Origin of the sequence: Fundidesulfovibrio soli (genome assembly GCF_022808695.1) — a bacterium.
Taxonomy (GTDB): Bacteria; Desulfobacterota; Desulfovibrionia; order Desulfovibrionales; family Desulfovibrionaceae; genus Fundidesulfovibrio; species Fundidesulfovibrio soli.
On record NZ_JAKZKW010000013.1, the window covers coordinates 1 to 57,409 of the forward strand.

Annotated in this window: 50 protein-coding genes and 1 tRNA gene (1 of these 51 cut by a window edge); 25 read left to right on the top strand and 26 right to left on the bottom strand. The window is 67.2% G+C overall.

What is annotated here, in order from left to right:
- Positions 1-206, top strand: a 206-nt coding sequence (locus MLE18_RS11745) for a hypothetical protein (protein ID WP_243438991.1), incomplete at its 5' end; no start/stop codon positions are given.
- A 207-nt stretch (positions 207-413) separates the two neighbouring features.
- On the opposite strand, the gene MLE18_RS11750 is transcribed toward MLE18_RS11745, so the two are convergent.
- From MLE18_RS11750 to MLE18_RS11805, 12 genes are all read right to left on the bottom strand, one after another.
- Positions 414-1,529, bottom strand: a complete 1,116-nt coding sequence (locus MLE18_RS11750; protein ID WP_243438992.1) for a DegT/DnrJ/EryC1/StrS family aminotransferase — start codon at positions 1,527-1,529, stop codon at positions 414-416.
- A gap of 30 nt (positions 1,530-1,559) precedes the next feature.
- Positions 1,560-2,696: a dTDP-4-amino-4,6-dideoxygalactose transaminase gene (rffA, locus tag MLE18_RS11755; RefSeq protein WP_243438993.1), complete on the bottom strand. Its 1,137-nt coding sequence runs from the start codon at positions 2,694-2,696 to the stop codon at positions 1,560-1,562.
- Positions 2,696-3,643, bottom strand: a complete 948-nt coding sequence (locus MLE18_RS11760; protein ID WP_243438994.1) for a glycosyltransferase family 2 protein — start codon at positions 3,641-3,643, stop codon at positions 2,696-2,698. The genes rffA and MLE18_RS11760 overlap by 1 nt, the downstream gene beginning before the upstream one ends.
- Positions 3,644-3,651: 8 nt before the next feature.
- Entirely contained in the window at positions 3,652-4,452 is an 801-nt protein-coding gene (locus MLE18_RS11765) for a class I SAM-dependent methyltransferase (protein ID WP_243438995.1), read from the bottom strand.
- Positions 4,453-4,466: 14 nt separating this feature from the next.
- Complete coding sequence (locus tag MLE18_RS11770) at positions 4,467-5,279, bottom strand: methyltransferase domain-containing protein (protein ID WP_243438996.1); 813 nt, start codon at positions 5,277-5,279, stop codon at positions 4,467-4,469.
- A gap of 110 nt (positions 5,280-5,389) precedes the next feature.
- Positions 5,390-8,011: a hypothetical protein gene (locus tag MLE18_RS11775; protein WP_243438997.1), complete on the bottom strand. Its 2,622-nt coding sequence runs from the start codon at positions 8,009-8,011 to the stop codon at positions 5,390-5,392.
- Positions 8,012-8,142: 131 nt separating this feature from the next.
- Positions 8,143-8,838 (bottom strand): amino acid ABC transporter permease, encoded by a 696-nt coding sequence (locus tag MLE18_RS11780; protein WP_243438998.1) that lies wholly within the window; start codon positions 8,836-8,838, stop codon positions 8,143-8,145.
- Positions 8,839-8,841: 3 nt separating this feature from the next.
- Positions 8,842-9,540, bottom strand: coding sequence for an amino acid ABC transporter permease (locus MLE18_RS11785; RefSeq protein ID WP_243438999.1), 699 nt, complete (start codon positions 9,538-9,540; stop codon positions 8,842-8,844).
- Between the two features lie 104 nt (positions 9,541-9,644).
- Positions 9,645-10,460 carry an ABC transporter substrate-binding protein gene (locus MLE18_RS11790; protein WP_243439000.1) on the bottom strand — a complete coding sequence of 272 codons (816 nt, stop codon included), beginning with the start codon at positions 10,458-10,460 and terminating at the stop codon, positions 9,645-9,647.
- 30 nt (positions 10,461-10,490) lie between these two features.
- A complete protein-coding gene (locus MLE18_RS11795; RefSeq protein WP_272881631.1) occupies positions 10,491-11,219 on the bottom strand; it encodes an amino acid ABC transporter ATP-binding protein in 729 nt (242 codons plus the stop codon).
- A gap of 97 nt (positions 11,220-11,316) precedes the next feature.
- On the bottom strand, positions 11,317-12,135 hold the full coding sequence (locus MLE18_RS11800; protein WP_243439001.1) for a cyclic di-GMP-binding domain-containing protein, MshE-related: 819 nt from the start codon (positions 12,133-12,135) through the stop codon (positions 11,317-11,319).
- Positions 12,132-12,950 (bottom strand): tetratricopeptide repeat protein, encoded by an 819-nt coding sequence (locus tag MLE18_RS11805; RefSeq protein WP_243439002.1) that lies wholly within the window; start codon positions 12,948-12,950, stop codon positions 12,132-12,134. Before MLE18_RS11805 ends, MLE18_RS11800 begins: the two co-directional genes overlap by 4 nt.
- Positions 12,951-13,054: 104 nt before the next feature.
- Between MLE18_RS11805 and MLE18_RS11810 the strand changes: the two genes are divergently transcribed.
- The 5 genes from MLE18_RS11810 (at position 13,055) to MLE18_RS11830 (ending at position 18,549) form a co-directional block, all read left to right on the top strand.
- A complete protein-coding gene (locus MLE18_RS11810; protein ID WP_243439003.1) occupies positions 13,055-14,269 on the top strand; it encodes an efflux RND transporter periplasmic adaptor subunit in 1,215 nt (404 codons plus the stop codon).
- Positions 14,266-14,967 carry an ABC transporter ATP-binding protein gene (locus MLE18_RS11815; RefSeq protein WP_243439004.1) on the top strand — a complete coding sequence of 234 codons (702 nt, stop codon included), beginning with the start codon at positions 14,266-14,268 and terminating at the stop codon, positions 14,965-14,967. Before MLE18_RS11810 ends, MLE18_RS11815 begins: the two co-directional genes overlap by 4 nt.
- Positions 14,942-16,102 (top strand): ABC transporter permease, encoded by a 1,161-nt coding sequence (locus MLE18_RS11820; RefSeq protein WP_243439005.1) that lies wholly within the window; start codon positions 14,942-14,944, stop codon positions 16,100-16,102. Before MLE18_RS11815 ends, MLE18_RS11820 begins: the two co-directional genes overlap by 26 nt.
- A 1-nt stretch (position 16,103) precedes the next feature.
- Positions 16,104-17,267, top strand: a complete 1,164-nt coding sequence (locus MLE18_RS11825; RefSeq protein WP_243439006.1) for an ABC transporter permease — start codon at positions 16,104-16,106, stop codon at positions 17,265-17,267.
- A gap of 229 nt (positions 17,268-17,496) precedes the next feature.
- Entirely contained in the window at positions 17,497-18,549 is a 1,053-nt protein-coding gene (locus MLE18_RS11830) for a permease (RefSeq protein ID WP_243439007.1), read from the top strand.
- 19 nt (positions 18,550-18,568) lie between these two features.
- On the opposite strand, the gene MLE18_RS11835 is transcribed toward MLE18_RS11830, so the two are convergent.
- The gene (locus tag MLE18_RS11835; RefSeq protein ID WP_243439008.1) at positions 18,569-18,817 is read right to left on the bottom strand and encodes a hypothetical protein; all 249 of its coding nucleotides are present in this window, start codon (positions 18,815-18,817) and stop codon (positions 18,569-18,571) included.
- Between the two features lie 182 nt (positions 18,818-18,999).
- Between MLE18_RS11835 and MLE18_RS11840 the strand changes: the two genes are divergently transcribed.
- The 4 genes from MLE18_RS11840 to purN are packed head-to-tail and all read left to right on the top strand — an operon-like array spanning position 19,000 to position 22,089.
- The gene (locus MLE18_RS11840) at positions 19,000-19,494 is read left to right on the top strand and encodes a peptidylprolyl isomerase (protein WP_272881632.1); all 495 of its coding nucleotides are present in this window, start codon (positions 19,000-19,002) and stop codon (positions 19,492-19,494) included.
- A 6-nt stretch (positions 19,495-19,500) separates the two neighbouring features.
- Positions 19,501-19,875 carry a carboxymuconolactone decarboxylase family protein gene (locus MLE18_RS11845; protein WP_243439010.1) on the top strand — a complete coding sequence of 125 codons (375 nt, stop codon included), beginning with the start codon at positions 19,501-19,503 and terminating at the stop codon, positions 19,873-19,875.
- A gap of 19 nt (positions 19,876-19,894) precedes the next feature.
- Positions 19,895-21,412, top strand: coding sequence for a uroporphyrinogen-III C-methyltransferase (cobA, locus tag MLE18_RS11850; RefSeq protein WP_243439011.1), 1,518 nt, complete (start codon positions 19,895-19,897; stop codon positions 21,410-21,412).
- Between the two features lie 5 nt (positions 21,413-21,417).
- Positions 21,418-22,089 (top strand): phosphoribosylglycinamide formyltransferase, encoded by a 672-nt coding sequence (gene purN / locus MLE18_RS11855; RefSeq protein ID WP_243439012.1) that lies wholly within the window; start codon positions 21,418-21,420, stop codon positions 22,087-22,089.
- A gap of 109 nt (positions 22,090-22,198) precedes the next feature.
- Here the strand turns inward: purN and MLE18_RS11860 are convergent, their stop codons facing one another.
- From MLE18_RS11860 to recA, 5 genes are all read right to left on the bottom strand, one after another.
- Complete coding sequence (locus MLE18_RS11860; protein ID WP_243439013.1) at positions 22,199-22,639, bottom strand: hypothetical protein; 441 nt, start codon at positions 22,637-22,639, stop codon at positions 22,199-22,201.
- A gap of 497 nt (positions 22,640-23,136) precedes the next feature.
- Positions 23,137-23,562, bottom strand: a complete 426-nt coding sequence (locus tag MLE18_RS11865) for a VOC family protein (RefSeq protein ID WP_243439014.1) — start codon at positions 23,560-23,562, stop codon at positions 23,137-23,139.
- Between the two features lie 88 nt (positions 23,563-23,650).
- The gene (alaS, locus tag MLE18_RS11870) at positions 23,651-26,296 is read right to left on the bottom strand and encodes an alanine--tRNA ligase (protein WP_243439015.1); all 2,646 of its coding nucleotides are present in this window, start codon (positions 26,294-26,296) and stop codon (positions 23,651-23,653) included.
- Between the two features lie 57 nt (positions 26,297-26,353).
- The gene (locus tag MLE18_RS11875) at positions 26,354-26,923 is read right to left on the bottom strand and encodes a hypothetical protein (protein WP_243439016.1); all 570 of its coding nucleotides are present in this window, start codon (positions 26,921-26,923) and stop codon (positions 26,354-26,356) included.
- Positions 26,923-27,972 carry a recombinase RecA gene (recA, locus tag MLE18_RS11880; RefSeq protein WP_243439017.1) on the bottom strand — a complete coding sequence of 350 codons (1,050 nt, stop codon included), beginning with the start codon at positions 27,970-27,972 and terminating at the stop codon, positions 26,923-26,925. The genes MLE18_RS11875 and recA overlap by 1 nt, the downstream gene beginning before the upstream one ends.
- A 167-nt stretch (positions 27,973-28,139) precedes the next feature.
- On the opposite strand from recA, the gene mscL reads away from it, so the two are divergent.
- The gene (mscL, locus tag MLE18_RS11885; RefSeq protein WP_243439018.1) at positions 28,140-28,550 is read left to right on the top strand and encodes a large-conductance mechanosensitive channel protein MscL; all 411 of its coding nucleotides are present in this window, start codon (positions 28,140-28,142) and stop codon (positions 28,548-28,550) included.
- A 94-nt stretch (positions 28,551-28,644) separates the two neighbouring features.
- Positions 28,645-29,724, top strand: a complete 1,080-nt coding sequence (locus MLE18_RS11890) for an adenine nucleotide alpha hydrolase family protein (protein WP_243439019.1) — start codon at positions 28,645-28,647, stop codon at positions 29,722-29,724.
- A 79-nt stretch (positions 29,725-29,803) separates the two neighbouring features.
- On the opposite strand, the gene MLE18_RS11895 is transcribed toward MLE18_RS11890, so the two are convergent.
- On the bottom strand, positions 29,804-30,598 hold the full coding sequence (locus tag MLE18_RS11895; RefSeq protein WP_243439020.1) for a YkgJ family cysteine cluster protein: 795 nt from the start codon (positions 30,596-30,598) through the stop codon (positions 29,804-29,806).
- Positions 30,599-30,894: 296 nt separating this feature from the next.
- A complete protein-coding gene (locus MLE18_RS11900) occupies positions 30,895-31,809 on the bottom strand; it encodes an NAD(P)-dependent oxidoreductase (protein WP_243439021.1) in 915 nt (304 codons plus the stop codon).
- Between the two features lie 329 nt (positions 31,810-32,138).
- Between MLE18_RS11900 and MLE18_RS11905 the strand changes: the two genes are divergently transcribed.
- From MLE18_RS11905 to MLE18_RS11920, 4 genes are all read left to right on the top strand, one after another.
- Entirely contained in the window at positions 32,139-33,905 is a 1,767-nt protein-coding gene (locus MLE18_RS11905) for a methyl-accepting chemotaxis protein (RefSeq protein WP_243439022.1), read from the top strand.
- A gap of 492 nt (positions 33,906-34,397) precedes the next feature.
- Positions 34,398-35,699 (top strand): methyl-accepting chemotaxis protein, encoded by a 1,302-nt coding sequence (locus MLE18_RS11910; RefSeq protein WP_243439023.1) that lies wholly within the window; start codon positions 34,398-34,400, stop codon positions 35,697-35,699.
- 192 nt (positions 35,700-35,891) lie between these two features.
- Positions 35,892-37,931 (top strand): CHASE2 domain-containing protein, encoded by a 2,040-nt coding sequence (locus MLE18_RS11915; protein WP_243439024.1) that lies wholly within the window; start codon positions 35,892-35,894, stop codon positions 37,929-37,931.
- A gap of 64 nt (positions 37,932-37,995) precedes the next feature.
- A complete protein-coding gene (locus tag MLE18_RS11920) occupies positions 37,996-41,559 on the top strand; it encodes a FecR domain-containing protein (RefSeq protein ID WP_243439025.1) in 3,564 nt (1,187 codons plus the stop codon).
- Positions 41,560-41,566: 7 nt separating this feature from the next.
- Here MLE18_RS11920 and MLE18_RS11925 read toward each other — a convergent pair whose 3' ends face one another.
- The 6 genes from MLE18_RS11925 to MLE18_RS11950 form a co-directional block, all read right to left on the bottom strand.
- Positions 41,567-42,370: a dienelactone hydrolase family protein gene (locus tag MLE18_RS11925; protein ID WP_243439026.1), complete on the bottom strand. Its 804-nt coding sequence runs from the start codon at positions 42,368-42,370 to the stop codon at positions 41,567-41,569.
- 161 nt (positions 42,371-42,531) lie between these two features.
- Positions 42,532-43,257: a hypothetical protein gene (locus tag MLE18_RS11930; RefSeq protein WP_243439027.1), complete on the bottom strand. Its 726-nt coding sequence runs from the start codon at positions 43,255-43,257 to the stop codon at positions 42,532-42,534.
- 516 nt (positions 43,258-43,773) lie between these two features.
- A tRNA-Phe gene (locus MLE18_RS11935) sits at positions 43,774-43,849 on the bottom strand.
- Between the two features lie 29 nt (positions 43,850-43,878).
- Entirely contained in the window at positions 43,879-45,348 is a 1,470-nt protein-coding gene (hflX, locus tag MLE18_RS11940) for a GTPase HflX (RefSeq protein ID WP_272881633.1), read from the bottom strand.
- Positions 45,349-45,768: 420 nt separating this feature from the next.
- On the bottom strand, positions 45,769-46,362 hold the full coding sequence (locus MLE18_RS11945) for an IMP cyclohydrolase (protein WP_243439028.1): 594 nt from the start codon (positions 46,360-46,362) through the stop codon (positions 45,769-45,771).
- Positions 46,363-46,521: 159 nt separating this feature from the next.
- Positions 46,522-47,091 (bottom strand): tetratricopeptide repeat protein, encoded by a 570-nt coding sequence (locus tag MLE18_RS11950; protein ID WP_243439029.1) that lies wholly within the window; start codon positions 47,089-47,091, stop codon positions 46,522-46,524.
- A gap of 391 nt (positions 47,092-47,482) precedes the next feature.
- Between MLE18_RS11950 and flgB the strand changes: the two genes are divergently transcribed.
- The 9 genes from flgB to MLE18_RS11995 all read left to right on the top strand — a co-directional run.
- Positions 47,483-47,896: a flagellar basal body rod protein FlgB gene (gene flgB, locus MLE18_RS11955; RefSeq protein WP_243439030.1), complete on the top strand. Its 414-nt coding sequence runs from the start codon at positions 47,483-47,485 to the stop codon at positions 47,894-47,896.
- 2 nt (positions 47,897-47,898) lie between these two features.
- Positions 47,899-48,336, top strand: a complete 438-nt coding sequence (gene flgC, locus MLE18_RS11960; protein WP_243439031.1) for a flagellar basal body rod protein FlgC — start codon at positions 47,899-47,901, stop codon at positions 48,334-48,336.
- A gap of 10 nt (positions 48,337-48,346) precedes the next feature.
- On the top strand, positions 48,347-48,688 hold the full coding sequence (gene fliE, locus MLE18_RS11965; RefSeq protein WP_243439032.1) for a flagellar hook-basal body complex protein FliE: 342 nt from the start codon (positions 48,347-48,349) through the stop codon (positions 48,686-48,688).
- 26 nt (positions 48,689-48,714) lie between these two features.
- Complete coding sequence (fliF, locus tag MLE18_RS11970) at positions 48,715-50,313, top strand: flagellar basal-body MS-ring/collar protein FliF (protein ID WP_243439033.1); 1,599 nt, start codon at positions 48,715-48,717, stop codon at positions 50,311-50,313.
- A 3-nt stretch (positions 50,314-50,316) separates the two neighbouring features.
- Positions 50,317-51,312, top strand: coding sequence for a flagellar motor switch protein FliG (gene fliG / locus MLE18_RS11975; protein WP_243439034.1), 996 nt, complete (start codon positions 50,317-50,319; stop codon positions 51,310-51,312).
- On the top strand, positions 51,299-52,039 hold the full coding sequence (locus tag MLE18_RS11980) for a FliH/SctL family protein (protein ID WP_243439035.1): 741 nt from the start codon (positions 51,299-51,301) through the stop codon (positions 52,037-52,039). The genes fliG and MLE18_RS11980 overlap by 14 nt, the downstream gene beginning before the upstream one ends.
- 4 nt (positions 52,040-52,043) lie before the next feature.
- Positions 52,044-53,369, top strand: a complete 1,326-nt coding sequence (locus MLE18_RS11985) for a FliI/YscN family ATPase (protein ID WP_243439036.1) — start codon at positions 52,044-52,046, stop codon at positions 53,367-53,369.
- 140 nt (positions 53,370-53,509) lie between these two features.
- Complete coding sequence (locus MLE18_RS11990; RefSeq protein ID WP_243439037.1) at positions 53,510-57,235, top strand: response regulator; 3,726 nt, start codon at positions 53,510-53,512, stop codon at positions 57,233-57,235.
- A 24-nt stretch (positions 57,236-57,259) separates the two neighbouring features.
- Positions 57,260-57,409 carry the start of a CheR family methyltransferase gene (locus MLE18_RS11995; RefSeq protein ID WP_243439038.1) on the top strand. It continues 711 nt past the right edge of the window, so only the first 150 of its 861 coding nucleotides appear in the window; its start codon is at positions 57,260-57,262; its stop codon lies beyond the right edge, outside the window.

A 57,409-nucleotide genomic window follows, 5' to 3' on the forward strand; every position in this document is an offset into this window, starting at 1 on the left:
GTGCGGGGGCGGCTGATGTATTTGAAGAACTTCCGCCGCCCCCGCACCGGCCCGACCCCGAGACGCTTCGGTTCATGGCGGATGCATTTGAACGCTTCAGGAATCCGCCAACGCGCAAACCGCCGCGCCAGTGGTCCTTCGCGGGAGCATGGCGGAATCCCTGGTTTACCGGTGAGTATTGGCCGTTTCCTGCGGCCTCTGAATAAAACCCTGTCCTTCCATCACGGCACGTCGAAAACAGTCCGCCATGATTCGTGTTGCCGCTCCCGACGCGAAGCTGGAAGGGATTCCAAAGGGAGGAACTCCCTTTGGCCGCCGGAGGCCCCTCCCCCTCCCCACTTTCTCTACCCCAACAAAAACGGGACGGCCCATCAGGCCCGCCCCGTCATCGTTCACAGCGTTTCGTCAGTCCGCTATCCCGCGAACTCCGCGAGAACGCTCTCGATCACGTACTCCACCTCGGCGTCCGACATCTTCGGGTAGAACGGGATGGAGATGGTCCTGTCGCCGATGGCTTCGGCGTTGGGGAAGTCTCCGCGCTTGAAGCCGAAGGTCTCCTTGAACCAGGTCAGGTTGTGGATGGCCCGGAAGTTCACGGCCACGCCCACGCCGCGCTGCTGCAGCCCGTGGAGGATCTGGTCGCGCCGCTCCGGCTCCGCCCAGACGGTGTAGAGGTGGTGCCCGCTCTTGCCGACCACTTTGGGGCGGTGCACCTTGCCCTCGAAGGCGGCCTCGTAGCGCTTGAAAATCTCGTTCCGCCTGGCCCAGAGTCCGTCGAGGCGGTCCAGCTGGTTGACCAGCAGGGCGGAGTGGATGTCGTCCAGGTTGCACTTCCAGCCCAGGCGCAGCATGTCCCAGTGCTGGTAGGCCCCGTGATAGCGCCCGGCGGCGTTCTTGCTCATGCCGTGCAGTGTGAGCAGCTTGACGTCGCGGGCCAGCTCCTCGTGGCGGGTGATGACCGCGCCGCCCTCGCCGCAGGCCAGGTTCTTGGTGGCGTAGAAGCTGTAGCAGGCCGCGTCGGAGAGGTGCCCAGGGCGCACGCCGTCGCGCTCGCCCTCCACGCAGTGGGCGCAGTCCTCGATGATGCGCAGGTTGTGCCGGTCGGCGATGGCGCGCAGGGCGGGCATGTCGCACATGACGCCGTAGAGGTGCACCGGGATGATGGCCTTGGTGCGCGGGGTGATGGCGGCCTCCACGGCGGCGGGGTCGATGCAGCCGGTGGCGGCGTCCACGTCCACGAGCACGGGCTTGGCCCGGGCGTGCTCAACGCAGGTGGCCGAGGCGATGAAGGTCAGGGGGGTGGTGATGACCTCGTCCCCGGGGCCGATGCCCAGGGCCTCCAGGGCCAGGTGCATGGCCGCCGTGCAGGAGTTCACGCAGACCACGTGGGGCACGCCGGTGTAGGCGGCGAACTTGCGCTCGAACTCGGCGGTGACCGGGCCTGTGGTCAGGAACACGGAGCCGAGCACGGAGACGACCTTGTCGATATCCGCCTGGTCCAGGGCGTGGCGGTAGAATTCAACCTTCATGGCTGTCCTCGCGGGTGGGGGGTGGCGGGCTCAGGGTCTGAAAGAGGCCACGGCCTCGATGACCTCGTCCTGGCTTGCCTCGTCCAGGTCGTTGTAGAAGGGCAGGCGCAGCAGGCGGTCCGAGAGGTCCTCGGCCACGGGGCACTGCCCGGGGCGGCCGCCGAAGCTGCGACCCATGGGGGAAAGGTGCAGGGGCACGTAGTGGAATACGGCCAGGATGGACTTGGCCTTCAGCTCCCCGATGAGGCGCTGGCGGCTCTCCAGCGAGGGCATGAGCATGTGGAACATGTGGTAGGACTGGCCGCAGTGCTCCGGGATGGAGGGCAGGCGCACGCCGTTTGACGCGGCCCAGTCCGCCAGGCCCGCCTGGTAGCGCTCCCAGATGGCGCGGCGCTTGGCCTGGATCCGCTCGCGCTGCTCCAACTGGGCGTAGAGGAAGGCGGCCAGCACCTCGGAGGGCAGGTAGCTGGAGCCCAGGTCCACCCAGGTGTACTTGTCCACCTCGCCCCGGAAGAAGCTGGAGCGGTTGGTGCCCTTCTCGCGGATGATCTCGGCCCGGGCGGCCAGCTCGGCGTCGTTGACGACCAGCGCGCCGCCCTCGCCGCAGGTGAAGTTCTTGGTCTCGTGGAAGCTCTGGGTGGCCAGGGCCCCGAAGCTGCCCAGAGGCCTGCCCTTGTAGGTGCCGAACAGGCCGTGGGCGTTGTCCTCCACCAGGGCCGCGCCGCGCGGGGCGGTGAGCTCCAGGATGCGGTCCATCTCGCAGCCCACCCCGGCGTAGTGAACGGCCACCACGGCCCTGGTGGCCGGGGTCAGCAGGCCCTCCAGGGCGTTCTCGTCCAGGTTCAGGGTGTCCGGGCGGATGTCGGCGAAAACGGGCTTGGCCCCGCGCAGGATGAAGGCGTTCACCGAGGAGACGAAGGTGAACGAGGGCACCACCACCTCCTGGCCCGGTTCCAGGCGCAGGAGCAAGGCCGCCATCTCCAGGGCGTGCGTGCAGGAGGTGGTCAGCAGCACCTTGGCGGCTCCGAGCTCGCGCTCAAGAAGCTCGTGGCACTTGCGGCTGAAGAGCCCGTCGCCGGAGATCTTGCCGCTGGCCAGTGCTTCGATGATGTGCTGCTGCTCGGCCCCGGCGAAACAGGGGCGGTTGAAGGGGATGCGGTAGTTCATCACTGCTTGGGGCGCTCCGGAAAATTCAGGCGCTGGGCCTCGGTGTAGACGGGCTTATCCATGAGGCGCAGGTACATGCGGGCGAAATATTCCCCGATGATGCCCAGCGCGAAGAGCTGCGCACCGGAAAATATGCAGATGATCGAAGCCAGGAAGGGGAATCCCTGCATGGTGGTGCCCTGGATCAGGTAGCGCCCGAGCACGAAGGCCAGCAGCCCAACGCCCGCCAGGGTCAGCACGAAGCCCACCAGGCTGGCCAGCTGCAGGGGCAGCACCGTGTAGCCGGTGATCATGTTCACGGCGTGGATGAGCAGCTTGCGCAGGTTGTAGCCCGAAACTCCCTCGCGCCGGGGCTCGTGGCGCACCTGCACCGCGCCGAAACGCGTGGTGCCCCAGGAGAGCATCACATCGATGTTGGGCAGGGGGTTGCGGCAGTCCGCGAAGGCGTCGCGAAGCTCGGTGCGGAACACGCGGAAGGCCGAGACGCTCTGGGCCGCGGCCACGCCCATGGCCTGCTGGAGCACCCGCTTGGTCAACCGGGAGGCCAGATTGCGCAGCAGGCCGTGCTGCTCCTGGGCGCAGGCCCCGTAGACCACGGCGTGGCCCTTGGCGAACTCCTCCAGGAGCCGGGGGATCTCCTCCGGGGGGTGCTGCAGGTCGTCGTCCATGGTGACGATGACCGGGTACGTGGCCGCGCGGATGCCGCAGAGCAGCGCGTTGTGCTGGCCCTGGTTGCGCATCATGCGGATGGCCTTGCAGCGCGGGTCGGCGGCGGCCAGCTCCTCCAGGACGCTCCAGCTGCCGTCCGGGCTGGCGTCGTCCACGAAGACGACCTCGAAGCTCCCCGCGCAGATGTCCAGCACGGCGCGCAAGCGCTCCCACAGGGCGGGAAGGGTGGCGCGGCCGTTGTACACGGGGATGACGACGGAAATATCCAGCATGGACATGGGGCTTCCTAGCCGTTTTTACGCAGGATGAACAGCTTCTGCACCCCGTAGTCCCCCCAGGAGGGCAGCATCCCGGCAAGGCGGTTGACCTCGCTCAGGGGGTCGGCGGCCTTGACCAGGGACCCGGGCAGATGCTCCAGCAGCGGCTTGAGCACGCGTGTGAACAGGTAATAGGTGCTGGAGAACTCCAGCGCCTCCACCGTGACGCCCGGCCCCCAGTCCTTTGCGGCCAGGGTTTCGGCGTCCAGGTAGAGGTTGAAGGCGGGCATGGAGAGGGGCTTCTGGCCCAACTCCGCGCGCAGGCGGTTCAGGGCTTCGAGGCCCTGCAGGGTGGCCTCGGAGAGCAGCACCTCGCCCCCGGGGCGCGCCACGCGCAGGCACTCGCGGATGCCCTGCTCCTGGGCCTCGGGGTTCTGCAGGTTGATGACCACCCGGGTGGTGATGACCGTATCGAAGCTGTCGCTCTCGAAGGGCAGCGCGCGGATGTCGCCGGTCTCGAAGCTGACGCGGCCGCGCAGGCCGGAGGCGGCCTCGCGCAGGTGCTCACGGGCGGCCTCGATCATCTCGGGCACGTAGTCCATGCCGGTGATGTCGATGTCGATGGCCTGCGCGTAGGACAGGGTGGCGTGCCCGTTGGAGCAGCCGATGTCCAGCACCCGGGAGCCCGTGCGCAGGCGCGGTGCGATGACCCGCTTCTCGATCTCGATGGCGTTGGCGTCGGACCAGGAGGCGCAGTGCGACGCGCCGTGGCGCTTGGCCTGGCTCGTCCAATGCTCCTTGATGCCGGAATCTTCCAGTTTGGCCTTCATGGTTTCTCCAGCGGTCACGCGCCTTTGACGGCGGTGACGAAGAACCCGGACGCGATGCGCTCCGCGCCGGGCTGGCGCTCCAGCAGGCGGTCCAGGTGTTTGAGCGGAAAGAGGGCCAGCATGAGCCCCAGGGCCAGCAGGTCCCGGGCCTTGGCGTTGCCGAAGCTGAAAACGAGCGAGAGCCACTCCACGGTCATCCAGAGCCAGCAGGACGTGGGCCCTGCCCCGACGGCGACATCCACCCGCTCGAAATCCTTGAACAGCTCCAGCGCGCCGCTCTGCGTCCAGCGGTTGTAGTCCGAGGGGGCGGCGTGCAGGGGCTGGCCGAAGGGGATGAAGCAGCAGACGCGTCCGCCCGGCTTGAGCACGCGGCGCATCTGGGCCAGCACGGCCTGCGGGTCGGGTACGTGTTCCAGCATGGCCAGGTTGAAGAGGCAGTCCACGGAGGCGTCCGGGAAGGGCAGGTCCGCCGCGTCGGCGCAGATGTCCACGCAGTCGAAGGGCGTGATGTCCACGTTGATGATGTCCGGGCGGCCCGGCAGGCCCAGGGGGCCGCTACCCAGGTTGACCACGGTCATGGGCGGGGGGCACTCGGCCAGGGCCTTTGCCAGACCTTCCCGCATGGCACGGGAGACGAGCACCGGCGAGAAGGCCTCCACCAGGAAGCGGTAGAGCCTGGGCCAGCGTTTGAGGAAGCCCTGCAGGCCGCCCGCGAGGCCGCCGCCAGCACTCTTGGAGGCGGGCACCGCCTCCACGCAGTGGAAGACCCCGTCCACGAGGGTATAGGGCTTTGTGAGCAGGGAAAGGATGATCTCGTGCTTGGACATATAGGGTTGCGTGTCCTGGAGGGTTCCTGACGGAAGCTCGCCGCTTCTACTCCAAGGTCTGGGCGACCGCAAGGGCGGCGCTCCTGCCTCCATCCTGGCTCAATCTTGGCTCAATCGGCGAAGCGCAGGGCCGCCTGGCGGGCTCCGGCTGGCACCGGCACCGCCACCACCCCGGCCGGGCCGGGCTCGGGGCGCACGGGCTTGCCGTCCACCTCGGCCTTCCAGCGATGGTGCCAGGGCAGGGCGAAGAGCACCCGCCCGGGTGCGCCGGGCTCCAACTGCGCGAAGGACGCGGCAGCAGTAACGCTGGCCCGGGAGATCACCGGGGCGCCCGCCAGGGGCATGGGCCTGGCCTCGGCCTTGAGCAGGCGCACCGTGCCGCCCGCTTTTGCCGGGTTGAGCTCGTAATCCACATGGTCCCCGCCCTCGTAGGGCACGTGCAGCACCGTGGCTCCCGGCCCGGCCAGGTAGGAGCGCCGCGCCGGGCCGCCCGTGAGCACCACGTCCGCTGGGCCGTCCGACTCGATCTCCAGGCGCACCTCCACGGGGCCGCCGCCTGGGTTCTCCAGCAGCCGCCCGGCGCCCGGCAGCGGGCGCAGGCGCACAAGGCCCCGGGTGGCGGCCTGGGTCGTCCAGGGCGCGTCCGGCGCGAAGAAGGCCTGCCCGCCGTAGCCCGGATACAGGAACGCGGCGGGCTCGCCCTCCCCGCCCGCGATGCCGGGGATACCGGGGGCGGGCAGGCGCTCCAGGCCGTAGGGGCCCAGGGCGTTGTCACGGAACTCGCCGTCCTGCCGGGCGAAGACATACTTCACCCCCCACAGGGTCAGCGCCAGGGGACCCGCATGGTGCACGAACGCCGCCGGGGAGGAGGCGTGGCGCAGGCTGCCAGCCAGCGCCGCCGTGGGGTACGGCAGGAGCGTGCCGCCCGACTTGGCGAACAGATCGAGCGTGATCGGGTAAAAGCGGGTCGCTTGGTACTGCAGCACCTGGAAGCCCTGCTCCGGGTCGCTCCGGACCAGATCGCCCAGGGCCAGCTCTGCCTGGGCCTTTCCCGCTGGCGGGAGGGGCTGGCCTTCGCAGCGGTACACCCGGAAGACCTCGTCCTGGAACAAACCGATCTGGTCGCGTGGGAGCGTCCCGGCGCCGTCGAAGCTCGCCACCAGGCTGTAGCCGGGCACGTCCGGCGCGGGCTCGCCCAACTTGTCCGACACGGTGACCAGATAGCCGGGCCTGCGCTCCGCCAGCAATTCGAGTCGTACCCCCACCGCCACTACGGCCCAGCGGAAGGGGTCCACACGCAGGAACTGCGACACCGGTTGCCCCGAGTCGCCCAGGGGCACGCCCACGCTGGCACCTTGGGGCACGTTGCGCTCGATCCAGCCGTGGCAGAGCTGGCGGTTGGAGGGCGAGGTCACGAAACGCAGCGCCGCCAGGTCCGCATTCGCCAGGGGCAACAACACCGCCGCGGCCAGGACGGCCGTCATGCCCCGCCTAGCCAGATCCCGCCCCGCAAGCCGTTCCCCGAGACGTTCCTGGACCCAGCCCAGTCCGCAGGACAGCAGCAGCAGGCCCAAGGCCGAGGAGGTGTAATAGTAGTAGGTGATCTCCGCGAAGGTCCGCCCGGCGGCCACGGCCATGTAGCCCATCTGGAGCAGGCAGGCCGCCCAGAGCGCGGCCCAGGCCGTCACTGTGAAGCGTTTGCCTGCCCAGAGCAGCCCCGCGCCGACCAGTGCGGCCGGGTAGGCCCACTTCAGGACCGGGCCGAAGAATACGTCCAGGGTGAGGAGGTGGCGCAGGATCTGACCCAGGTTCCCGCTCTGGGCCGCAGTTTCCTGGGCCTGGGGCGCGTGCATCACCTGCATGTAGCCGCCAAGCCAGCGCGCGATGTTGGCCAGCCCGAACAGCGGCAGCGGGTTGGCCGCCAGGAAGGCCGCGGCGCAGGCTGCGGCCGCCTGGGCCAGCCAGGGGAGCATGGGGGCGCCGTCCCTCCTGGCCCTGACCACGCCGAGCCAGAGCAGCACCCCGGCGAAGGGCACGCAGGTCAGCTTGATGGAGGCCGAGAGCCCCAGCAGCCCCCAGGCCGCCAGCAGGTTGCGCCGCCCGCCGTCCCGGAGGTGGTTCAGGGCGAAGTGCAGGCTCAAAATGCCCATGAGCAGGGCCGCGCTGTCCGGCTTGAGCCGCGTCTCGAACCCGGTGAGGAAGGGGGTCAGGGCCAGCAGCCAGGCCGCCCATATCCCCGCCGGGCGGGAGACGTGGCGCGAGAGCAGCAGCCAGCCCGCCAGTGGCAGCCACATGGTGAAGGCCAGCAGCTGGTACACGGCGAAGGCCTTGTAGGCGCGCTCCAGTTCCCGGGGGTAGAGCAGGTAGAGGGAGGGGTCCTCGAAGCGGGTGATGAGCCCCAGGCGGTCCAGGGCGGCCATGACCGGCCGTGCCGCGTGCAGCACCGGCCCGCCCACGCCGAACAGGTAGGAGAAGCGGTCCTCGTGCAGGGTGGAGTAGCCCAGGGCCGCGCGCAGCCCGATGACGCCGTCGTCCTCGAAGGTGTTGACGCGCAAGGGTTTGGAGGTGTTGAGCGGGTAGCCCTCGGGGTCGGCTGCGCCGCGCAGGCCCATGATGGCCGTGAGCTGCACGGCCAGCAGCAGGAGCACGGCCAGCAGCACCGCGACCGGCGGCCGCTGGGCCCCGCCCCCCTGGTCCGGGCCGCACCCGGGAGGACGGCGGCCGCTTGTCATGCTCTCCCCTCGGTGCGCCGAGTTCCTAGTGTCGCGTACGCGAAATTCGCCCATATGGTTCCGGTGCGCAACACACGAAAACCATTGAATTTAATCTTGAAAAACATGCCATGTTTTTCAAAATCGCGACACTAGCGCCCACGGGCCTGGTAGCGGTTGATCCTGCTTTCCAACCTGCGCGAGAACGCCGTGAGCACGTAGCAGATCACGAAGTAGAGCGCCGCGATGGCGATGAATATCTCCGAAGGGGCGTTCATGGTCCTGTTGTTGATCTGCGTGGCGGCCTTGGTCAGCTCGGTCACGCCGATGATGAAGCCCAGGGAGGTGTCCTTGGTGAGGGAGACGAACTGGTTCACGAAGGAGGGGATCATGTTGAACAGCGCCTGCGGCAGGATCACGTAGATCATGGCCTGCGTGTGGGAAAGCCCCGAGCCGCGCGCGGCCTCCATCTGGCCCTTGGGCAGCGAGAGCACGCCCGCGCGCACGATCTCCGCGATGTAGGCGCTGGTGAACACGATCAGCGCGATCATGGCGGCCTGCTCGCCCGGCAGGCTCTTGCCCATGACCACCGGGGCCAGGAAATAGAACCAGAAGATGACCATCAGGAGCGGCGTGCCGCGGATGATCTCGATGTAGACCAGCGCGGGCACGCGCAGCCACGCCCGCTTGGAGAGGCGGAACACCCCTATCAGCAGGCCCAGCCAGAACGCGCCGAAGATGCCCACCAGGGCCATGACGATGGAGAGGGCCAGACCGCCCAGGGGCCCCTTGGGGTAGGCCCCCAGGAGCAGGTAGCTCATGTTGTTCCAGACTACTTCCCAGTGCATGGCTTACCTTCCCAGGCGCAGCACGCGCACGTTGTAGATCTGGATTGCGGCCGAGACCAGCAGCGAGATGCTCAGGTAGATGAGCGTGGCCGCCGTGAAGGCCTCGAAGCCGTGGAACGTCTGGGACTCGATCTGGCGGGCCATGTAGGTCAGGTCCATGACGCCGATGGTCATCACCAGGGAGGAGTTCTTGATCAGGTTCAGAAACTGCGAAATCAGGGGCGGAATGATGATCCTGAAGGCCTGGGGCAGGATGACGTAGCCCATGGCCTGCAGGAAGGAGAGCCCGCAGGCGCGCGAGGCCTCCAACTGGGTCTTGGGGATGGCGAAGATGCCCGAGCGCAGGTCCTCCGCGATGAAGGCGGAGGTGTACACCGTGAGCGAGATAACGCCGGCGGCGAACTCGAAATCCTGGGCGTAGAGCCATTTGTTCCAGGCCACGGGCAGCACCGCGGCGGAACCGAAATACCAGAAGAATATCTGCACGAGCAGCGGCGTGTTTCTGAAGAACTCCGTGTAGGAGGCGCTGAGCCATTCGAGCGCCTTGACCTTGGTCAGGCGCATGACGCAGATGAGCGTGCCCATCCCCAGAGAAAGGACGATGGACAGCGCGGAAATCTTGAGGGTGGTGACGAGGCCCTCGACGAGCATGACGCCGTATTCCCCGCTGACCACGAGACCCCAATCGAATTGATACGCCAACGTGCTGCTCCTGTCGGGGCGGTGCGCCCCGGTCCCGCCCGGAGGCGGAGCCTCGCGCGGGGAAAGCCGGAGGGGCCTGGGCCCCCCCGGCGGTCAAGCGCCTGCTAGGGCCAGAGTTCCATGGTCCAGGTCAGGGGGATGTAGTACTTGGTGTCCTTGCCGAACCACTTGTTGTAGATCTGCTGGTACTTGCCCTCGGTCCACAGCTCCATCAGGGCGAAGTTGATGGCGTCGCGCAGCTTGGACTCGTTCTCGATGATGCCCAGGCCGTAAGGCTCGGCGGAAATGGCCTCGCCAACCACGGCGAAGTCGTCGGGCTTGTCGTCCTTGTTGCGCAGGCCGTGCAGGATGGCTTCGTCGGTGGTCACGGCCTCGACCTTGCCCTGCTTGAGGGCCAGGAAGGCCTCGGGGTAGGTCTCGAAGGAGATGATGGTGGCCTGGGGCTGGGCGGCCTTGGCGTTCTTCTCGGAGGTGGAGCCCTTGGCGGAGCCGATCTTCTTGCCGGCCAGGTCCTTCACGGACTTGATGCCGCCGTCCTTCCTCACCAGGAGCTTCTGATCCGTGGAGAAGTAGGTGATGGAGTAGTCGATGGTCTTATCGCGCTCGCGGGAGTGGGTCATGGTGGCGGCCACCACGTCGATCTCACCCTGGCTGAGCATGGGGATGCGGGTGGAGGAGGTGACGGGCTTGATCTCGAGCTTCACGCCCATCTTCTCGGCTATGGCGGCCATCAGGTCGATCTCGAAGCCCACGATCTGCTTGCTGGCCTCGTCCACGTAGCCGAAGGGGGGCTGGGAGTCCTTCACGCCGGCGACCAGGACACCCTTCTTCTTGATGTCCTCGAACTTGTTGGCCAACGCCGGAAGGGCGGACAAGGCCAGGACCAGGATGGCCGTAACAGCAACGGCAAAACGCTTCATCGTCGAACCTCCTCGCGGTTGCAGGTTGGGCTAGAGGATTTCCTTCAGGAAAGCGCGGGTGCGCTCGTGTTTCGGGTTCTTGAAGAACTCGCTGGGCGGCCCTTCCTCGATGATCTCGCCGCCGTCCATGAAGATGACCCTGTCGGCCACCTCGCGGGCGAAGCCCATTTCGTGGGTGACGCAGAGCATGGTCATGCCGTCGCGGGCCAGGTCCTTCATGACGTTGAGGACTTCGTTGATCATCTCCGGGTCCAGCGCGGAGGTGGGTTCGTCGAAGAGCATCACCTTGGGGCGCATGGCCAGGGCGCGGGCGATGGCCACGCGCTGCTGCTGGCCGCCGGAGAGCTCGGCCGGATATTTGTATGCCTGGTCGTGGATGCCCACGCGCTCAAGCAGGTCCAGGGCCAGGCGTTCTGCGTCGGCCTTGTCCATCTTGCGCACCTTGATGGGCGCCAGGGTGACGTTCCTCAGCACGGAGAGGTGCGGATAGAGGTTGAACTGCTGGAAGACGATGCCGATCTCGGAGCGAAGCAGGTTGACGTCCACCGAGGAGTCGTGGATGTCGCGGCCGTCGAAGAGGATGGTGCCGCGCTGGTATTCCTCCAGGCGGTTGACGCAGCGGATCAGGGTGGATTTGCCCGAGCCCGACGGCCCGCAGATGACCAGCACCTCGCCCTGTTCCACGGCTTCCTCGATGCCCTTGAGCACGTGGAAATCCCCGTACCATTTGTGCACGTCCTTGAATTCGATCATGGGCATCAGGTTCGTTCCTCCAGCAAAAATAAACACAATCGACAAACTCGGCAGATTACCCGGAAATCCCGCCATGTCAAGGCTGGCCTTCCCTCCGGGACTCTCAGCCCCCCTCCTGGGACGCGCACAACCCCATCTCCGCCTCAGGGCAACCCAGGCGGACCAGCACGGCCCGTTGCGGCCCGTCCGTGCGGCCCGCTCCGAGCGCAACGCCAGAGAGCGCCAGCCCCGCATGGGCGCAGATCATGGCCAGTTGGGACCGAACAGCCCCGTCCGGCCCCCCGCACACCACCCGCGACGCGCCCGGGGCTTCGGCCACCACCGCCAGCATCCGCTCGCCCAAGTGCAGGGTGTAGCGCAGCACGCCGCCCCCCTTCAGCGGAACCTCGCTGGCATAGGAGTAGCCCATGCCTGCCAGCTCGTCCTGGGCAAGCCCCCCAATGGCCTTGAGCGGACAGCCCACGAACCTGGGGAAGGCTCGCTCCAGGGCCTCCACCAGCCTGCGAACGGCCCGGCCCTCCCCCCGGGGGCCGAGCACCGCGTCCAGCTCCTTGTGGCGGGCCTCCTCCTGGCGGGAGTATTCCTCAAGCACGAGGCAGAACTGCTCGCTGCTCAGGGTGCCCTGCGTCAACAGGGCCTCGCCCAGGTGCACCTGGTGCACATGCTGGCGGAAGAGCAGGTCGTCCATATCCCCGCGGGTGACGCCCCCCCCGGCCACGGCAAGCTCGCCGAAGCTCAGGTCGGCCTCGCGCTGGGCCGCGAGGATGGAGCGCACCTGCTCCGGCGTGAGCAGCCCCGCTTCCTCGGCCAGGTCACCCAGTCTGCGGTTGGCCTCCATCTGCAGGGCGATGGCCTGGTCAAGCTGGTTTTGCGTCACCAGCCCCTGCTTCAGCAGGTAATGCCCCAGGAACAGCTGGCTCATCCCTCACCCCGTTTGGCGGCTGCGGTCTCGAAGCTGGAGAGCTCCAGGCCGGTGACGGCGATGGTCTCCAAGGCTTTCTCCCGGATGTGGTCCGCGAACAAACGGGCTTCCGGGAAGTCCCGCTGGCGTTTGAGGGCCTGGTCCAGCATGCGCCTGGCGGCCCGGAGCCGGCCCATCTCGTAGAGGGTCCTGGCCAGGTTGTAGTAGAGGTTCTGGTCGTCCCGGCTCAGACGCAGGGCCTTGCAGTAGTGGAGCATGGCCTGCTTGAGCATGCCCGCCTTGCGCAGCTTGATGCCGAATTCGTTGAAGAGGTGCTTGTGCTCGGGGGCGGTCGCGCCCGAGAGGCGGGATATGCGCCTGAACACCAGGAGCGCGCCTTCCTTCTCGCCCCGGTCCAGATAGGTCAGGCCCAGGCCGAAGCTGGCCCGCACGTGGTGCTCGTCCAGGCGCAGAGCGTTCTTGAACTCGAACTCGGCGGAAAAGAGCGCCCCGTCGTCGCGCAGCTTCTCGGCCTGGTCCACCGTCTTCTCCAGTGAGGCCAGGGCCGGGAGCATGTGCTCCAGGTAGATGTCCGGCGCGGGGATGAAGGATTTGAACAGCGTCTCCCGGTCGATGACGCGCTTGCGCCCCAGGGGCACGTACTGCTGGGAGAGGGGCTGGCAGACGATATCACCCGTGGGGGACTCCTCCACGTAGACGTACACTGTCTGCTTCACCCGGCGCTTGGTGGCGCCGAAGCCCACCACGGTCACGCTCTCGGTGGAGAATACGCCCTTGATGGCCTGCCCGGACTGCTTGTGGGTGTCGACGGTCATCGTGCCCGGTGTCTAGCAAATTACCCATCAACCGTCCACGCGCGCGTACGCCTGACCGAATTTGCTGATGACCACGGGGCTTCGATGGGCTAAAGACCGCTTCCATGAAGAGCGACCTCGAATCCCTGCGCATCAGGCGCGGCGCGGAGGACGCCCCCGCAGGCGGCGGCCGCCGCTGGCGGCCCGGCGCCAAGACATGGCTCGCCGCCCTGGCCTTGCTAGCCCTGGCCCTGTGGTGGCTGACGCCCCGCACCACCCAGGTTGAAACGGTCCAGGCCGTGCTGGTGCACCCCACCCGCGCCCTGACCCTGGTGAACGCCACAGGCTACGTGGTGGCGGACCGCAAGTCCGCCGTGGCCTCCAAGATCACCAGCCGGCTGGTCTGGCTGGGCGTGGAGGAAGGCAGCCGCGTACGCAAGGGGGACGTGATCGCCCGGCTGGAGGGCGAGGACGTCGCCGCCGCGCTCAAGCAGGCCGAGGCCGACCTGTCCGCCGCCCGCTTCATGGTGGATCAGACAAAAGCCGAGCTCGACGACGCCACCCTGAACCACGACCGCTTCCGCGAGTTGGACAAGCGCAAGGTGGTGGCCCGCTCCGAGTACGACCAGGCCGTGGCCCGCTTCCGCAAGGCCCAGGCCGCCCATGAGAACGCCGTGCGCCTTGTGGCCGCCCGCAAGGCCGGCCTGGAGCTGGCCAAGGCCAACCTGGAGTACACCGTGGTGCGCGCGCCCTTCGACGCCGTGGTGCTCACCAAGAGCGCGGACGTGGGCGACATCGTGACCCCGCTCTCGGCCTCGACCACGTCCAAGGCCTCGGTGGTCACCCTGGCGGACCTGGGCTCCCTGCAGATCGAGGCCGACGTCTCGGAATCGAACCTGGCCAAGGTGCGCCAGGGCCAGCCCGTGGAGATCATGCTCGACGCCTACGGCGAGGAGCGCTTCCCCGGCCGCGTGCACATGATCGTGCCCACGGCGGACAAGTCCAAGGCCACGGTGATGGTCAAGGTGCGCTTCGACGAACTGGACCAGCGCATCCTGCCGCAGATGAGCGCCAAGGTGGCCTTCCTGGAGCGCTCCCCCACCGCACAGGAGACGGCCCCGCGCCTGGCCGTACCCCTGCGCGCCGTGACCGGGCCGGACAACGCCAAGGCCGTGTTCCTGGTCAAGGACGGCAAGGCCCGCCTGACCCCCGTGACCCTGGGCATGAAACTGGGCGACATGGTGGAGATCACCTCGGGGCTCGCGTCCGGCGACAAGGTGGTGCTCTCCCCGCCCGACACCCTCAAGGACGGCGGCCGCGTGGAGGCCGCCGTGAAATGAGCTCCGGCCCCCTGATCGAGATCCGCCGCCTGTACAAGTCCTACACGCGAGGCGGCCAGACCATCCCCGTGCTCACGGACGTCTCCTTCGAGATCGGGCGCGGGGAGTTCCTGGCCCTCATGGGCCCCTCGGGCTCGGGCAAGTCCACCCTGCTCAACTGCCTGGCGGGCATCGACCGGGTGGACTCCGGCGAGATCGTGGTCAACGGGCAGGACATCACCCTGCTGGGCGAGACCGACCTAGCCGCCTGGCGCAGCCGCAGCGTGGGCTTCATCTTCCAGTTCTACAACCTGATCCCCGTGCTCACCGCCCAGGAGAACGTGGAGCTGCCCCTGCTGCTCACGGACCTCTCCCGCCGGGAACGCCGCGAGCACGCCGCCGCGGCCCTGGCCGCGGTGGGCCTCTCCGACCGCAGCGACCACTACCCGGCCCAGCTCTCCGGCGGGCAGCAGCAGCGCGTGGCCATCGCCCGGGCCGTGGTCACCGACCCCGACATCCTTGTGGCCGACGAACCCACCGGCGACCTGGACCGCGCCTCCGCCGAGGAGATCCTCACCCTGATGAACCGCCTGAACCAGGAGCTGGAAAAGACCATCATCATGGTCACGCACGACCCGCGCGCCGCCCAGGAGGCCCACGTGCTGCGCCACCTGGACAAGGGGGAGCTCTCCCGTGCTGCTGATACGCCTGGCCGTTAGAAACGCCTTCCGCCACCGGCTGCGCTCCGTGCTGACCATCCTGGGCGTGGCCGTGGCCATCCTGGCGTTCGGGCTGCTGCGCACCCTGGTGGACGCCTGGTACTCGGGCGTGGAGGCCAGCGCCGCGGACCGCCTTGTGACGCGCAACGCCATCTCCCTGACCTTCTCCCTGCCCCTGGCCTACCGCGAGAAGATCCGCGCCGTGCCCGGCGTCACCGAGGTCAGCCAGGGCAACTGGTTCGGCGGCATCTACGTGGACGAGAAGAACTTCTTCGCCAACTTCGCCTACGACATCCCCTCCCTGCTGGCCATCTACCCGGAACTCGCCGTACCGGACAAGGAGCAGCTCACCGCCCTGCTGCGCGACCGCAAGGGCGCCCTGGTGGGGGACAAGCTGGCCAAGCGCTTCGGCTGGAAGGTCGGGGACCCGGTCACCCTGCGCGGCACCATCTTCACCGGCGACTGGGACTTCACCATCCGCGCCATCTACAAGGCCACCCGCGCGGGGGTCGACGAGAGCCAGTTCTTCTTCCACTGGACCTACCTCGACGAGACCCTGCGCTCCACCATGCCCACCCGGGCGGGCTACGTGGGCTTCTACCTGGTGGGCATCGACGACCCCACCCGCTCGGCGGACATCTCCCGCGCCGTCGACGCCCAGTTCGCCAACTCCCTGGCCGAGACCCTCACCGAGACCGAGAAGGCCTTCCAGATGGGTTTCGTCTCCATGTCCTCGGCCATAATCCTGGCCATCAGGCTGGTGAGCTTCGTGGTGGTCCTCATCATCCTGGCGGTCTCGGCCAACACCATGGCCATGTCCGCACGGGAGCGCAGCGGGGAGTACGCCGTGCTCAAGACCCTGGGCTTCAGCTCCTCCACCCTGGCCCTGCTCATCGCGGGCGAGGCCCTGGCCCTCTCCGTAACCGGGGCGTGCCTGGGCCTGGCCCTGGTGCTGCCCTGCGCCGAGGCCGTGGGCGCCTTCATGACCGACTTCTTCCCCGTTTTCCTCGTCAGCGAACAGACCATCATCATGGGCCTGGTCGCCGGGGTGGCCGTGGGGCTGCTCTCCGCCGTGTACCCGGCTCTGTACGCGGCCCGGGTGGGCATCGCCCAGGCCTTGCGCAAGGTGGGCTGACGTGGCCATCCCCCTGAGCTACTCCTGGCGCAACCTGCTCACCCGGCGGGTGACAACCGTGCTCACCGCGGGCGGCATGGCCCTGGTGGTCTTCGTGTTCACGGCCACGCTCATGCTGGCCGAGGGCCTGCGGCAGACGCTCGTCTCCACCGGCAGCCCCGACAACGTGGTGGTGCTGCGCAAGAGCTCCGAGACGGAGGTGCAGTCCACCCTGGACCGGCAGGTCTCCAGCATCGCGGCAACCCAGCCGGAGCTGGCCACCGACTCCCAGGGGCGGACCATGGCCGCGCGCGAGGTGGTGGTGCTCTTCGTGCTGCCCAAGCGCAACGGCGAGAAGTCCAACGTGGTCATCCGGGGCATGGGGGAGACGTCGCTGGAGCTGCGGCCCCAGGTGCGCCTCATTGAGGGCAGGATGCCCGCGCCCGGCTCCACCGAGATCATGGTGGGCCAGAGCGTGCTCTCCAAGTTCGCGGGCGTGGGCCTGGGCCAGACCATGCGCTTCGGGCAGCGCCACTGGACCGTGGTGGGCGTGTTCGACGCGGGCAGGACGGGCTTCTCCTCCGAGATCTGGGGCGACGCCGAGCAGCTCATGCAGGCTTTCCGCCGCCAGGCCTTCTCCGTGGTGGTCGCAAAGCTGCGCGACCAGGACGCATTCGAGGCCTACAAGGCCCGCATCGAGGGCGACCCCAGGCTCCAGGCCGAGGTCAAGCGGGAGCGCCAATACTACGAGGACCAGTCCAAGGCCCTGTCGCGCTTCCTGAAGGTGCTGGGCGTCTCGCTCACGGGCATCTTCTCCGTGGGGGCCATGCTGGGCGCGAGCATCACCATGTACTCCTCCGTGGCCACCCGCACAGCCGAGATCGGCACGATGCGCGCACTGGGCTTCAGGCGCGGGGACATCCTGCTGGCCTTCCTGGCCGAGGCCCTGCTGCTGGGCGCCCTGGGCGGCGCGGCAGGGGTGGCGGCCTCGTCGCTGCTCGGATTTTTGACGTTTTCGACAACCAACTTCCAGACCTTCTCGGAGCTGGCCTTCGGCTTCACCCTCACCGGGGAGATCGCGGCAACCTCCGTGGGCTTCGCCCTGTTCATGGGCGTGGTGGGCGGGTTCCTGCCCGCGCTGCGCGCCTCGCGGCTGGTCATCGTGGAGGCGCTGCGCTCGGGGTGAAATTCGAGCAGAATGAGGGGCGGACAGGGGAGGATGACTTCGCAGAAACGAAAGGAGGATGAAGAAACTGAAGGAGGCCTCCGGCGGCCAAAAGAACTTAGTTCCTTTGGAATCCTCTATAGCTTCGCCCTTGTGACGGCGCACCTCCTTCTTCAGCCACGGGGGACTCACGGCATCCGGGTCTTGGGCTCCGCTTGACAGCCCGGACAGGCGGGACTAGTTTTTGAAAATGAGTTTCATTATCCACGTTTTCAACGAATCCTGGGCCGTCCTGCTGGAATCGGCTCCCTTCATGCTCTTCGGCTTTTTCCTGGCCGGGCTGCTCAAAGCCCTCGTGCCCCCGTCCCTGATGACCAAGCACCTGGGCGGCACAGGCCCCTGGCCCGTGCTCAAGGCCGCGCTGGTTGGCGTGCCAATCCCCCTGTGCTCCTGCGGTGTGCTGCCCGCGGCCGCCGGGTTGCGCGACGCCGGGGCCAGCAAGGGCGCGGCCACGGCCTTCATGATCTCCACCCCCGAGACAGGCGTGGACTCCATCGCCGTGAACTGGGCCCTGCTCGACCCGCTGATGACCGTCGTGCGCCCCGTTGCCGCCTTCGTCACCGGCGCCCTGGCCGGGGTTCTGGTGAACCGCTTCGCCCCGGATGAAACACCCGGCGGAGCAAGGCCCAAGCCGCTCATCCCCCTGGACGCCTTCGCCGCGCGCAAACCGCCGTTGCTCACCAGGCTGCGGGCCGGACTCGCCTACTCCTTCGGGGAGATGCTTGCCGGCATCGGCCGCTGGTTCCTGCTGGGGGTGCTGGTGGCGGGCCTCATCGGCGCGCTCCTGCCCGCCGACGGCCTTGAGCGCGCCCTGGGCACCGGGCTGTGGCCCATGCTGGCCATGCTGGCCCTGGGCATTCCGCTCTATGTCTGCGCCACCGCCTCCACGCCCATCGCCGCCGCCCTGGCCATGAAGGGGCTCTCCCCCGGCGCGGCCCTGGTCTTCCTGCTGGCCGGACCGGCCACCAACGCGGCCGGGATCACCGTGGTGGCCCGCATGCTGGGGCTGCGCGCCACGGGCATCTACCTGGCCTGCATCGCGGGCTGCTCGCTGCTGTTCGGCCTGGCCGTGGACGCCCTCTATCTGGGCCTCGGGCTGGGTGTCTCCGGCTGGGTTCACGCTTCCGTGGAGGAGGCCGCAGGCTGGTTCGCGTACGCCTGCGCCGCGCTGCTGCTGGGCCTGGTGGCCCGGCAGGAGATCAAAAAACTGCGGCCGGGAGGACGCGCCCCCCGGCCGTGCTGAGAATACCCTGGAAGGTTCGTTATTCCTCGGTCTGCCCGATGGTGCGCACGCAGAGCAGCTTTTCCCAGTCATAGTAGGTGTTGATGGACTCGGCGCCGCTCTTCTCGGTCACGCGCAGGAAATCCTCGCCCAGGAAAAGCACGGCGCCTTCGTAGACCTTGCCTTCGTTGATCTGGATCTTCAGGCCCTTGCGCAGCTTGCGGGACAGGGTCCCGTGGACGGGCATGGAGGCATATTCGAAAACTTTTTCCCATGTTGACTTGTTCATAAGAATTCTCCTTGAGGAATTGTTCTGGCTTTAGCCTAGCACGCGCCTGCCCAGGATGCACCTTAAATTTACATTTTTCGCAATTCAGCCCAGGCTCGGACTCAAACCCGCCGGGGATGGACTCCGGGCCGGATGTGGGATAAATGCCCCGCACATCGAACGCGCCAGCAAGGAGAGCACACATGGTACTTATGGAAACCTCCATGGGCCTGATCACCATCGAACTTTTCCCCGACAAGGCCCCCCAGACCGTGGCCAATTTCCTCAAGTACGTTGATGAGGGCTTCTACGAGGGCACCATCTTCCACCGGGTCATCCCCAACTTCATGATCCAGGGCGGCGGACTCTCCGCCACCATGAAGGAGAAGCAGACCCACGCCCCCGTGATCAACGAGGCCGACAACGGGCTCTCCAACGTGAAGGGCACCCTGGCCATGGCCCGCACCATGGACCCCCACAGCGCCACCGCGCAGTTCTTCATCAACGTCAACGACAACCTCTTCCTGGATCACAAGGGCAAGACCCCCGACGGATGGGGCTACTGCGTGTTCGGCAAGGTGGTCGACGGCATGGACGTGGTGGAGAAGATCAAGAAGGTCCGCACCCGCAGGGCCGGCTTCCACGACGACGTGCCAGTGGAGCCCGTGACCATCAACAGCGTGCTGCGCGAGGAATAGCCCCGCGTGGATCAAGATCGCATCGGGCGGGGCCGGGAACTCCTGGCCCGCCTGAACCCCGACAACGACCGCCTGCTCCGGGGCCTTCTCGACGACCTGGCCCCGGAAATGGTCGAGATGATCCAGGGCTTCTTCGGCGACGTCTACGCCCGCCCGGGCCTGCCCCTGCGCGAGCGCATGATCGTCACGCTGGCGGCCCTGGCCGCGCTGGGCCACGCCCAGCCCCAGCTCCAGGCCCACGTGCGCAACGCCCTGAACGCGGGGCTCACGCCCGAGGAAATCACGGAGATTTTCGTGCAGATATCCGGCTACGCCGGGTTCCCTGCCTCGCTCAACGCCCTGGCCACGGCCAAGGGCGTTTTCCAGCAGAACAAACGCTAAGCCCCAAGGCCACACCACCATGCCCAACGTGTACCTCATCGGCGCAGGCCCCGGCGACCCCGGACTTCTGACCGTCAAGGCCAAGGCCATCCTCGAGACCTGCGACGTGCTGGTCTACGACTACCTGGCCAACAAGGCCTTCCTGGACTACTGCCGCCCCGGCGCCGAGATCATCTACGTGGGCAAGAAGGGCGGGGACCACACCCTGCCCCAGGGCGAGATCAACAAGCTCCTGGTGGCCAAGGCCAAGGAGGGCAAGGTCGTGGCCCGGCTCAAGGGCGGCGACCCCTACGTGTTCGGGCGCGGCGCGGAAGAAGCCGAGGAGCTGCTTGAGGACGGCCTGACCTTCGAGGTCATCCCCGGCGTCACCAGCGCCGTGGCCGCCCCGGCCTACGCGGGCATCCCCATCACGCACCGCAAGTACGCCTCCTCCGTGAGCTTCATCACCGGCCACGAGGACCCCACCAAGGACGAATCCGCCCACAACTGGGACGCCCTGGCCAAGGCCGCGTCCACGCTGGTCTTCTTCATGGGCGTGAAGAACCTGGAGGACATCTCCCGCAGGCTGATCGAGGGCGGGCGCAGCCCCGAGACCCCGGCCGCCCTGGTTCGCTGGGGCACCACCTGCCGCCACCGCTCCATGGTCTCCACCCTGAAGGACATCCCCCGCGAGGCCCGCGAGAAGGGCTTCAAGGCCCCGTCTCTCTTGGTGGTGGGCGAGGTGGTGCAGCTGCACGACAAGCTCAACTGGTTCGAGCAGCGCCCCCTGCTGGGCAAGGGCGTGGTGGTCACCCGCTCGCGCGAGCAGGCCAGCGACCTGACCCGCGTGCTCAGCGACATGGGCGCCTGCACCTGGGAGTTCCCCACCATCGAGGTGGCCCCCCTGGCCGACACCACCCCGGTGCGCGAAGCCGTGGGCAACCTGGCCTGCTTCGACTGGCTGGTGTTCACCTCGGTGAACGGGGTCAAATATTTCTGGCACGAGATGCAAGCCATGGGTAAGGACGCCCGCGCCCTGGGCGGGCTCATGGTGGCGGCCATCGGCCCCGCCACGGCCCAGGCCCTGGCCGAGCGCGGCATCCGCGCCGACTTCGTGCCCGAGAAGTACGTGGCCGAGTCCGTGGTGGAGGGCCTCCTGGCCCTGCAGATCGGCGGCAAGCGCGTGCTCATCCCGCGCGCGCTCAAGGCCCGCGAAGTGCTGCCGGACGAGCTGTGCCGCGCCGGAGCCCAGGTGGAGGTGCTGCCGGTCTACGAGACCAAGCTGGCCAGCCACGATCCCGACGAGATCGTTGCCTCCATCGAGGAGGGCGAGATCCACTACCTGACCTTCACCAGCTCCTCCACGGTGGAGAACTTCTTCCAGATGATCCCGGCGGACCGCCTGGCCCCGCTGCGCGAACGCATCAAGATCGCCTGCATCGGGCCCATCACGGCCGCCACCCTGGCCAAGTACGGCTTCACGCCGGACATCCAGCCCGAGAGCTACACCATCCCGGCCTTGGCCCAGGCCGTGGCTGAAAGCGCCAAGGAATCCTGAGCGCCGTGACCCTTCCCATCGCCGTCCTGGTTTCCGGCTCCGGGTCGAACCTGCAGGCGCTCATCGAGCGCGTGCAGTCCGGAGCCCTGGACGCGCGCATCGCCCTGGTGCTCTCCAACCGGCAGGACTCCTACGCTTTGGAGCGCGCCCGCGCCCACGGCATCAAGGCCGTTGCCCTGCCGCACACGGCCTACCCCGACCGCCCGGCCTTCGACGCGGCCATGGTGGCCGCCATCCGCGAATCCGGGGCCGAGGCCGTGGTCATGGCCGGGTTCATGCGCCTGCTGACCCCTGTGTTCCTGCAGGCCTTCCCCGGCCGGATCATCAACATCCACCCCGCCCTGCTGCCCAGCTTCGCCGGGGCCCACGGCCAGCGCGACGCCGCCGACTACGGCGTGGCCATCTCCGGGGCCACAGTGCACTTCGTGGACGAGATCATGGACCACGGGCCAGTGGTCATCCAGGCCGCCGTGCCCGCCTACCCCGACGACGACGCCGCCAGCCTGGGCGAGCGCATCCTGGCCTTCGAGCACCGCATCCTGCCCCAGGCCGTGCAGTGGCTTGCCACCGGCAGGCTCAGCATCGAAGGCCGCAAGGTGCGGCTGCGAGACGCGGGGCTGCCCAAGGCCGCCGTGGAAGGCGCGCTGGTCAACCCGCCGCTTGAGCAGGGGTTCTAGCAGTATTCCGAGGGGTGCGGGGCGCGCCCGCGCTTCGATCCAGTCTTGTGGGCTTGCTGGGCTCGCCCGATGGGCTCTCGTCCGTTCTGAAGCAATTTCCGCCGCCCGGCTAGGGCGCGTCCAAGGCCTGATCGAAGGACACCGCGATGCGTTGCCCAGCCACCACAGGCCCGTTGTCCTCCAACTTGAGCGAGTGGCAGTCGAAGTAGCGGACGCTCACTTCGTTGTCGCTCAGCCAGACCACCGACACACCCCAGTCCCCTTTCGCATTGCGGCGAGCCCCGTAGAGCCATCCGGCCTTCTCAAGGAAGTATGTGTCGCCGCTTTCCCCGATGCTGACCAGATAATTGTGCGAGGTTGTGGCGCCGCAATTCCTGACCGTGACGGTGGCTTTGTATTTTCCCGAGGGGGAGAGCGTCGTGGAGAATGCGTCGTCAGAACACAGGTTGAAATAAAGATACCCCGCCCCGGACAGCAGGAAGACCAGAAGAAAGCCCACCATCCAGGCTATGGCTCTGAGATCTTTTTTCGCCCTTTCGGTGAAACGCACAGCCCCTCTCATCTGTTCCAACATGTTCGTTGGCAGACACTTACTCGCCCCGCCTGCAATGACTGGCGTCCGTTGGTATGGAACATACACAGCCAGAGATCGGTATCCATCACACCCAATTATCGGCCACGTTTCTTCGAAGGCAGCCTCGCGCACCCGCTGTCTAGCGCGCCGACCCTTGACCACACAACGCAAAACACATAAATATTTGTGAAGCAGTATTCTGTGGAGCCGCTGGAATGGACCTCTTCAAAAATGCCGGTGACTACACGCGGCGCGCGTTTGTGGAAGACACCCTTGTGAACTGGCTCGTCTACACAGCATTATATTATATTTGCTTCAGATAGCCGTCATGAACAAATTGCTCTTGAAGATACTCTCCAATCTCATTGGGGTAGCCCTTGCTTTCGTGACTGTCTACTTCCTGAAGCTCACGGGATTGACTGGCTAGCCCTGCCTGAACAGCCAACACTGAAAACGGACTTCCACGCCAAGTTCTAGTCCTCCCCAACCTTCTGCGCCAGGCAGACCACGTACCCGTCCGGGTCGCGCACGTACCACTCCCTCATGCCGTAGAAGCTGGTCTCCGGTTCCTTGATGGTGGGCACGATGGACTGGATGCGCCGGTGCAGGCCCTCCAGATCCTCCACGACCACGTAGAGCGTCAACGTGCCGCCCGTTGGCCTGCCCGTGAGCAGGGGCAGCTCGCGCTCCAGGCTGTCGCGGCGGTTGACCATCACCGCCGCCGGGCCGGAGACGAACATGGCCCAGATCAGGTCCGCGCCGGGCATGCGCCCGTGGTACAGCTTGTGCTCCGCATCCACGCATTCGGCCACGCTGAAGCCCAGCAGCCCGACCCAGAAGTCGATGGAGCGGTTGACGTCCTCCACCATGAGGTTGGTGGTGATGGATTGAACCGCCATAAATCTATCCTCCGCTTAGAATTGAAAAAGGCCGGCAGCCGCTTGGATACGACTGCCGGCCAGGATATCACTGAATCGCGGCTGACCGCTAGGCCTTGCCCACCAGTTCCTTGAGCTTGGCCAGGGCGGCCTGGATGCCCGAGGCGTCGGTGCCACCGGCCTGGGCCATGTCCGGCCTGCCGCCGCCGGAGCCGCCCACCAGGGCGGCCACGTCCTTGATCAGGGTCTGGGCGGTGAACCTGGCGTGCAGGTCCTTGCTGACGGCCAGCACCAGGGCCACCTTGCCGTCCTCGCCCGCGCCGATGAGGCAGGCCACGCCCGAGGGCATCTTGGAGCGAACGTCGTCCATGGTGTCGCGCAGGGACTTCATGGTGGCGCCCTGCACCTCGGCGGCCAGCAGCTTCACGCCGCCCACCTCCTCCACGGAGTCCATGAGGTCGCGCCCCTGGCCCGAGGCCAGCTTGGCCTGGAGCTGCTCCTTGTCCTTGGTCAGGGCCTTGACCTGGGCCTGCATGGCCTTGAGGCGCTCCACCAGCTCGCCCGGGCGGGCGCGCAGCACGTCGGCGGCCTCGTCCAGCTCGCGCCTGGCGGCCTGCAGCTGGCCCAGCAGGTTCCAGCCCGTGGCGGCCTCGATGCGGCGCACGCCGGCGGCCACGCCGGTCTCGGAAACGATGGCGAACCCGCCCGCCTGACCCGTGGCCCGCAGGTGGGTGCCGCCGCACAGCTCCGTGGAGACGCCTGGCACCGAGACCACGGTGACCTCGTCGCCGTACTTCTCGCCGAAGAGGGCCATGGCCCCCTTGGCCTGGGCCTCCTGGTAGCCCATGACAGCGCGGTCAACCGCGATGTCGGCCAGGATGGCCTCGTTGACCTTGCGCTCGACCAGGGCGATTTCCTCGGGCGTCAGGGCGGAGATGTGGGTGAAGTCGAAGCGCAGCCTGTCCGGCCCCACCAGGGAGCCCGCCTGCTTCACGTGCTCGCCCAGCACCTCGCGCAGGGCGGCGTGCAGCAGATGGGTGGTGGTGTGGTTGCGGGCCGAGGCCAGGCGCTGGTCCTCGTCCACGATGAGCTTGGCCTCCTGGTCGAGCAGCAGCTCGCCCTCGTTGACGAACACGCGGTGCGTGGTCAGCTCGGGGCTGGGCTTGAGGGTGTCCAGCACGTCGGCGGAGCCGGTCATGGTCTCCACGCTGCCCTTGTCGCCCATCTGGCCGCCGGACTCGCCGTAGAAGGGGGTCAGCGCGAACACGGCGTAGCCGCCCTCGCCCTGGATGATGCGCTCGACGGGCAGGCCGTCCTCGCCCAGCAGGGCAATCACGCGGGACTCGGCCTCAAGCTGGCCGTAGCCCACGAAGCGGGACTTGAGCCCCGTCTCCAGGAGCTTCTTGAACTGCCCGGCCACGTCGGTCTCGCCGGAGCCCTTCCAGGCCTTCTTGGCGCGGGTCTTCTGCTCCTGCATGCAGGCGGTGTAGCCCGCCTCGTCCACGCCGAAGCCCTGCTTGCCCGCCACGTCGGTGATGATGTCCAGGGGGAAGCCGTAGGTGTCGTAGAGCTTGAAGGCGGCCTCGCCGGAGATGATGTTCACGTTGTTCTTGCGGGCGGCGGCCATCTCCTCCTCGAGGATCTCCAGGCCCTTGTCCAGCGTGGCGGAGAAGCGCTCCTCCTCCTCGCGGACCACGCGGGTCATGAAGTCCATGCCTTCCACGATTTCGGGGTACTGCACGCCCATGACGTCCACCACCACCGGGGCCACCCGGTGCAGGAAGGGGTCGCGCAGGCCCATGAGGCGGCCGAAGCGGAAGGCGCGGCGGATCAGGCGGCGCAGCACGTAGCCCCGGCCCTCGTTGGAGGGCAGGATGGAGTCCGCGATGAGGAAGGCCATGGCCCGGCTGTGGTCCGCGATGACGCGCAGGGCCGTGTCGCTCTCCTCGTCGGCGCGGTACTTCACGCCCGCCAGCTCGGCCGTGGCCGCGATGATGGGGCTGAACAGGTCGGAATCGAAGTTGGAGTACACGCCCTGGCACACGCCGGAGATGCGCTCCAGGCCCATGCCCGTGTCGATGGAGGGGCGCGGCAGGGGCACGCGCTGGCCGGGCTTGATCTGGTCGAACTGCATGAACACCAGGTTCCAGATCTCCAGGAAGCGGTCGCAGTCGCACTTGCCGATGCCGCACTCCGGGCCGCAGCTCATGTGCTCGCCCTGGTCGATGAGGATCTCGGAGCAGGGGCCGCAGGGGCCGGTGTCGCCCATGGACCAGAAGTTGTCCTTGTCGCCCAGGCGGATGATGCGCTTCTCGGGCACGTCGGCGATCTTGCGCCACAGGCCGTGGGCCTCGTCGTCGTCCAGGTAGACGGTGGCGTAGAGCTTCTCCTTGGGGAGCTTCATCTCCTCGGTGAGGAAGCCCCAGGCCAGGCGGATGGCCTCCTCCTTGAAGTAGTCGCCGAAGGAGAAGTTGCCCAGCATCTCGAAGAAGGTGTGGTGGCGGGCGGTGCGGCCCACGTTCTCCAGGTCGTTGTGCTTGCCGCCCACGCGCAGGCACTTCTGGGAGGTGGCGGCGCGGGTGTAGTCGCGCTTCTCCTGGCCCAGGAAGACCTTCTTGAACTGCACCATGCCCGCGTTGGTGAAGAGCAGGCTGGGGTCCTCCCTGGGCACCAGGGAGGAGCTGGCCACCTCGGTGTGGCCGTTGGCGACGAAGTAATCCAGGAATTTGCGACGGATTTCAGTGGCGCTGATCACGAAAGGTCTCCTTGGGAAAGCGGCGATGCCCGCGGACCTCCCGGGCCCGCGTATTTATCACCCCCCGGGCCGCATGCCCCGGGGGAAGGCGTTCATGTCCTCGATCATGTCCCTGTTCAGGGGGCCCACGGCCATGGTCATCGCCACGTAGGACCGCGAACCCACGAAACACAGGGTGTATTCGATCACCATCTCCACGCCGTCCTTGCGCCCGAACAGGCGCACGTAGCGGCAGGGCAGCCCGCCCAGCTCCACCGCTCCGCTCTGGGAGACGCGCACGTCGAAGGTCAGGCGTTCGGCGTTGCGCACGGCCGCGGCCTCCATCCTGGCCGGGTCGAAGGGCGTCTGGTCCACCCAGACCGCGCCCAGCATCCTGCCGGAGCGGCCCGCGAACTGGAACTCATAGGCCGGATTGGAGATGTCCTCCATCATTTCCCAGCGGGTGGGGTCGAAATAGAAGGCGTAGCCGTCCATGCCCCGCACGGAGGGCATCCCGGCCATGCCGGACGCCGGAGCGGGCGCATTGGCGGCGCGTCGCTTGTCCGCCGCGCAGCCGCAGAGCGCGGCCAGGGCCAGAAGCGCCCCCAGCACCGCCCCGAGGCGCGCCGTTGCTCCGGGCTGGAGCATCAGGCCCCGCCCGCTTCCTGCGCCTTCGCGGCCTCCTTCAGGCCCAGGTGCTCGTAAATCTTGTCCTCGATCTGCTGGCGGATGTCCGGGTGCTCCAGCAGGAAGGCGCGGACGTTCTCCTTGCCCTGGCCCAGGCGCTCGGTGCCGTAGGCGAACCACGCGCCCGACTTGTCCACGATGTTCATCTCCACGCCCATGTCGATGATCTCGCCCTCGCGGGAGATGCCGGTGCCGTAGAGGATGTCGAACTGGGCCTCGCGGAAGGGCGGGGCCACCTTGTTCTTGACCACCTTCACCCGGCAGCGCGAACCGTAGACCTCCTCCTTGTCCTTGAGGGTCTGGATGCGGCGGATGTCCATGCGGGTGGAGGCGTAGAACTTGAGCGCGTTGCCGCCCGTGGTGGTCTCGGGGCTGCCGTAGCCCGTGACGCCGATCTTCATGCGGATCTGGTTGATGAAGATCACCGCCGTGTTGGACTTGTGGATGGTGCCCGTGAGCTTGCGCATGGCGTGGCTCATGAGCCGGGCCTGTCCGCCCACCTGGGATTCGCCCATCTCGCCCTCCAGTTCGGCCTGGGGGATCAGCGCGGCCACCGAGTCGATGACGATGACGTCCACGGCGCTGGAGCGCACCAGCATGTCGGTGATGTCCAGGGCCTGCTCGCCGAAATCCGGCTGGGAGATGAGCAGCTCGTCGGTCTTCACGCCCAGGCGGCGGGCGTAGGTGATGTCCAGGGCGTGCTCGGCGTCGATGAAGGCGGCGGTGCCGCCCTTCTTCTGGGCCTGGGCGATGATGTGCAGGGCCAGGGTGGTCTTGCCCGAAGACTCGGGGCCGTAGATCTCGGTGACGCGCCCCTGGGGAATGCCGCCGATGCCCAGGGCCACGTCCACGCCGATGGAGCCGGTGGGGATGGCGGGAATGGCCACGTGGGCGTCCTCGTCGAGGCGCATGACCGAGCCCTGCCCGTACTTGCGTTCGATGGTGGTCAGCGCGGTGGCGAGCGCCTCCAGGCGGGCGTCCTGGGGATTGGCTGCGGCTTTCTTGGCCATGTGGGTGCGTCCTTGTTCGAAAGTGGGAAATGCCATGAGGCCATAGCAAATGCCCCGCCCCGGGGCAACGTCCATTTTTGCAGGACAAGCGGGCCGTTTTTGCGCCGCCGAGCTTGTCCCGCCGCCAGGGAAGGGATACATTACGGCAAACCCCGTGAGGAGGCCATATGAGCTTCTTGAAAGAGTTCAAGGAATTCGCCATGCGCGGCAACGTCATGGACCTGGCCGTGGGCGTTATCATCGGTGCGGCCTTCGGCAAGATCGTGTCTTCCCTGGTGGCGGACGTCATCATGCCCCCCTTGGGAATGCTCCTGGGCGGCGTGGACTTCACCAGCCTCAAGCTCACCCTGGCCCCGCCCATCGACGGGATGAAGGGCGCCACCCTGAACTACGGGAACTTCATCCAGGCCATGGTGGACTTCATCATCGTGGCCTTCGCCATCTTCATGATGGTCAAGGGGCTGAACACCCTCAAGCGCAGAATGGAGCCCCCCGCGCAGGACGCCCCGCCGCCCGTCCCGGCGGACGTGGCCCTGCTCACGGAGATCCGCGACCTGCTCAGGGCCCGGCAGGCCTAGTATCGCCTTTTGCCTCGGTCGCTGATAGGCATGCGCCGGGCGGCGCTCCTCCGGGAGCGCCCGCATACGCATGAAGGAGACCTTTTTCCCCGCCATGAAACAATACGACGCGCTGGCCATGTTCTCCGGCGGCCTGGATTCCATCCTGGCCGCCAAAACCGTCGCCGGGCAGGGCCTCAGGGTGCTCGGCCTGCACTTCGTCAGCCCCTTCTTCGGCCACCCGGACAAGGTGGCCCATTGGTCCGAGACCTACGGGCTGGACATCGAGACCGTTGACGTGGGCGAGCCCTTCGTCACGCTCCTGGCTTCGCGCCCGCCCCACGGGGTGGGCAAGTGCCTGAACCCCTGCGTGGACTGCAAGATCCTGATGCTCAGGCGCTGCAAGGAGCTGATGCCGGAATACGGCGCCAAGATGATCCTCACCGGCGAGGTCAAGGGGCAGCGGCCCATGTCCCAGCGGCGCGACGCCCTGGACGTGATCAGCCGCGAGGCGGGCGTGCGCGACGTGCTGCTGCGCCCGCTCTCGGCCAAGAACATGAAGCCTTCCCCCGCCGAACTGGACGGCCTGGTGGACCGCGAGAAGCTGCACAACTTCAACGGCCGCACCCGCAAGCCCCAGTTCGCCCTGGCCAAACGCCTGGGCATCACCGAGTACCCCCAGCCCGCCGGAGGCTGCAAGCTGACCATCCTGGATTCGGCCAAGCGCTACGTGCCCCTGTTCGAGCACGCCGCCCCGCCGCGCGCGGCGGACTTCCACCTGGCCAACGTGGGCAGGCAGTTCTGGGCCGGGCCCTACTGGCTGGCCATGGGCCGCAACCAGGAGGACAACGCCGCCCTGGCCGAGCTGGCGCAGGCCGGGGACATCCTGCTGGACGTGAAGGACCTGCCCAGCCCCTTCGGGCTCATCCGCCCCCTGCCCGGCGCGGACTGGAGCCGCGCCGCCCTGGAGGACGCCGCCGCGCTGCTGGCCTCCTATTCGCCCAAGGCCGTGGCCGCGACCGGGAGCGGGGGCGGCACCGTCACGGTGCTGGCCACGCGCGGCGGCGAGACCGCGGAGCTGGATGTGGTCCCCGAGCGCGCGTCGCGCCTGGGGCTCGCGGAGCTGGACTGGGAGAGCTGCCTGCCGGCGAAGCGGGCCCTGTTCGGGGAGGGAGACCAGGACGACGGGTATTAGGCGGTGGGTCGCCGCCGCACAACCACTGCAACACATCGCGGTATTCGTTGCAACAGCGATACTGTGAGAGGACAAACTATTACTTCGACGTAGCACTTCGAGTGAAGTTCTGCTCAAGATGGGCAAGAAATGCAGCGATCATTTCTTCAGCATTTGACTTGGGGCGCGGGAAACTCTCCAGCAACCCGTTGACAAGCAGGATCGCAGGGATAGGGACGGCGAGTGTCGGTTTTGCCGCTACGCCATTGAATGAGGCAACCGCGCTGGCCACATCGTATAAAAGAGGGATTTTCTTAACGCTGTTGTCCGGTTTGAATATTTGCGCACAGCAGCTGCTGGGTGAGCTGACTATATATTGACGACAGACCAGAGGGCGGAATTGATATATGGAGCACAACCTGTCCACAAGGAATGGGCATGGCAGTTGGAGCTCCCAGTACTTTTTCTGCATCTCGACCAAGCGGTCTGAGTCGCTGAAACAATTCGCATGGGAGTCGATGAGTTCCGCAAGCAGGCCGTTTTGTTCGAGAACCTGGAGCATCGACTTCAATGCGCCTTTAATCCGCGCCTGCTCATTCGGCTCCATCAAGGACACTATGTGGGCGAGCAGCAGCGCTTCGTGATCGGACATCACGATCAGCTGGTAGCAACAGGAGACGCACCCTCTGTCGCATGACAGGCGCAAGCCCTCCGCGCCGGCTTGCGACAGTGCCTGACCTATGAGCTCATTTGAGATTGTAAATATTTCCGGCAATATATCCACCAGGGCGACGTCCCCCTCCGGCGGAAAGAAAGCACATTCGACAGAGAGTCCCGCTGTGAACCCGATGTGGAGATTCTTCCCGGAGGTGGCGTCACTTATGCGGATGTCCATGCCTTCTCCACAATGCTCATGCACGTAAGCGGGAGCGGATACCCCCCGCATGGTTGCAAGTCGCGCTGGCGGCTCGTTGAATGATCACGGAACCTTCAATGGTGACATTATCACCATAGCTTCTCACGAAAAACCTACCAAGCCCGGGCAAGCCTATCAAGCGATCCGCCGCCCCTTGTCTGAACCGAGCGGACACCAAGAGGCGCCCGCCCGCAGGGGAACGGGCTGCCGCCGACAAAACGCGCGGCGCGCGGGACCCCCCGCGCGCCGCGCAATCCACTCCCAACTGGCCGCTCCTAGTCCCCCGCGACCTTCTGCAGGGCCAGGTACAGGGCCTGGGTTCCGTTGGAGCCGAAGCCCATGGCCTGGGCCTCGCGGTATATCTCCTCCACGAGCATCAGACCTTTGAGCTTGAAGCCCATGCGCCTGGATTCCTCCAGGACGATGCCCATGTCCTTGATGAAGTGGTCGATGATGAAGCCCGGGGCGTAGTCGTCCTTGAGTATGCGCGGCCAGAGATTGTTCAGGGCCGGACAGGCCGCCGCGCCCGTGGCGATGGACTCCAGCACCCTGGATGGCTCCAGGCCCGAGCGCACCGCGTAGAGCAGGCTCTCGCACACGCCGATCATGTGCCCGGCGATGACGATCTGGTTGCACATCTTGGCGTGCTGCCCGCTGCCGGCCGGGCCCTGGTGCACGATGGTCTTGCCCATGACCCCGAACAGGGGGCGCACGGCCTCGAACACCTCGGGCTCGCCGCCCACCATGATGGAGAGGGTGGCGTTGCGCGCGCCCACGTCCCCGCCGGAGACCGGGGCGTCCAGGGCGAACATCCCGGCGTCCTCGGCCTTGTCCGCGATCTCCACGGCCAGGCTGGGGCTGTTGGTGGTCATGTCCACCAGGACGGCCCCGGTCCCGGCCCCGGCGAACACGCCGTCGGCGCCGAAATAGACCTCGCGCACGTCCTTGGGGAAACCCACGATGGTGAACACCACGTCGGAGGCCTGGGCCACTTCCCTGGGCGTGGCGGCCCAGCTCGCCCCTCTCGCCAGCAGGGGTTCGGCCTTGAGCCTGCTGCGGTTGTAGACGGTGAGCGCGTATCCGGCGTCCATCAGGTGGCCGCACATGGAGCTGCCCATGATTCCCGTGCCGATCCATCCTATGCGCGTGACGGACGGGTCCGCCGGGCGCAGGTTTGCCGCGTTGGTCATGGCTGATCCTCGCTTCGCTGTATTGGGTCCGTCGACCTTCTTTCGGCATAGCTCACGGCGCTGAAAAAGGCTATGCGGCTGGCTGCAGGCCTGCGCATGGCAAACAACCCGCACGCCTCCCCCGACAATCCCCCCTGCCTTAGGAATCGCTTCGCCGACTGGCCGCGCTGAGGTCACCCGCGTGCAATAAAACCGACACAAAAACCAACATACCCCTTGAGTACAATTGTCAAAATGCAGTAACCTTTGACGAGTTTCGCAAAATGACCGGCAGCGCAGCCCGCACGCCGGACTCAACCCAGCGCTGATGACCACCCTTGGAGGAGTTCATGCAGTTTTCCGTTCGTTCCAAGATGATGTTCGGTTTCGGATTGGTTCTCGCCATCATGGCGTTGGGGGCGCTCATCATGGCCTTCTCACTGGGCTCCATCCGCGAGAGGGCGGCCCTGGTCCGCTCCGAGAGCCTGCCCTTCGCGGCCCGCGCCGCGACCATGAAGCTCATGGCGGTGGAGGTGCAGCAATACCTTACCGACGTGTCCGCTACAGGAGAGGACGACAGCCTGGCCGACGCCGAGAAGGCCGCCGCCAAGTTCCGCGAGTCCCTGGGCGAGTTCAAGGCCATGTTCACCCGCGAGCAGGACACCCAGATGCTCGCCGAGACCGAGGCCATCGGCAAGCTCTTCGAGGAGATGTACTCCCTGGGCAAGCGCATGGCCGAAGTTTATGTGAAGGACGGGCGCGAGGCCGGCAACAAGATCATGAAGGATTTCGACGCCAAGACCGACGCCCTGGCCGACCGGATCGCCCCCCTGCAGGAGGGGCAATATAAAGAAGCCGACGAGCAGGTGGAGGCCGTGGTGGCCGCCATCACGGGCGACCTCAAGCGTCAGCTCGGGATGCTCGCCGTATCCCTGTGCATCGGCCTCGCGGCGGCGATGTGGGTCTCCCGCAGCATCCTGAACCAGTTGGGCGCCGAACCGGCCGAGGTTGCCGAGCTGGCCGCCAGCATCGCCAAAGGCGAGATTTCCCAGGTGCTCAAGGCCTGCACCGGCAAGGAGAAGGGCGTCCACTCCGCCATGCTGGACATGGCCGGCAAGCTCCAGGCGGCCTTCGACGAGGTTCACTCCGAGAAGGGCGAGGCCCTGGCCAAGTCCCACGAGGCCGAGAAGGCCCGCCACGAAGCCCTTGAGGCGCGGGCCATGGCCGAGCGCTCCCGCCTGGATGGCCTGCGGGAGGCCGCCGAGCGGCTGGACAGCTTCGCCGTGGAGATGGCCGCCCTGGGCCAAGCCCTCGGCTCCCGCGTGGAGCAGGTTGTGGACGGCACCCGCGAACAGAGCCAGCGCACCATGGAGACGGCCACCGCCATGGAGGAGATGGCCGCCACCGTGCTTGAAGTCGCCGGCACCGCGGCCAAGGCCGCCGACATTTCCAACGAGGCCGGGATACAGGCCCGCAAGGGGCTTGAAGTCGTGCAGGAGGTCGTGGCCGCCACTGACGAGGTGCGCAGCCGCTCCGAGGCCATGAAGTCCAGCCTGGACAGCCTGGGCACCCACGCCGATGGCATCGGCAGGATCATGACCGTCATCTCCGACATAGCGGACCAGACCAACCTGCTGGCCCTCAACGCCGCCATCGAGGCCGCCCGGGCGGGCGATGCGGGAAGAGGCTTCGCGGTGGTGGCCGACGAGGTGCGCAAGCTGGCCGAGAAAACCATGCAGGCCACCGGAGAGGTGTCCTCGGTGGTCGCGGCCATCCAGGCCGGGGTGAAGCAGAACATCACCGGCATGGAAGGCACGGCCACGGCCGCCAGCCGGACCTCCGGCCTGGCCGGCGGCGCGGGCAGGACCCTCATGGAGATCGTCTCCCGCATCGAGGGCACGGCGGATCAGGTCCGGGCCATCGCCACGGCGTCGGAGCAGCAGTCACAGGCCTCGGAGGAGATCAACCAGGCCGTGAGCGCCGTGAGCCAGATCGCCTCCCGCACCTCGGAGGAGATGGTCTCCGCCGGGCGCGACCTCGAGCGCCTCTCCGGCGCGGCCGCAAACCTCAAGAACCTCGTGGACGGTATGCGCCGCGAAGCCCTGGCCGCATCCTAGCCCCCCGCTTTCGCTCCCCGGGGCCGGAAAGCGGCCCCGGGATTCTGTTTCCTCTCCATTCCCCCGTTGCATCCATCCCGCAATGTACAGGCATCCGCCACAGCAAAGCCCTTCCCTTGCGCTTCCCGTTACGGTATTGTGACAACAAGAATTGAGCACCTCAACAATTCGAACACGGGATGTAATGCTATGGGCATAAGATTTCTTATTTCTCCATGGTGGGTCTCCGCTCTGACAATATCCTCCTGCGCCATATTGTTGTCACTCTGGGCGTACGGAGCATCCATGGCGGCAGGTCTTGTCGCATCGCTTGTCCTCATATCCTTTGCGATACTGACTGCGGTGCTGATGGCCAAGAACGATTTTACCCTGACAATGCTTGCAAAGTCTTTCAAGCGCATCTCAGAAGGCGACTATTCAGCGCGTATTGAAGACATGCGGCATGATGCGAACGGTGCGGCGGGCGACGTAGCATCCGCTGCGAAAGCATCCGTGGATAAACTTCTTGGCGAGTTCGGGTTCGCCAGGGGCGTGCTCCAGGGCATGGCCACCCCGTGTGTGGTGGTGGACACCGAGCAGGTGTTGCGCTTCACCAACAAGAACCTGCTGCGCATCCTGGAGCAGGACGGCGTCCCCACCGATTACTACGGCCAGAACGTGGCCTACTTCTTCTACGGCGACGCCTCCCGCCCCACCGTGCTCGGCGTGGCCATGAAGGAGAACCGCGAGATCACCAAGGAGGTGGAGCTCACCGGGCGCAAGGGCGGCAAGCGCAGCCTGCGCATCGACGCATCCCCCCTCTACGGGCTCGACGGCAAGCTGATGGGCTCGCTGTGCGTCTACGCCGACCTGACCGAACTGCGCGTGCAGGAGGCCAGCCTCCTGGAGACCAACGCCCGCGTGGCCAGCGGATCGGCCCAGGCGGACGGGATCAGCGGCCAATTGGCCCAGGCGGCGCAGCAGCTGGCGAGCATCGTCTCATCCTCCCACACCGGGGCCGAGCAGCAGAACTCGCGCATCGCGGAGACCCTGGCGGCCATGTCCGAAATGAACAGCACCGTGCTGGAGGTCGCCCGCAACGCCTCCCAGGCGGCGGAGACCTCCTCCCAGGCCCGCAAGCAGGCCGAGGAAGGGGCCGGGGTCGTGGGCAAGGTGGTGGACGGCATCGCCCAGGTGCAGAGCGAAGCCCTGGCCCTCAAGCAGGACATGGCCCATCTGGGCGGACAGGCCGACTCCATCGGCAGGATCATGAACGTCATCAGCGACATAGCCGACCAGACCAACCTGCTGGCCCTGAACGCCGCCATCGAGGCCGCCCGCGCTGGCGAGGCGGGGCGAGGTTTCGCGGTGGTGGCCGACGAGGTGCGCAAGCTGGCCGAGAAGACCATGACCGCCACCAAGGAGGTCGGCGACGCCATCCGTGGCATCCAGGACGGCACCGCGCACAGCATCCAGAGCGTGGAGCGGGCGGTGCAGCGCATCGACGAGGCCACGGGCCTCGCCGGGCAGTCCGGCCACTCCCTGCAGCAGATCGTCACCCTGGTGGAGGTCACGGCGGACCAGGTGCGCGCCATCGCCGCGGCCAGCGAGCAGCAGGCCGCCGCCAGCGAGCAGATCAACCGTTCCGTGGAGGACGTGAGCAACATTTCCCGGGCCACCGCCCAGGACATGACCCGGGCCGCCCGGGCCGTTGACGAACTGGCGGACCGCGCCCGGGTGCTTCGCGACATCATCGAGGGCCTGCAAGGCAACGCAGCCCTGCAAGGCGGAACTCCCCGGCGCGCCATCTCCTGACGCCCCCTGAATGAAACGGCCTGCGGCCTGCTCCCCTTCTGAGGGAGTTGCCGCAGGCCGCCGCAGCCTCTTCCTGTCCGCCAAACTTCCCAAGTAGGACAAACTTCGATTTACTGCCGCTCGCCTCCTCTGGTAGCATCGGGTGACCGCCGTCTCCCCCCGGGAGGCAGTCCCCCGAAGGAGAGCCGACCCATGCCCCCAGGAGCGGATGGCCCCCGCCCCCAGACCCCATCCAGCACGGCCCCCGCAGTCGCGCCCGAGACCCGGCGTTGCGGGATGGCCGCCGCGCTCTGCGCCGGGTTGCTCATCGCGGCGGCGGCCGCCCTGTTCCAGGCCAGCCCGCCGGGGCACCAGCTTGAGAGCCAGCTGCTCGATCTCTTCTTCCTGCTGCGCGGCCCCAGGCCGGCCCCGCCGGACATCGTCATCGCGGCCATCGACGAGCCCTCCATACAGGAGCTGGGCCTGGCCTGGCCCTGGCCCAGGCGCGTGCACGCCGCCCTGCTGCGGGAGCTCACGGACGCGGGCGCGAGGCTGGCGGTCCTGGACGTGATCTTCGCGGAGCCCTCCACCCCTGAAGACGATCAGGCCCTGGAGGACGCCCTGCGCGCAAACGGCCGCGCCCTGCTGGCCTCCACGGTGGACACGGCCGAGGACGCGGCCTTCAGCCGGGTGATGCTGGTGCGCCCCCTGCCCCGCTTCGAGCGCGCCGCCCTGGGCACGGGCCTGGCCATTCTCACGCCGGACCCGGACGGCACGGTGCGCCGCTTCTCCAGCGTCCTGGCCGGACAGGCCACGCTGCCCGCGGCGGCCCTGGAGGCCCTGGAACCCGGGCGGCGCGTCTTCCACAAAGGCGGGCTGGTGGATCATCCAGGCCCCGCGCGCAGCGTACGGACGGTCTCCTACACGCAGGCCCTCGACTGGCGGGCCTCCCTGCCGCCCGGATTCCTGAAGGACAAGATCGTGCTGGTGGGCCGCTCCCTGGCTGCCAGCCCGGTGCTTTCCGTGCAGGCCGACGCCTTCCGCACCCCCTTCAGCCGCCAGTCCGGGGCCAACGTGCCCGGCGTGGAGCTGCACGCCGCCATCCTGGCCCAGCTGCTTGGCGGGCGGGCCGGAACCGTGGCCCCGGGCTGGGCCGTGGCCGGGGCAGCCCTGACGATCATCCCCGGGGCGGCGCTTCTGCTCAGGCGGCTGCGTCCCCTGCCAGCGGCCCTGGCCTCTCTGGGCGGGGCTGCCGGCGCGCTGGGGGCATCCTACGCGCTCTTCGCCGCCAAGCTGGCGTGGTTCCCGGCCCTGGGCCTCTCCGGCGGCATCCTGGCCGTGGAGGGCTTCCTGCTGCTGGAGGGCTACGCCCGCGCCGCGCGGGAGCGCAGGCAGATGCGCGCCGCCTTCTCGCGCTACGTGTCCCCAGCGGTGGTGGACATGCTCCTGGCCCGGCCCGAGCTTCTTGAACCGGGCGGCGAGGAGGCCGAGGTCACAGTGCTCTTCTCCGACCTGGCCGGTTTCACCTCGTTCTCCGAGCGCATGGCCCCGGGGGAGCTCATGGAGCTGCTCTCCGGCTACTTCACGCCCATGACCGAGGTCATCAAGGCCAACGCGGGCACGCTGGACAAGTTCATCGGCGACGCCGTGATGGCCTTCTGGGGCGCCCCCCTGCCCGACGCCCGGCACGCGGCCCACGCCTGCCGGGCGGCCCTGGGCATGGCCCGCGCTCTTGAGGTGCTCAACGCCCGCCTGGAGCCCGGCGGAGGGCCCAGGCTGGCCGCGCGCATGGGCCTGCACTCGGGCAGGGTGGTGGCGGGCAACGTGGGCTCTCGCGAGCACGTGAACTACACCTGCCTGGGCGACACGGTGAACCTTGCCTCGCGCCTGGAATCGGCGAACAAGCAATACGGCACCGGCACGCTCCTGAGCGGCGAGACGCGGGCGTTTCTGGGGCAGGAGTTCGCCCTGCGCCGGGTGGACGCCATCCGGGTCAAGGGCCGGGCAAAGCCGGTGGAGATTTTCGAGCTGCTCGGCGAGGGATCTCCCCCGCCGTGGGCGGAGGCCTACGAACGGGGCCTGGCGGCCTACATGGCCCGGGACTTCGTCGAAGCGGCGGGGCATTTTCAGGATGTGTTGGCGGAGCGTCCCGGTGACGGGCCCTCCCGGGTGCTGTTGGCGCGGTGCCAGACATTCATGGAAACGCCCCCCGCGCCTGAGTGGGACGGCGTACACGCGATGGAATCCAAATAGGACGGAGGCGGCGATGCTCGCTGGCGGTGCAAAGGTTTCGCGGGGTGTATCGGGCTTTGTGGCGATGGTGCTTGCGTTTGCGCTGTGGGCGTCCACGGCGCTGGCGGCGGAAACCGCAGGGCGGCTGGTGTTCGCCCAGGGCGACGTTGCGGTTTCCTCCGGCCCCGGGGCCTGGAGGCCCGCTGCCACCGGCCTGGACCTGATCGCCGGCGACTCCGTGCGCACCGGTGCGGGTGCAAGGGCCGCCATCCTCTGCGCGGACGAGACCCAGATCAGGCTGGGCGAGAACACCCTTATCACGCTCAAGGCCGTGGCCGCCTCCTCGCGCCTTGGCTTCATGAATGCCTCGGGCGGCGAGGCCCCGCCCAACAGCGTCTACGACCTCAAGACCGGCGAGGCCTGGCTGCGCAACAACAACGACGCCTCGAAATTCCAGCTCACCTCCCCGGCGCTCACCGCCGCCGTGCGCGGCACCGAGTTCACGGCCACGGTGGACGGGGCCGGGCTGACCCGCATTGCCCTGATCGAGGGCAGGCTGCTGCTCTCCAACCCGCAAGGCAGCCTGGACCTGGAACGCGGCGAACTGGGCCAGGCCAGGCCGGGCCAGGCCCCCACCAAGCAAGTGCTGGTCAACCCCGAGGACGCGGTGCAGTGGGTGCTCTACTACCCCACGGCCATCAGCTGGCGCGACCTGCGGCCCTCATCCCTGGCCGGGCCGCCGCCGGGCGCGGCCGAAGCCGCCCTGGACGCCGGGGACGCCGCCCGGGCCGGGGAGCTGGCCCTGAGCCAGGGCGACCAGACCGCTTTGGGCTGGGCCGCGTTGCGCCAGTACCGCGCGCAGGAGGCCCTGGAGGCCTTCGCCAAGGCCCCGCCCTCGGCCAGGGCCGCCGTGGGGCGCTGGCTGGCCATGGCCCAGGCCGGGCAGTCCGCCCAGGCCTGGAACGCCTGCAAGGCTGAACTTGCCGGGTATCCGCCCTCACCCGCCCTGCTCGGCGCGGCGGCCTGGCTGGCGCTGGGCGCGGGCCAACCCGCGCAGGCCCGGGCCCTGCTCGACCAGGCCCTCTCGAAATACTCCGCCGACCCCTTCTGCCGCTCGCTCATGGCCCAGATCGACCTGGCCCGCAATCGCAAGGACCAGGCCCTGGCCCAGGCCCAGCAGGCCGTGCAGACCGCCCCCGAGTCCCCCACGGCGCGAGTGAGCGTGGCCCTGGCCCAGCTGGCCCGCTTCGACATCCCCGCCGCCAGGGAATCCCTGGATCAGGCGTTGGCCCTGGACCCCGCCTGCGTGAGCGCCTACGTGTACAAGGCCCAGATCGAGCTGGGGCACGACGCGCCGGACAAGGCCTGGGCCACCGTGGACAAGGCCCTGGCCCTGGCCCCGGACGACCCCCAGGTGCTGGCACTGGGCGGCTTCGCCAAGCTGGGCATGCGCAACTTCGACGAGGCCCAGGCCCTGTTCGAGCGCGCCGCCAAGGCCGACCCCGGGCTGCCCGAACCCCGCCTGGGCCTGGGCATGGTGGACTACGCCCGCAACAGGCGCTTCGAGGGCCTCTCGCAGATGCTCTCGGCCACCCTGCTGGACCCCCGCGTCTCGCTCTACCAGACCAGCCTGGGCAAGGCCTACTACGCCTCCCGCGCCCACGAGCGCGCCCTTGAGACCTACGACCAGGCCGCCCGCCTGGACCCGGCCGACCCCACGCCCCACCTCTACAAGGGCATCGCCCTGACCGACCTCTACCAGCCAGGCGACGCCGTGGAGGCCCTCAACCGCTCCATCAGCCTGAACGACAACCGGGCCATGTTCCGCTCCAGGCTGCTGCTGGACCGCGACCTGGCCGTGCGCAACTTCGACCTGGCCAAGGTCTACAACCAGATCGGCCTGGGCGAATGGGCCTACTCCAAGGCCGTCACCGCCGTGAAGAAGGACCCCTTCGACTCCTCGGCGCACCTGTTCCTGAGCAGCGCCTTCGCCGCCACCAGGGCCAGGGTCTCGGCCGCGTCCTCCGAGCTGCTGCTCAACAGGCTGCTCTCCCCGGCCAACCAGAGCGCCTTCACGCTCTACAACGACTACACCCCCATGTTCGAGGCCCCCTACATCCGCACGCAGCTCGTGGGGGGTGTGGGCTCGTGGGCCAACGGCAAGTCCATCGTGGAGTCCAGCGCGGAGGTGTACGGCGGCGTGCCAGGCGTGGCCGGGGACGTCTACGGCTCCTTCAATCAGGACAACGGCCTCCGGGGCGTCAACGGCGTCAGCCGCTCCGGCTTCGCCTTCGGGCAGTTCAAGTGGGAGCCGACCTTCAAGGATTCCCTCTACGCCTCGGCAACGCTCTCCCGCGCGCACACCGGGGACACCTCGAGCCTGAGCGCCTGGGAGTACAAGCCCTCGCCCTGGCAGATCAACGACTACTCCACCACGCTGCTGGAGGGCGGCTACGTGCGCCGCCAGGCCCCCGGCTGGACCACCATCGTCTACGGGGCCTACCACCAGAACGGCTGGACCACCTCCGACCGCCGCTACGACGCGGCCTCCCCCGACGGCCTGCCACTGGACAGCGTGACCCTGACCAACCGCAACACCCCCCGCGAAATGGGCAACATCCAGTTGCAGCAGCAGATGACCCTGGGGGACCACTCCCTGATCGTGGGCGGAGACGTGTTCAGCTCCACCCTGCGCTACCGGCGCGACACCGAGCTGTTCATCCCCCTGCTGCCGCGCGTCTCCACCCTGGATTCCATCCGCAACGACCACTGGGAGCGCTCGCTCACCGTCTACGCCATGGACTACTGGCGGGTGCGCAAGAACCTGGTGCTCGAGCTGGGGCTTTCGGGGGAGTTCGGGGTCACGCCGCGCTTCGGGTTCGTCTCTGACGTGGAGGACGCCCTGCTTGGCTTCCGCTTCGGGCTCAACTGGGAGGCCACCGGCAAGGACGTGATCCGCATGGCCGTGCAGCGCTACCTCAACAACCACACGGCCCTGCAGCCCATGATCCAGCCCTCGGAGGTGGCCGGGTTCCCCACCCGGGTCAACGCCGACGACGGCTCGCGCGTGGTTGAGGCGGGCCTTGCCTGGGAGCGCCAGTGGAACGATGCCACCTTCAGCGTGCTGCGCGCCGACTACCACCACATAGAGAACCCGCAGTTCGACCCCTATCAGAGCTACGACCGCAAGATCTGGTACGTCACGGACCGCTATCTGCTCACCGGCTCCTTCAACAGGGTGCTCACCCCCTACCTGGGCCTGAACCTGGTGGGCGCGGTGAAGTGGCTGGAGCCGCAGGGCGTGGAGCTGCACCGCAGCCCCGAGACCCGCTACTTCGAGATCAACGGCGGCGGCGGACTGACTTTCCTGTACAGGAACGGTTTCGGGGCCGGGGTCTCCGGGCTGCTGGTCAAGCAGACCTTCCCCGAGTCCACCGCCAGGGACCTGCTGGGCCGCCACCGCGACGAGACCCTGTTCGGGGTGCTCAACGCGCGCATGTCCTTCGACTTCCCGGGCAAGCGCGGCTTCGTCTCGCTGGAGGGCGCCAACCTGCTCGACGTCAAGTTCTCCTACCAGCGCGAGCCCGTGGTGCTCGACTCCATCACGCCCTCGCGGCGGGTGATGCTGCGGCTCGGCCTGTTCTTCTAGGCCGGGCCTACTGGGAGAAGACCTCCTTGAGGAAGCCCAGCAGGGCCTCCCAGGAGCGCATGTCCGCGCGCTTGTTGTAGGCCGCGTTGGCCATGCCCGCCTTGTCGGCGTCGGGGTTGGTGAAGCTGTGCCTCGTCCCGGAGAAGGTGATGAACTCCCAGACGGCCCCGGCTTCGTCCAGGCTCTTCTGGAAGGCCGCGACACGTTCCAGGGGGATCATGGCGTCGTCCGCGCCGTGGCAGGCCAGCACCTTGGCCTTGATGCTCCCCTTGGCCACGCCCTCGGCCGGGGGCAGCGCGCCGTGGAAGCTGGCCACCCCGCGCAGGTCCGCCCCCGCGTAGGCCATCTGCATCACCGTGGAGCCGCCGAAGCAGTAGCCCATGGCCGCCACCCGGGCCGGGTCCACCTCGGGCTGGCCTTTGAGGATGTCCAGGGCCTTGAGCGCGCGTTCCCGCCAGTTCTGGATGTTGGCCTGGATCTGCTTGGACCAGCCCGAAGCCTCGGGCGCGTGGGTGGTGACCATGCCGTCGCCGTACATGTCCGCGGCGAAGGCCACGTAGCCCAGCTCCGCCAGCATGGCGCAGCGCTTCTTCACGTAGTCGTTGAGCCCCCAGAACTCGTGCACCACCATCACGGCGGGGCGCTTGCCCTTCACGGCCTCATCCAGGAAGAGCACGCCTTTGCAGGCCGTGCCGCCGTGGCTGTACTCCACGGGCCGTGAGACCACTGCCCCGGACGCGGTTGAAGCCGCCCAGAGCGGGACGAACAGGAACAGGGCCAGCAGCGGGGTGAAGCGGAACGGTGCTTTCATGCGGTGCCTCCCGGGGGATGACGGTTGTCGACGGTTATGGGCACAGTTAGCCCATTTCCGGGTGGGACGCATCCGGTTTCACCGCGCACACTGCGCGTGTGCGGTTGGCGCGGCGCGAACTCCGGCGCACGCGGCCGCGCCATGATGAGGCGTCCATCCGCCTAGAAAGAATAGCCGATCCCGATGGAAACCACTGGAATGACCTGGAACAGCTCCGCCACGGACTTCACGTCCGAGCGCAGCCTGGATATCGTAGTCGCCACGCCGGGAACAGCGGGGTTGTATCCCGTGATGCTTATGTTCGGGGCGCCCTGGAACAATGCCCCGAGGAGGAACTGCAGCCGCCAGCTGCTCTTGTCGTTGAACCAGCCTTGCCAGCCCAGGCCCGCGTATGGGCTGACAAGGTTGTACTTGAGCTTGGCCACCGGGGCTCCGACGACAAACCCGGGCGTGCCCAGCCCGCTGCCAAAGAGGGCGAGCGGATTGATCGCTCCCGTGGCGTTCACTTCGTTCCAGTTCAGATAGACCCCGCCGGACACGAACAGGTTCCTGGCGAACTGGTTCTCGAACTTGCCGAGCGGGTACACGTCCAGGACCGCGCCCAGGGTCGCCATCGTGAAATTGCTGCTGAACCGCACGCCCTTTTCCGATTTGCCCGCGATGTGCCAGTTGACGTCGTCGGCCACCACGCCGCCGACGCCCCAGCCGATGTAGTTGAAGTTGATCCGAGCGCTGACAAAGTCCCCGAATCTGTAGCCGACATCGCCCCCCACCCCCAGCGAGCTGACCTTCGCAACCGCGAAAACCCCCAAGTCCGCCGATGCGGCCGGGACGAAACCGACGCACATCGCGATGCACAACAAAGCAGTCAATGTCTGCTTCTTCATCTTGCCACCCCCTGACGAGATTTAGATGACGCATGCAATGAACGGCACGGCACGGACCAAAACGAAAGGAAGGACATACGGATCATACTGAGAAGGCTGCTGCCGCGGGATTCGCCCGCGACGTGGAAACGAACCGGTGGCCAACCGGAGAGGAGCAACGACGGCCGCAGCCCCCCTCGGGAGCGCGCACGGAAGACTCAGCGCCCCTGACGGCATAAGGAGAGATTGAATACCATTATTGGCACAATCACCGGGAGGGGAACAAGCGTTAAGTGGGTCAGGAGGAATGATTTAACCCAGGGACGCCGCCTGGGAGGCCGCCGCTGAACATTCCGTCAATCATTGCAACGCGTTCGCGAGACTCTGCGGACGCGCGGCGATGGATTTTCCCTCCGCGTCTGCCCCAGGCCGCTCCGCCGCTGCTGCAGTAGCCCGGGTCCGGCGCCGGGAAAGGATCGAAACACCCGCACAAAGGAAAAGGGGTTACGGTTTGTAACCGTAACCCCTTGGGTTCCGTGGTGCCGAGGGAGAGAATTGAACTCCCGACACGGGGATTTTCAGTCCCCTGCTCTACCAACTGAGCTACCTCGGCGCGAGGAAGAGCGATCTACCGTCTTTCCCTCAGGTTGGCAAGCCCTTTTCCCATTTCAGGCGCGATAAAATTTCATTCACCAGGGGTTCCAGGCTCGGGCGGGTCCTGGCGGAGATGGGCACACCGCCGGGGTAGCGGCTGAGCACCCAGGTTCTGCCGTCCTCGTCCAGGGTGTCCCACTTGTTGAGCGCCAGGATGCGCGGCACCTTGTTAAGCTCCATTTCCTCCAGGATGGCCTCCACGGCCTCCACCTGCCCGGCCAGCTCGCGGTGCCCGGCGTCGGCCACCAGGATGAGCAGGTCCGCGCTCTCCAGTTCCTCCAGGGTGGCCTGGAAGGCCTCCTTGAGCTCCTTGGGCAGCTCGCGGATGAAGCCCACCGTGTCCGTGAGCACCAGCTCGCGCTCCTGCGGGAAGCGCAGCCTGCGGCTCACGGGGTCCAGGGTGGCGAAGAGCTTGTTCTCGGCCAGCACCTCGGACTGGGTCAGGGTGTTGAGCAGCGTGGACTTGCCCGCGTTGGTGTAGCCCACCAGCGAGACGATGGGCAGCCCGGCCTTGGCCCGCCTGTCGCGCACCTGGGCGCGTTGCTTGCGCAGCTCCTGCAGTTCGCGCTTGATGCGGGTGATGCGCTCGCGGATGCGGCGGCGGTCCACCTCCAGCTTGGTCTCGCCGGGGCCGCGCCCGCCGATGCCGCCCATGAGCCGGCTCATGGCAGGGTTCTTTCCCACCAGCCTGGGCAGCGTGTACTTGAGTTGGGCCATCTCGACCTGCAACTTGCCCGAACGCGAGGTGGCCCGCTGGGCGAAGATGTCCAGGATGAGCTGGGTGCGGTCCAGGATCTTGCGCTCGGTCAGGTCTGCCAGGTTGCGCATCTGGGCCGGTGTCAGCTCCCCGTCGAAGAGCAGCACGGCCGCGCCCGAGGACAGGGCCATGATCTCAAGCTCGGAGAGCTTGCCCTTGCCGATGATGGTGCGTGGGTTCACCTGGGGTACGCGCTGCAGCACCCTGCCCGTCACCTTGAGCCCGGCCGTGGCGGCCAGGGCCTCCAGTTCGTCGAGTGAGGCCTCCAGCTCCAGGCGCGGCGCGCTGCCCACGCCCACCATGATCGCCCGGTCGGACACGCCCGCCTCGGAACCGGCCACGGGCTGGTCCAGCCGGGCGAACTCGTCCTCCAGGGCTTGGGTCATGGCCTCGAAATCGATGTCCAGGCGGTCCCAGGGGGCCGGGGGCAGCACCTCCCAGGGGTCGCCGCCCTCGCCTTCCGCGGTTTTGGGCAGCAGGTGCGCGGCGTAGATCCGGTCCGGCGCGGCCATGTCGTCCACGGTCAGGGCGGCCACGGAGTCCAGGCGCAGGAAGAGCATGTCCGTGAGGTCTTCCTTGTCCAGCCCGGCGTCGTGCAGGTGCGTGTGCAGCAGGCGCAGGCCGCGCAGGCGGCCCGAGCCCAGGCGGGAGCGGGGAAGCTCCGGGATGTAGATGGCGTGGGGCTCCCCCACCAGGACCATGTCCGGCCTGCCCTTGCGGTCTATGAGCAGGCCAATCTGCCTGCCAATGCCGTGGGAGATGGCCGCCAGTTCGCGGGCCTGGTCCGGGGTGTAGCCGGCCTGGGGGGGATAGCGCCGGGTGTAGAGCCGCTCAAGGGCCTTGAGCTGGCTGGGTTTGAGTCCTTCGGTGTTGCCTTGGGCTTTGCTGGCGATGGGGAACCTCCCGGGGCGCTCCGTCCGGAGCAGGCCCCTGCCCCGCTGATGTAGGACAGGCCAGGGCCGGAGGCAAGGGGGGCAGGTGAAAGCGAAGCCCCCGGAGCGGCCGCGAGGACACTCCGGGGGACGATATGCCGCCTCCCCCGCGAAGCCGGAGGGGATTCCAAAGGGAGGAACTCCCTTTGGCCGCCGGAGGCCCTCCTCCTGTGCGGCCCGCCGCCCCGCCTAGGCCCGGCCCAGGTACTCCGCGATCATGGCGTCGTAGGCCGAAGTGGCCTTGAAGGTCTCCAGGGCCATCTTGTGGCGCAGGGCCAGGGGGGCCTGCATCGCGTTGGCCTTGAGGGCTTCGGTGATCTCTCCGTAGTAGACGGGTGAGGGCACGACCAGGATGGAGTGGAAGTTCTTGGCCGAGGCCCGCAGCATGGTGGGCCCGCCGATGTCGATCTGCTCCACGGCGGCCTTGAGGTCGGCCTTCTGGGCCACGGCCTTGGCGAAGTCGTAGAGGTTCACGCAGATGAGGTCGAAGGGCTTGAGGCTGAATTTCTCCAGGGTCTCAAGATGTTCGGGGTTGTCCTTGTCGGCCAGGATGCCCGCGTGGATGTGTGGGTGCAGGGTTTTGACGCGTCCGCCGAGCATCTCGGGGAAGCCGGTGACCTGATCGACCGCCGTAACCGGCAGCCCGGCGTCGGTCATGGCCTTCTTGGTGCCGCCGGTGGAGACCAGCTCCACCCCGTTGCCGGAAAGGAACGCGGCGAACTCGGCCAGGCCGGATTTGTCGGTGACGGATAGGATGGCCCTGCGGATAGGCAATAATTCCATCTCTGCCTCGCTTTTTGCTTGGCAGTGCCAGACCCGGCGGCTCTTGGCAACCCGTGGGCCGGGCCCTCCCCAGTCTTTTAGTTGGTTCCCGGTCCGGCCGCCGGGAGCGAACCGGACCGGGAACCAATGGGGGAGGGGAGATTCGTAGGAAATTTCCGGCTAGGCCGCCCGCTCCAGGTGCACCTTGAGCTCCGTGGCGCAGGCGTGGGTGGGCTCGTGCTCCAGGATGCGCTCCAGCTGGGCCTTGGCCTCGGCTTCGCGCCCCTCGACCACCAGACAGCCCGCCAGGGTGTAGCGGATGTCGTGCTTGAGCGGGTCGATGGCCAGGTAGCCTTCGAGATAGGGCATCACCTCGGCCACGCGGCCGTTGCCGTGCCCCAGGCGGATCAGGCTGTAGAGCGCCACCATGTTCTCGGGATTGAACTCCAGAGCCTGGCTGAAGTGGTCGAAGGCGATTTCGGCTGCGCCCCGCTCCATTTCAATGAGGCCCATGCCCGCCAGGGCCTTGTCGCCCGCTTCCAGGTTGGCGGCCTTGCGGTAGTGGGCGTAGGCCTCGTCCAGGTTGTTGCGGTGCACGGCCACCGTGGCCAGCCCCAGATAGGGGGCGGGGTGGCTGCCGTTGGCCCCTGCGGCCTTGAGGTAGTATTCCTCGGCCTTCTCTAGGTCGCCCATGAACAGGTAGCACTCGCCCAGTTCCTTGTTGATTTCGTAATCCAAATGACCACTCATGACAGTCCCCTCCGGTGCGTGAACAGTCAGGCCGATATCCCTCCCGGGCCTGGCGCTCATCGGTTCGCTTGCGCGTTGTGGGGAACCCTCCTGGCCCCCGCCTCCCCTCAAACAGACCGCCCTGCCGTTCACGTCCCTCCCGGGGACTGGCAAGTCGGCGGAAACCACCTAGCAAGGCCTGTGCCAAGCCTTGTTCCGGGCAATTTCCGCCGCCCGGGCTCTCCCGCCGCGCTGGCGAGCATCTCCCGTGCCGGAGGCGGACATGACGGGCCAATCCAAGTGATTTCATGATGTTATTGTTTGGAACGGTTGTTGCTAGTCTGTGAGCCGAGGCGGCGCGACGCCAAGCGCCACACCAGGAAAAATCCGCCGCCGTCCAAGGAGCGACGCCATGCCGAACATATACGGAGCCAATGCATCCCTGATCGCCAAGGTCATGGACCTGCGACTGGAGCGTCAAAACCTCGTCGTGTCCAACTTGGCCAACATCAACATCCCCGGCTACAAGGCCCGCACGCTGGAGTTCGAAAGCCAGCTGCAGCAGGCCGTCGGTTCCCAGGACATGCGCAACAACCTGAGCCGCACCAGCGGCAAGCACGTCCCGGGCACGTTCGACGTGGCCGCCTACCAGGGCGAGAGCCTCAAGGAGTTCAAGCCCCGCACCATCTACGGGGCCGACGCCGTGGACATGGACAAGGAGATGACCGCCATGGCCAAAAACTCGCTCATGTACAACGCCCTGACTACAGTGATGAAATCCAACTTCGAAGGCATCCAGAAAATCATCATGGATGGAGGCAAATAATCATGGACTTCATGACCGCACTCGACGTCGGCGGGTCCGCGCTGACCGCACAGCGCACCTACATGAACGTGATCTCCATGAACCTGGCCAACGCCAGGACCACGCGCACGGCGGACGGCCAAGGCCCCTACCAGCGCAAATCCGTGGCTCTGGAGTCCACCCGGGTCACGCCCTTCGGCAAGGCCATGGACCAGGCCCTGGGCCAGGAGCTCCAGGGCGTGCGCGTCACGGGCGTGGTCAACGACAACCGCCCCCCCAAGCAGGTCTACGAGCCCGGCCACCCCGACGCGGACCAGAACGGTTACGTCAGCTACCCCGACATCAACGTGGTGGAAGAGATGACCAACATGATCCAGGCCACCCGCAGCTACGAGGCCGAAACCTCCACCATCAACACCATCAAGGCCATGTACAACAAGGCCCTCGAGATGGGCCGCTAGGAGAGACGCCATGGCCATCAACTCCATCGCCATGAACGCCTACCGCACCGCGCTTGGGCAGACCCAGGGCGCGGCCCGCAGCGCGGAGAGCGCGGTTTCGCAGGGCCTGGGCAAAACCGGCGGCGCGCAGAAGTCCGGCTTCATGGACGCGCTGAAGAACTCGGTGGGCGAGGTCAACGCGGAACAGCTCAAGAAGGACCAGATGGTCTCCTCCTTCGCCACCGGCGAGAACCAGAACGTGCACGAGCTGATGATCCAGCTGCAGAAGGCGGGCCTGGCCATGTCCATGACCTCCACGGTGCGCAGCAAGGTTCTGGATATGTACAAAGAACTCGTGAAGATGCCCTTCTAGCCGGATAGCCCAAGGAGAAGAACCCCATGCCCGCACTGCTCAAGAACCTCTGGGAACAGGCCACCCGTTTCTGGGCCGCCAGAACCATGGCCCAGCGCGTCCTCTTCGCGGGCGTGGCCATCTCCGTGGTGGCGGCCTTCGCGCTGATGATCTTCTGGTTCAACCAGCCCGACTACAAGGTGCTGTTCTCCAAGCTGAGCCAGGAGGACGCCGGGCGCGTCATGGAGAACCTCAAGGCCTCCAAGACCCCCTACAAGATCGAGGACAACGGGCAGACCATCCTGGTGCCCGCCGAATTCGTGAGCGAGACCCGCATCCGCATCGCCGGCGACGGCAAGCTGCGCGGCGCGGGCCTGGGCTTCGAGGTCTTCGACGACACCAAGGTGGGGCAGACCGACTTCGTGCAGCGCATCAACTACCAGCGCGCCCTGCAGGGAGAGCTGGCCCGAACCATCGGCGAGTTCCCCCAGATCGAGAAGGCCCGCGTGCACCTGGTGCTGCCCCAGCGCAGCCTCTTCATCGAGGAGCAGCGCAAGCCCAGCGCCTCGGTGGTGCTCACGCTCAAGACCGGGGCCAAGCTCGAACCCAAGCAGGTCCAGGGCATCGTCAATTTCGTGGCCATGAGCGTCGAGGGATTGGATCCCAACCGCGTGACCGTCACCGACACGGCCGGCAAGATCGTCTTCCAGGCCAAGGACGGCTCCAGCATCGACGGCATGACCTCCACCCAGTTCGAGTTCCGCAACAACTACCAGAACACCCTGGAGCGCCGCATCGAGGAACTGCTGACCCCCATCGTGGGCGGCGGCAAGTCCATCGCCAAGGTCTCGGCCAACCTGGACTTCTCCCAGAAGGTCACCAAGCGCCAGAGCTACGACCCCAACAAGACCGTGGTGCGCTCCGAGACCCGCGAGGAATCCTCCACCAACCAGAAGGCCAACGTCGACGGCTCCGTGCCCGAGACCAACTTCCGGGGCGACGGCTTCTCCGGCACCCAGAACAAGGTGGACCAGGCCTCAGAAAAGCGCATGACCAACTACGAGATCGACTCCGAACAGCAGGAGATCGTGTCCCCCTCCGGGGAGTTGCAGCGCCTCTCGGTCGCGGTTATCGTGGACCACATTCAGGACCCGGGCAGCAAGGAAGTGAAGTTCATCCCCCGTCCCGCGGAGGAGTTGGAGCGCATCAAGCAGGCCGTGTCCAACGCTGTCGGCATCGACTCCAGGCGCGGCGACACCATCGAGGTCAGCTGCATGGCCTTCGGCGAGCGCGAGCTGTTCACCGAGCCGAGCCTGACCCAGAACATGCTGGAGTACGCCCAGCGACTGGGCAAGCCCTTCCTCAACGGCCTGCTGGTGTTCCTCTTCCTGCTGCTGGTGGTCCGCCCGGTGGTCATGGCGCTCATCCGCCCCCGCGTCACCCGCGAGGAGATCGAGCAGATCAGCCGCCTGCCCGAAGGCGAGCGCCGCATCGCCCTGGCCGAACCGGAAGAGGAGGAGACGGAACACGTGGAAGTCTCCAAGCGGCTTGAAAACGCCAAGATTCTGGCGCAGCAGCTTTTCGAAACAAATTCCGAGCAGGCCATCCTGATCCTGCGCGGATGGCTCAAGCAGGAGGCCTCCTAAGCCATGAACCTGACCGGACCGCAAAAGACCGCCGTTCTCTGCCTGGCGCTCGGCGACAAATTCTGCTCCGAGGTGTTCAAACGCATGGAGCGCGGCGACATCGCCCGCATCTCCAAAGCCATGCTGGAAATCGACACCGTGGAGAAGGAGGACGTCGAGGAGGTGCTCAGGGAGTTCAACGAGTCCATGCAGTACGGTCAGGACCTGCTGGTGGGCGGCGCGGACACCGTGAAGCGCATGCTCAGCAAGACCCTGGACTCCGACACGGCCAAGTACATCATGGACTCGCTGGAGATCTCCTCCGGCCCCATCCCCTTCCAGGAGCTGGGCAACACCTCGCCGCGCATCCTGGCCCAGATCCTGCGCAACGAGCATCCGCAGACCCTGGCGCTCATCCTGGGCCACCTGCAGCCGGACCAGGCCGCGGAGCTGCTCCAGAACCTGCCCTCGGGCGTGCGCGCCGAAGTGCTCCTGCGCCTGGCTAGGCTGGAGGCCGTGGCCGAGGAGATGCTCGTGGAGGTGGACCGGGTGCTCCAGAACCAGCTCATCGCCATGGGCGGCAAGGAAGGCAAGAAGGTGGGCGGCGTGCCCGCGGTGGCCGAGATCCTCAACGCGGTGGACCGCGCCACGGAAGAGGAAGTCCTCTCCGAGATCGAGGAGGAGTCCGCCCAGATGGCCGAGGACATCCGCAACCTCATGTTCGTGTTCGAGGACGTCAAGGTTCTGGACGACCGCTCCATCCGCGAGCTGCTCAAGGAGGTCTCCAACGAGGAGCTGACCCAGGCCCTCAAGGGCGCCTCCGACGAGCTCAAGGAGAAGTTCTTCAAGAACCTCTCCGAGCGCGCGGCCACCATGATCCGCGAAGATCTGGAGATCATGGGCCCCGTCCGGCTGGCGGACGTGGAGTCGGCCCAGCAGAACGTGGTCAAAACCGTGCGCAGGCTGGAGGCCGAGGGCAAGATAGCCATCGGCAGAGGCGGCGGCGATGTCTTCATCTGATCCGTCACGCGGCCTGCTGCCCGGCAACGCCAGGGTGGTCATGGGCATCGGGGCCAACGGTCCCACCGAGATGACCGTCCACGAGATCGAGGGCGCCAAGACCCAGACCCTGGACGAGAAGACCGAGCTGGAGTTCTGGGCCAGGGTCCGGGCCAAAGCCCAGGCCAAGGCCCGCGAGATACTGGAGCAGGCCCTGGCCGAGGCCGAGGCCGTGCGCGCCCAGGCCCGGGAGGAAGGCTTCCACCAGGGGCTGGCCGAGGCGTCCCAGGCCTGCGAGGCCCAGCTGGCCGCCATGGGCGGCACCCTGGCCGGGACCATGCAGGGCATCGAGGCGGAGCGCCCCAGGCTCTGGGCCGTGCACCGTCAGGAATTCGCCGCCCTGCTCAAGATGGCGGTGGAGAAGGTGCTGCACACGGAGCTTTCCCAGCGCCGCCAGGAGATTCTCTCCAACCTGCTGGACCAGGCCATCGACCTGATGGACACCCGCAAGGGCTTCACCGTGCTGGTGAGCCCCCAGGACGAAGAGACCGTGGCCCACCTGCTGGAGGAGGCCAAGAAGGCCCACCAGGGCATGGGCCACTGGCGCGTCAAGGCGGACCCGTCCCTGGAGGCCGGAGGCGTGCGCCTGGAATCCGACGCGGGCATCGTGGACAACTCCGTGGACACCCGCTTCGAACAGATTTCCGACCTTCTGGACCGCGTCGGCTTCGACGACGCCCAGCCCTGAGTTCATGGACGCCCAAGCCTGCATGAGCCTGCTCGACGGCCTGGACCCCGTGCGCACCTACGGCAAGGTGAGCAAGGTGGTGGGCCTCATCGCCGAGGGCAAGGGCATCAAGGCCCCGCTCGGCGCGGTCTGCCAGCTCATGCCCGAAGGCTGCACCGACGCGGAGGCAGGCATCCCCGCCGAGGTGGTGGGCTTCCGGGACGACTCCTGCCTGCTCATGCCCTACGGCGACCTGCGCGGCGTCGGCCAGGGCTGCCTGATCTGCAACACGGCCACCCCGCCGCTGCTGCCCGTGGGCAGGCGCTTCCTGGGCCGCGTCATCGACGCCTTCGGCAACCCCATCGACGACAAGGGCCCCATCGACCCCAGGCGCTACTACCCCCTGTTCAACGACCCGCCGCCCCCCATGAGCCGCCCGCGCATCAGCGAGCCCATGGACGTGGGCGTGCGCGCCATCAACGGCCTGCTCACCCTGGGCAAGGGCCAGCGCGTGGGCATCATGGCCGGTTCGGGCGTGGGCAAGTCCACGCTCATGGGCATGATCGCGCGCAACACCAAGGCCGACGTGAACGTCATCGGCCTGGTGGGCGAGCGCGGCCGCGAGGTGGTGGAGTTCATCGAGAAGGACCTGGGCCCCGAAGGCCTGGCCCGCTCCGTGCTGGTGGTGGCCACCTCGGACCAGAGCCCCCTGGTGCGCATGCGCGCGGCCTACGCGGCCACGGCCATGGCCGAATTCTTCCGGGACCAGGGCGCGGACGTGATCCTGATGATGGACTCCGTGACCCGCTTCGCCATGGCCGGGCGCGAAGTGGGCCTGGCCGCCGGAGAGCCGCCCACCACGCGCGGCTACACCCCCTCCGTTTTCGCCCACCTGCCCAAGCTGCTGGAGCGCGCCGGGCGCAGCGCCGCCGGCTCCATCACCGGCATCTACACCGTGCTGGTGGACGGCGACGACTTCAACGAGCCCATCGCCGACGCCGTGCGCTCCATCCTGGACGGGCACATGGTGCTCACCCGCGACCTGGCCGACCAGGGCCACTTCCCGGCCATCGACGTGCTGAAGAGCATCAGCCGCCTGCGCTCCGACGTGACCGGCAAGGAGGACCTCCAGGCCGGGCGCGAGATCATCCGCATGCTGGCCACCTACCGCCGCGTGGAAGACATGGTGAACATCGGGGCCTACCAGGCCGGGGCCAACCCCGAGATCGACCAGGCCCTGCGCATGATCGGCCCCATCCGCGCCTACCTGCAGCAGCACGTGGGCGAGGCCGAGAGCCTTGAGGGCTCCTTCGCGGCCCTGCACGGGCTGCTGGCCCAGACCTCGGGCTGAGGCCCGCTCCGCTCCCGCCGCGCCCTTTCGAGACGCCGTGCCCCGATTGCACTCTCGGGCCATTGCGGCTATTGTGTGCAAAAGTCGAAAGTGTGTATCCTCTCCCGCCAGTCTCCACCGCTTAGACGTAAGGACCGCGCATGAAATTGAGCGACCTGGGAATCGGTACCCGGCTGAGGGCCGGATTCGGGTTGATCACCCTCATCACGGCGCTCGTGGGCTTGTTCTCCATCTATCAGGCCCAGAGCCTTTCCAGCTTGACGGCCAACCTGTACGACCACCCCTTCACCGTCACCAACTCCATGCGCGATATCCGAGGCCACATCCGCATGGTGGAGACCATCCTGGCGGACATGGACCCCGGCGTCAGCCCATCCAGGGTGGACCAGTTCGGCCGCCAGCTCCAGGGGGCGGAAAAAGATATCCGCGAGCTGTTCCTGCTCGTCCATGAACGCTTCCTGGGCAACCAGGCGGACATCACAACGGCCGAGGAATCCTTCAACGAGTGGTGCCTGCTCATCGACCAGGCCCTGTCGGCCCACAGGGACAACCTGAGCGCGGGAGACCAGCGCGAGGCGGTCCGGGCGGCCAGGGCGCACACCACCCAGCTGATCCACAAGACCCAGGCCATGATCGACTTCGCCACCAACAAGGCCGCCGAATTCAACCGGAAGGCCGCCGAAACGGGAACCCGGGCCATCTACTTCCTCGTGGCCTGCATCGTGCTGGCCTGCCTGTGTGGTTTGCTGGTGGCCAGATACATCACGGGCACCATCGTGCCGCCCCTGAAACTGGTCACCCAGCGCTTGACGCAGATCTCTCGAGGCGACCTGGGGAAGGAGCTCGACTACCACTCCGGGGACGAGGTGGGCCAGCTTGCCGACGCCTTCCGCTTCAAACGCGCGAACCTCAACGCCAAGATCCGCATGGCCGAATCCATAACAGCCGGTGATTTCAGCACCGCGGACGAAACCCCGGACACCAGCGACGCTTTGGGAACGGCGCTGGTTCGGATGTCCGAGGCGTTGCGCGACGCCGCGGCGGCCTCGGAGCACTCCAACTGGGTCAAGACAGGGCGCGCCAACCTGGGCGCGCTGCTGGCGGGCGAACACGACCTGCGCGAACTGAGCGACTCCGTGACCGCCTTTCTGGCCAAATACATGAACGCCCAGATAGGGGCGCTCTACATTCTGGCCGAAGGCAGCCTCAAGCTCACGGGCAGCTACGCCTTCACCATGCGCAAGGACCTCGCCGACAGCTTCGGGCTGGGGCAGGGGCTGGTGGGCCAGGCGGCCCTGGAGCGCCAGGTCATCTCCCTGACCAACGTGCCCGAGGGCTACCTCCGCATCAACTCCGCCCTGGGCGACGCCCAGCCCCGCAACATCGTGGTGGTGCCCATCATGCAAGACGGGCAGGTCAAGGGCGTGCTGGAGCTGGGCTCCCTGGAGGAGATCTCCGGCAACCGGCTCGAATTCCTGCGCGTGGCCTGCGACGCCGTGGGCGTGGCCATCAACACCCTGGAAATCCAGGACAAGCAACGCGCCCTGCTGGAGCAGACCCAGCTCCAGGCCGAGAAGCTCCAGATCCAGCAGGAGGAGCTGCAGGCCACCAACGAGGAGTTGGAGCAGCAGGCCAACGCCCTGCGCAGCTCCGAAGAGGAACTGCGCCAGCAGCAGGAGGAAATGGCTGCCATCAACGACGAGCTGGCCGGCAAGAACAGCTCCCTTGAGCTGCAGCGCGCCGAACTGGGCCTGAAGAACGTGGAGCTGGACAACATCCGCAAGGGCCTGGAGCTCAAGGCCCGCGAATTGGAACAGACCACCAGGTACAAGTCCGAGTTCCTGGCCAACATGTCGCACGAGCTGCGCACCCCGCTCAACAGCCTGCTGCTGCTCTCGCGCAGCCTGATGGAGAACCAGCGCGGCAACATGGAGCAGGACCAGGTGGAGTACGCCTCCATCATCCATCGCAGCGGCAACGACCTGCTGGCGCTCATCAACGAGATCCTGGACCTCTCCAAGATCGAGGCCGGGCGCATGAGCGTGACTCCGCAGGACGTCTCCCTGGCGGAGCTGAGCCAAGTCATGCTGGCCGGTTTCAAACCCCTTGCGGACGAAAAGGGCCTTACCCTGGCCTGTGAGACCGCCCCCCACCTCACCCACGTGATCCGCACGGACAGGCAGCGCCTGGAGCAGATCATGCGCAACCTGCTCTCCAACGCGGTCAAATTCTGCGACAAGGGCACGATCACCCTCTCCTTCCGCCGGCCCACCCCGGCCGAGTGCGCCGGCCTGGAGGGCCTGGCGCCCGAGAAGGCGCTGGCCGTCTCGGTGACGGATTCCGGCGTGGGCATCCCCGAGGAGAAGCAGCAGGAAATCTTCGAGGCCTTCCGGCAGCTCGAAGGCGGCACGGACCGCCGTTTCGGGGGTACGGGCCTGGGGCTGACCATCTCCCGGGAGCTTGCCAGGCTGCTGGGCGGCGAACTCAGGCTCGTCAGCACCCCGGGCCAAGGCTCCACCTTCACCCTGGTCATTCCCACGCATCTCGAAGCCCAGGCCCAGGAGCCGCCGCGCGGGGAAAGCGCCGCAGCCCCGGCCCAAACCAGGCCCAAGCCTCCGGCCGCGCCCGCCGGGGAACCTGCCGCGCAGACCCCCGCCCTGCCCGACGACCGCGAGCAGGACCCCGGGGACGAACCCTTCATCCTGATCGTCGAGGATGACCTGGCCTTCGCGGGCGTGCTCATGGACCAATGCCGGGCCAAGGGCCTGCGCGTGCTGCACGCCTCCACCGGAGAGGACGGCATCGCCCTGGCCCGCTCCCTGCCCGTGGGCGGCGTGGTCCTGGACATCCGGCTGCCGGGCATGAACGGCTGGCAGGTGCTGGAGGAACTCAAGCATGACCCCGCCCTGCGCCACATCCCGGTGCACGTCATGTCCGCGGAGGAGGGCAACCTGGACGCCATGCGCAGGGGCGCGGTGGGCTTCCTGGGCAAGCCCGCCTCGCGGGAGAGCCTGGACGCGGCGCTGGAGCAGCTCGAAGGGATCATGTCCAAGAAGGTCAAGGACCTGCTGGTGGTGGAGGACAACGCGGCCATGCGCAAGGGCGTCTGCAGCCTGCTCTCCGACGCCAGCATCCGCATCCGCGAGGTGGAGACGGGCGAACAGGCCCTGGAGGCCCTGCGGGAACACGACTACGACTGCATGATCCTGGATCTGGGCCTGCCCGACATGACCGGCTTCGAGCTGCTGGACCGCCTGGGGGACAACAAGGAAGGCCACATCCCTCCCGTGATCGTCTACACCGGCCGGGAGCTGACCAAGGAGGAGGAGAACGCCCTGCGCGGCCACGCCGAATCCATCATCATCAAGGGGGTCAAGTCCGAGGAGCGGCTCATCGACGAGACCACCCTGTTCCTGCACCAGATGGTCAAGACCCTGCCGCCCAAGAAGCGCGAACTCATCGCCACCCTCTACGACAAGGACAAGGCCCTGCGCGGCAAGACCGTCCTGCTGGTGGACGACGACATGCGCAACCTCTTCGCCCTGTCCCACGTGCTCCAGGAGCACGGCCTGAACGTGCTCAAGGCCGAGGACGGGCGCAAGGCGCTGGAGATGCTCCAGTCGGGCCAGGAGGTGGATTTGGTGCTGCTCGACATCATGATGCCCGTGATGGACGGCTACGAGACCCTGGCCGCCATGAGGGGCATCCCCAGCCTGGCCGACCTCCCCGTGATCGCCCTGACCGCCAAGGCCATGCTGGAGGACAGGGAGCGCTGCATAGCGGCCGGCGCCAACGACTACCTCTCGAAACCCGTTGACCTGGACCGGCTGCTCTCGAAGCTGCGGGTCTGGCTCTATTCGCAATAGGCCGGTTGTCCGGCGGAGGCGGCGGTGGAACAGCACGAAAAGGAACAGCTGGAGATCGACCTCTTCCTGGAAGGGGTCTTCCGCCGTTACGGATACGACTTCCGCAACTACGCCCGGGCGTCCCTGCAGCGGCGCATGCGGGGGCTCATGGCCGCCACGGGCCACTCGAGCGTC

Excerpts from the sequence above, each read along its gene's own strand:
- flgB (WP_243439030.1), top strand. The coding sequence starts at position 47,483 with ATGCCGAACATATACGGAGCCAATGCATCCCTGATCGCCAAGGTCATG.
- MLE18_RS11780 (WP_243438998.1), bottom strand. The coding sequence starts at position 8,838 with ATGCACTGGGAAGTAGTCTGGAACAACATGAGCTACCTGCTCCTGGGG.
- MLE18_RS11865 (WP_243439014.1), bottom strand. The coding sequence starts at position 23,562 with ATGGCGGTTCAATCCATCACCACCAACCTCATGGTGGAGGACGTCAAC.
- MLE18_RS11775 (WP_243438997.1), bottom strand. The coding sequence starts at position 8,011 with ATGACAAGCGGCCGCCGTCCTCCCGGGTGCGGCCCGGACCAGGGGGGC.
- mscL (WP_243439018.1), top strand. The coding sequence starts at position 28,140 with ATGAGCTTCTTGAAAGAGTTCAAGGAATTCGCCATGCGCGGCAACGTC.
- MLE18_RS11790 (WP_243439000.1), bottom strand. The coding sequence starts at position 10,460 with ATGAAGCGTTTTGCCGTTGCTGTTACGGCCATCCTGGTCCTGGCCTTG.
- MLE18_RS11875 (WP_243439016.1), bottom strand. The coding sequence starts at position 26,923 with ATGCTCCAGCCCGGAGCAACGGCGCGCCTCGGGGCGGTGCTGGGGGCG.
- MLE18_RS11750 (WP_243438992.1), bottom strand. The coding sequence starts at position 1,529 with ATGAAGGTTGAATTCTACCGCCACGCCCTGGACCAGGCGGATATCGAC.
- MLE18_RS11805 (WP_243439002.1), bottom strand. The coding sequence starts at position 12,950 with ATGACCGTCGACACCCACAAGCAGTCCGGGCAGGCCATCAAGGGCGTA.
- MLE18_RS11815 (WP_243439004.1), top strand. The coding sequence starts at position 14,266 with ATGAGCTCCGGCCCCCTGATCGAGATCCGCCGCCTGTACAAGTCCTAC.
- MLE18_RS11770 (WP_243438996.1), bottom strand. The coding sequence starts at position 5,279 with ATGTCCAAGCACGAGATCATCCTTTCCCTGCTCACAAAGCCCTATACC.
- fliE (WP_243439032.1), top strand. The coding sequence starts at position 48,347 with ATGGCCATCAACTCCATCGCCATGAACGCCTACCGCACCGCGCTTGGG.
- MLE18_RS11800 (WP_243439001.1), bottom strand. The coding sequence starts at position 12,135 with ATGAGCCAGCTGTTCCTGGGGCATTACCTGCTGAAGCAGGGGCTGGTG.
- MLE18_RS11895 (WP_243439020.1), bottom strand. The coding sequence starts at position 30,598 with ATGGACATCCGCATAAGTGACGCCACCTCCGGGAAGAATCTCCACATC.
- MLE18_RS11900 (WP_243439021.1), bottom strand. The coding sequence starts at position 31,809 with ATGACCAACGCGGCAAACCTGCGCCCGGCGGACCCGTCCGTCACGCGC.
- MLE18_RS11945 (WP_243439028.1), bottom strand. The coding sequence starts at position 46,362 with ATGGAATTATTGCCTATCCGCAGGGCCATCCTATCCGTCACCGACAAA.
- MLE18_RS11830 (WP_243439007.1), top strand. The coding sequence starts at position 17,497 with ATGAGTTTCATTATCCACGTTTTCAACGAATCCTGGGCCGTCCTGCTG.
- MLE18_RS11950 (WP_243439029.1), bottom strand. The coding sequence starts at position 47,091 with ATGAGTGGTCATTTGGATTACGAAATCAACAAGGAACTGGGCGAGTGC.
- recA (WP_243439017.1), bottom strand. The coding sequence starts at position 27,972 with ATGGCCAAGAAAGCCGCAGCCAATCCCCAGGACGCCCGCCTGGAGGCG.
- MLE18_RS11840 (WP_272881632.1), top strand. The coding sequence starts at position 19,000 with ATGGTACTTATGGAAACCTCCATGGGCCTGATCACCATCGAACTTTTC.
- MLE18_RS11915 (WP_243439024.1), top strand. The coding sequence starts at position 35,892 with ATGCCCCCAGGAGCGGATGGCCCCCGCCCCCAGACCCCATCCAGCACG.
- MLE18_RS11810 (WP_243439003.1), top strand. The coding sequence starts at position 13,055 with ATGAAGAGCGACCTCGAATCCCTGCGCATCAGGCGCGGCGCGGAGGAC.
- MLE18_RS11905 (WP_243439022.1), top strand. The coding sequence starts at position 32,139 with ATGCAGTTTTCCGTTCGTTCCAAGATGATGTTCGGTTTCGGATTGGTT.
- hflX (WP_272881633.1), bottom strand. The coding sequence starts at position 45,348 with ATGGTCCTGGTGGGGGAGCCCCACGCCATCTACATCCCGGAGCTTCCC.
- MLE18_RS11795 (WP_272881631.1), bottom strand. The coding sequence starts at position 11,219 with ATGCCCATGATCGAATTCAAGGACGTGCACAAATGGTACGGGGATTTC.
- fliG (WP_243439034.1), top strand. The coding sequence starts at position 50,317 with ATGAACCTGACCGGACCGCAAAAGACCGCCGTTCTCTGCCTGGCGCTC.
- MLE18_RS11985 (WP_243439036.1), top strand. The coding sequence starts at position 52,044 with ATGGACGCCCAAGCCTGCATGAGCCTGCTCGACGGCCTGGACCCCGTG.
- cobA (WP_243439011.1), top strand. The coding sequence starts at position 19,895 with ATGCCCAACGTGTACCTCATCGGCGCAGGCCCCGGCGACCCCGGACTT.
- MLE18_RS11925 (WP_243439026.1), bottom strand. The coding sequence starts at position 42,370 with ATGAAAGCACCGTTCCGCTTCACCCCGCTGCTGGCCCTGTTCCTGTTC.
- MLE18_RS11890 (WP_243439019.1), top strand. The coding sequence starts at position 28,645 with ATGAAACAATACGACGCGCTGGCCATGTTCTCCGGCGGCCTGGATTCC.
- MLE18_RS11930 (WP_243439027.1), bottom strand. The coding sequence starts at position 43,257 with ATGAAGAAGCAGACATTGACTGCTTTGTTGTGCATCGCGATGTGCGTC.
- rffA (WP_243438993.1), bottom strand. The coding sequence starts at position 2,696 with ATGAACTACCGCATCCCCTTCAACCGCCCCTGTTTCGCCGGGGCCGAG.
- MLE18_RS11990 (WP_243439037.1), top strand. The coding sequence starts at position 53,510 with ATGAAATTGAGCGACCTGGGAATCGGTACCCGGCTGAGGGCCGGATTC.
- MLE18_RS11920 (WP_243439025.1), top strand. The coding sequence starts at position 37,996 with ATGGTGCTTGCGTTTGCGCTGTGGGCGTCCACGGCGCTGGCGGCGGAA.
- MLE18_RS11835 (WP_243439008.1), bottom strand. The coding sequence starts at position 18,817 with ATGAACAAGTCAACATGGGAAAAAGTTTTCGAATATGCCTCCATGCCC.
- MLE18_RS11760 (WP_243438994.1), bottom strand. The coding sequence starts at position 3,643 with ATGTCCATGCTGGATATTTCCGTCGTCATCCCCGTGTACAACGGCCGC.
- fliF (WP_243439033.1), top strand. The coding sequence starts at position 48,715 with ATGCCCGCACTGCTCAAGAACCTCTGGGAACAGGCCACCCGTTTCTGG.
- flgC (WP_243439031.1), top strand. The coding sequence starts at position 47,899 with ATGGACTTCATGACCGCACTCGACGTCGGCGGGTCCGCGCTGACCGCA.
- MLE18_RS11765 (WP_243438995.1), bottom strand. The coding sequence starts at position 4,452 with ATGAAGGCCAAACTGGAAGATTCCGGCATCAAGGAGCATTGGACGAGC.
- MLE18_RS11980 (WP_243439035.1), top strand. The coding sequence starts at position 51,299 with ATGTCTTCATCTGATCCGTCACGCGGCCTGCTGCCCGGCAACGCCAGG.